This is a genomic window from Pseudoalteromonas tunicata, assembly GCF_002310815.1.
GTDB classification, from domain to species: Bacteria; Pseudomonadota; Gammaproteobacteria; order Enterobacterales; family Alteromonadaceae; genus Pseudoalteromonas; species Pseudoalteromonas tunicata.
In genome coordinates this window covers 3672933-3730603 of record NZ_CP011032.1, presented here as the reverse complement: position 1 = coordinate 3730603, position 57671 = coordinate 3672933, and the positions used below count along the sequence as shown (strand labels likewise).

Here is a 57671-nt window from a genome sequence, read left to right as displayed (position 1 = left end):
GCGCTGAGTTATTACATGGCCCACATACTGTGGGTGATGCAGGTAAAATGGCATTATTGGTCGAGCCTGAAGGTGCCGTATTTGCGCTGTGGCAGGGAATGTTACATCCAGGTTCGCGTAAACTTAAAGAGCCAAATACTATGTGTTGGAATGAACTTGCCAGCCGTAATTCAGCTAATAGCCAAGCATTTTATTGTCAGTTATTTGATTGGCAAGTTGAAGCGGTTGATATGGAAGGCATGGCATACATATTTTTTAAACAAGGCAATGAAAAAGTTGCAGGTATGTTGGAAATGAATGAGCAATGGTCTGAAATCCCACCACATTGGATGACCTATTTTGCTGTCGAAAATTGTGATGAAATTGCAGCGCAAGCGCAAGCCTTAGGTGCAGTTATTTGTGTACCTCCGACTGATTTTAAAGATGTCGGCCGTTTTAGTGTGCTGACAGATCCACAAGGCGCAGACTTTTCAATAATCGAGTTAATGGCTAAATAATGTTTTAGCTGTTGAGTAAATATCAAAGAAAAAGGAAATAAAATGGCTCAACATGTTGTCATAACTGGTGCTAATAGAGGCATTGGTTTAAGTTTTTGTCAGTTTTATTTAGCGTTAGGATATCAAGTGACTGCGGTTGTTCGCCAACCATCTGATGAGCTTACAGCACTTAATGTCGCCGTGATTGATAATATTGATGTGAGTCAGGCTGATGATGTTACGCGTTTAGCACAAGCGCTGACTGGTCAGAAAATTGATATATTAATCAACAACGCTGGTATTTTTCATAACGAAAGCCTGACAAATATGGATTTTGCAGCGATTGAATTGCAACTTGCTATTAATGCATTAGCACCCATTCGAGTTACCCATGCATTATTGGCAAATTTAGCTTCTGGTAGCAAAGTGGCGATGATCACCAGCCGAATGGGGTCTATTGCGGATAATAGCTCAGGTGCTTACATCGGATATCGCATGTCGAAGGCGGCACTCAATGCTGCCAGTGTGAGTATGGCACATGAACTTAAAGGCCAAGGGATTGCTGTAGCGATACTTCACCCAGGTTTTGTACAAACTCAAATGGTTGGATTTGCTGGTGATATCAGCCCAACACAAGCCGCTGAGCGACTAGCGCAGCGAATTGAACAGCTCACTTTAGTTAATAGTGGCACTTTTTGGCATTCAAATGGTGACGTTTTACCTTGGTAGTTCATGACATAAAATCCAGTAAAAAATAAGATTTTTTACTGGATTTGCGTCGATTTTGATATGATCTTATTTTAGCTTCTTAAAATCGGAAACCATTATGGAACTTGTTGCAGGTAATTTGTTAAGTCTTCCTTTATTCTTTTTAAACGAGCAGTTGGCTCAGCGCGACCTAGAACAACCCGATCTAGTCATTGATATTACCCTTGATGATGCCTTACTTGCTGAGTTATGTATTAATCCAGCTCCTGAAGAAAGTGCCTGTTTATATATTGAAAATTATGCCCTCAGTGCAATAAGCGAACAATTTAAGGTTACCCTTGATAATGGGCATCATGCCGAGTTACAAATTAATCATGGTCCTATGATTGCAGTATTATTAAATACCGAAGATGAGCAGGTTTTTGTTTCCCCTCACATTGATTGCATGCCGACGTTTGATTTGGGTTTAGATGATGCAATAGAGGAGTAATACAATGTGGCAGCGACTCGGACTGATTGTTATTTTTTGCTCTTTAGCTGGCTGTGCTATTTATGGCGTAAGCCAATATCAGCAACGCTTTGGAGCGCCGAGCGCTGTAGAGCGTTTAGTTGAATATCCGGCTCGAGAAGCTATCCACTATTTAGACACTGTTAAACCTATAATTGAGAGTCGCTGTGTTGTGTGTCATGGTTGTTATGACGCGCCTTGCCAGTTAAAGCTTTCTTCACCAGAAGGCATTGACCGCGGAGTATCACAGCAACTAGTTTATGATGGAACTCGTTTACTTGCAGCGACGCCGCAACGATTATTTATTGATGCGCAGCAAACCGTTGAGTGGCGTGACCGTGGTTTTAATCCTGTCCTGAATGAGTTTTCACAAACGCCTGAAGCAAACCTTGCAGCCAGTGTCATGTATAACAGTTTGTTATTAAAACAAGCGCACCCTTTACCAAATGTTGCAGTGCTTGGCGAAGAGTTCGATTTTGGTTTAGACCGCAGTCAAAGCTGTGCCAGTATCGAAAATTTTGATGAGCTGGCTATCAACAAGCCTCATTCTGGTATGCCTTATGGGTTTCCTGCTTTATCCTCTAGCGAATTTAAAACATTAGAAGCATGGATGCGCTCTGGCGCCACTATGGCGCACAGCCCAAAGCCAAGTGCCTTCGAACTTGAGCAAATGGCGCGTTGGGAAGCATTTTTAAATCAAGATGACTTAAAAGCCCAATTAATGGCGCGCTATATATATGAGCATTGGTTTTTAGCGCACATTTATTTTGGCATTGAGCCGACAACACAATTCTTTAAATTAGTACGCTCCAGTACACCTCCTGGTCAGCCAATTAAACAAATTGCTACAACTCGGCCATTTGATGACCCCAAGGTAAAGCGGGTTTATTATCGTTTATGGCATGATAAAACCACCATTTTAGCAAAAACCCATTTACCTCTGGCGCTTGATGATGACAAGCTTGCTCGTTTATATCAGCAATTTCTTGCACCACAATATCAAGTCACGCAATTACCAAGTTATGAAGCTGCGATTGCCTCAAATCCTTTTAAATCGTTTGAGCAGCTTCCGACTGCAGCTAAATACCAGTTTATGCTTGATGAGGCGCAGTTAATCATCATGGGGTTTATCAAGGGTCCTGTTTGTCGTGGTCAAGTGGCACTGAATGTTATTAATGATCATTTTTGGGTATTTTTTGTCGATCCGAAACAAGATGGCAGCGATAAAATGGGGGCGTTTTTAGCGAAAAATCAAGATGTGCTCACTCTACCAGCTCAAGATGAAAGCACTGTTTTACCTGTTGCTTCATGGTTTAAATATGCCCAAGCTCAGATAAGATACTTAGCAGCAAAAACTAATTTAATGAACCAAGTCTTTGCTGATAACTCAAAGCTAAACCTTAATTTAATTTGGCAAGGCGAGGGCGTAAATACCAATGCCGCACTAACAATTTTTCGGCATTTTGACAGTGCTACGGTGACAAAAGGCTTGGTTGGTCAGCCGCCTAAAACAGCTTGGGTGCTTGATTATGCTTTATTTGAGCGGATCCATTATCTGCTGGTGGCGGGCTTTGATGTATACGGCAATGTTGGGCATCAGCTCAATACCCGTTTGTACATGGATTTTTTACGTATTGAAGGCGAAAATAACTTTTTAGCGCTATTGCCAGAGGCTAAACGAGAAAAAATTCGCGACTTTTGGTATCGTAATGCATCATTAAGTTTAATTCGCCATTTTCAAGAAAAGCATCCGTTTTCACAAGAAACTGGAGTGGTGTATAAAACGGATGATCCTCAAGCTGAACTTTACCAAAAACTACAGCATCATCTGAAGCAAGTTCTTGATAATTCTCATGCTCTACAATCACCTGAAGATCCGTCTATCTTGGCATCAATAGAACAAACCACCAGTCAAGCGGTTGGTTTTTTACCTCAAGTCTCATTTTTGTTGGTTAAAATCGATTCTGAGTACCGTGCATTTTCGATGATTAGAAATAATGCTCATTTTAATATTACCAGTTTGCTTAATGAGGCAGCACAACGTGCGTATCAAGAAGATTCACTTACGTTAGCTAAAGGCTTTATTGGTGATTATCCCGCAGTTATTTGGCATGTTGCTAAAGAAGAGCTGCCAAATTTTATCTCTCAACTGCACTCACTCAAAACTGAAGCTGATTATCATCAATTAAAAAATCGCTATGCTGTTCGTCGAACAAACAAGGATTTTTGGCAATATAGTGATTTATTACATGACGTTGCTAAGCAATATCAAGGCGTAGAGTTTGGTTTATTCGATTACAATCGCTATGAAAATAAATAAGGGTTAAGGGATATGTTCCGAAACTCTCTGTTTTATAGTTGTTGCCTGCTATAAATTGCGGTAGCATTTGTAAAATAATTGTCAAAATTTGATCTGTATCAAACTACTTTGACAGCAAAATAGTGTTAAAAGCATTGTAGAGAATAAAAATGAAATATCTATTTGCGCTCTTGTTATTGTTACCCACAATGAGCTTTGCTCAAAAACAATTAAATAAATGCGTTAGTGCCGTTGGTGAAGTGCGTTATACCACTCGCAGTTGTGCGGCAGGCGAACGTCAAATGGAGGTTGATCAACAGCAATCGCTATTACAGTTTGCCCAAAAAGCTCAAACAGTTACTTCTGAAGTAAAAGAAGCCATAGATAATCGAGATCTTACTTTTTATCTGACTCAAAACTTTCAAAATACAGATTGGAGTGAAAATGTCGAACGTAGCTTTTTAGAAGGCAAGCAGGCTGTTGTAGTTGTGGATAGCTTTAGGTTACATAAACTCGAAGCAATTTGTAAGGCTACTATGCAATGGATAGCTGAATACCCACATCCATTGTTTGAATTAACCTCAATGCGTATTGAATTTAATACGGGTGAAACGTTTGCTGCACGATATGTCACTAATGAGCCGTGTGATTTCGAATTAAGATAAACGTTTTTCAACGTTTATCTTAATTTTTAACGCTATTTTAAATCTTGCATCATCTGTTTGGCCGCGCTTAACAATACATCATTACTTAGTCTTACTTTGTAATTTGGATTGGTATATTGGAAATGCACCATTGCTTGCGTATCAACTAAAAATACAGCCGGCACAGGAAGGGCTACTTTTTCCTGACCATCAAAATCCACGAAGTTCACCCCTAGTTTATTACGATAAATTTGTGCTGTTTTATCATCAAGGTAAAATGCTAAACCGAGATTTTGGCTAAAACTTAAATCGCTATCAGATAATAACTGGTAAAGCGTATTTTCAGTGTTTTTTTGTAATTCCTGAGGTTGCTCTGGCGATACCGCTAAAACCTGCAGTCCAAGCTGCTGAAGTTGAGGTGCTAATTGCTGTAAACCCATTAATTGGCGGCTACAAAATGGACACCACCCCCCTCGATATACAACTAATACCGTTGGCTTGTTTTTAAGTAGCTGACTAAGTTGTGTTTTTACACCTACTTTTGTTAATAGAGTTGCATCTGGTATTTTCAGCCCTGGCAAAATTGGGGTGACTAATTCTGCTGAGGGCTTGATATTAAACGCGCTTGCGGCATTAGTCATTTGGCTCACAATCAGCAAAAGTACACTTATTATATATTTCATTTAGATCTCTCTTTTACAGTGGTTTGTTATAAGAGCGACAAAGTAGCAAATAACTTTCATCGAATTTATTCGGCTCTTTGCTCTGTGATACTTTTTCCGTATGATTAGGTTTTAAAATTAAAGATGAGAATAAGCGATGTCAGCAAATATTGCGAAATTGGCGACCATGCTTGAAATGCAAAATGCGATGAACCAAAAAATTCACCCGCAATGGTTTGAGCAAGGTTTTGAATGGTATCGAGCAATTTGGGTTGAATGTGCTGAAATGCTTGATCATTACGGATGGAAGTGGTGGAAAAAGCAAACTCCAGACACTGACCAGGTTATTTTAGAGTTGGTTGATATTTTTCATTTTGGCATCGCAATGAGAATCGATGGTAAAACGAGCTATCAACAGCTTGCGGAACAGTTATTTACTGAATTAAACAACGTCAAAACAGCAGGTGATTTTAAACAGACTCTTGAGTTATTAGCGGGTACTGCTGTGGTCGAAAAACGTTTTGATGCGGCTGCTTTTGCAGGTTGTATGCAGCAAATTGATATGAGTTTGGATGATCTGTATCGTGGTTATGTTGGTAAAAATACTCTTAACTTCTTTCGCCAAGACCATGGCTATAAAGAGGGTACTTATATCAAAGTGTGGAATGGTAAAGAAGATAACGAACACTTAGTAGAAGTGGTTAAATCCCTTGATACTGAACATCCTGATTTTGCTAAATTGGTTTATCAAGGTTTAGTAGCTCGTTACCCTGCTTAATTTTCAGTCTTAACTTTTAAATGCCAGTAACATTATTTACTGGCATTTTTATGTACCTCAATGCTGAATCAGATAGTTATCAATGTATTAAATTAAAAGTAAACATCTTAGTTTTCATCCAGGATTGAGTTTTGTTTACATTAAGATTGATGGCTTTGGGCGATTGGCAATAATGTTCGGTAGTCTGTGATAGCTAAAAACTCATCGGTATGGATCGGTTGTAATTTGCTATCGGGGTTGGCAATCGCTAAAAGGTGGCCAATACCAAAGGCATGAGCAGCCTTTAAAATGGTTAGGCTGTCATCTACAAACAAAGTACGGTTTTTATCAAAATTCAACCTTGCTTGCAGTTGCTGCCAAAGTGCTTGATGCTCTTTACTGACCCCAAATTCATGGGTAGAAATTAATACATCTAAATAACCATCAAGCTGAGTCCGTTCTATTTTAAGACTTAAGCTATCGGGATGTGCATTTGTTAACAAAATTAGTTTCTTACCTGCTTTTCTAAGCGCATTTAAAAAATCAGGCACATCCTCTCGAATTGCAATTAGATGCTGAACTTCTCTTTTTAACTGAGCAATTGGTAAATTGAGTTCTTTTTGCCAATAATCTAAACAATACCATTCAATCTGGCCTGCTACTTTATGGTATTTATCAATTAAGATGGTTTTAGCATCCTCAAAAGAGATATTGTGTTGCTGAGCAATTTTAGCCGGAATGAATTCGAGCCAAAAATGGTTATCGAAATGAAGGTCGAGTAAGGTGCCGTCCATATCGAGTAATACGGTGTCGATTTGTTGCCAATTTAACATAGGTTTTTAGCCATAAAACTATTATGATTAAGTTACTCTCCATCATAACAAAAGATGCGTTATGGCAAAGAAAAAGGATCACCAACTGCCAACAATTTTGGCAAGTACGGTTGTGGCTAAGAGCAAATTATTTACCGTTGAATCGCTCGATTTAGTATTTTCAAATGGTGAAGCCAGATGTTACGAAAAAATTAAGGGCGCAGGTCGTGGTGCGGTGATGATTATTCCAATCACAGCGCAAGGCGATTTACTCCTAGTGCGAGAATACTGCGCAGGCACTCACGATTATCAATTAGGTTTTCCAAAAGGGTTAATTGACCCTGGCGAAACGCCACTTGAAGCCGCTAATCGAGAACTAATGGAAGAGGTTGGTAAAGGCGCTCAGCAATTAACGTTACTTAAAGAGGTCTCGCTTGCTCCGGGTTACTTTAACGCCAAAATGCACCTGATCTTAGCTGAGCAACTTTATGATGAAAGCCTTGAGGGTGATGAGCCAGAGCCTCTAGAGGTGGTCTCATGGCCACTTGAACAGTGGGCTTCTTTGCTTGAGCAACCTGATTTCACAGAAGCGCGCAGTGTCGCTGCATTGATGTTAACAAAACAATTTTTTAGCTAAGCGAAAATGAATATGCTGTCTTTACTTGAACCCTGCATTGCCTTAGCTGAGCAAGCGGGACGTGCTATTTTAGCGATTTATGACCAAGATGATATTGGTCAACAAGAGAAACTCGATCATACCCCAGTCACTAAGGCTGATTTGGCTGCCAATGATGTATTAATGGCGGGTTTAATCGCTTTAGATTCCTCAATCCCTATTATGTCTGAAGAAACCAGTATTCCGAGCTTAGAAGAGCGTAAGCATTGGCAACGTTATTGGTTGCTGGATCCTATGGACGGTACCGGTGAGTTTATTCTTAAAAGTGGTGATTTTGCAGTGAACATCGCCTTAATTGAAAATAATCAACCTGTACTGGGTATTATTCATTGGCCAACCAAGGGGGTGACTTATTTTGCTGCAGAGGGAAATGGTGCATTTAAACGTGAAAATGGGCAAGACATTGCTATTAAGGTCGCAAAGCCCCAAAAACTAACGTTAGCAATTAGTCGCAGACAAAAGCTCGATGTTGTTAGCCAGTATATAACAACTCAATTTGACACTATTCCATTAGGGTCATGTTCCTTAAAAGCATGCTTAATTGCTGAGGGACAGGCTGATTTTTTTATGCGAATAGGCCCTACAGGCGAGTGGGATACAGGTGCATCTCAAGTGATTGTTGAGCAAGCTGGTGGTACCTTGGTGGATGCGCAGTTTCAGCCATTAACTTATAACCAAAGAGAATCGACCGAAAATCCAGATTTTATAGTAATGGGGCATCCCGACTGGGATTGGTTAAGCTTGATTCAACCCCATCAAAGATAGCAAAAGTTGCTTTTATACAGCTTTTGTAGATTATTACTTGCATAATCTTATTTTTTCTATATTATGGCGCTCTCTCTCAGGAAGTAAGCGAAAAAACAACGTTATGTTGTTTAACTCTTGGTCCTAAGAGGCTCAGTTTTCAAAGTGCTAACGCATTGAAAAAACTAAATATACAGGCGCGGGATGGAGCAGCCTGGTAGCTCGTCGGGCTCATAACCCGAAGGTCGTCGGTTCGAATCCGGCTCCCGCAACCAATTTTTTTGGTTACTGTTTATTCTGATGTTGAAGCGGAATTAAAATATCTTTAACACATACAGGCGCGGGATGGAGCAGCCTGGTAGCTCGTCGGGCTCATAACCCGAAGGTCGTCGGTTCAAATCCGGCTCCCGCAACCAATTTTTTGGTTACTGTTTATTCTGATGTTGAAGCGGAATTAAAATATCCTTAACACATTCAGGCGCGGGATGGAGCAGCCTGGTAGCTCGTCGGGCTCATAACCCGAAGGTCGTCGGTTCAAATCCGGCTCCCGCAACCAATTTTTTGGTTACTGTTTATTCTGATGTTGAAGCGGAATTAAAATATCCTTAACACATTCAGGCGCGGGATGGAGCAGCCTGGTAGCTCGTCGGGCTCATAACCCGAAGGTCGTCGGTTCAAATCCGGCTCCCGCAACCAACTGAATGTTACCCTTCTTTAAATAAGTAATTTATAAAATCCTTAAAAAACTAAGTTTAAAATTTAAACCTGTCAGATATTTTTCTATTTATCTAGTCATATACCTGTTTGTTGATCCTTGCTATGCTCTTAATAATTAAGGCAAGTTACAAGCTGATATGCTAGAGGTAATGGTGCTGTTTATTTATTTATTAATATTTGCTTTGTTTGGTATGACGGCCACTTATTTTGTGCGTTTTTTTTATAGTTTCTGGTGGCAAAAAAAAATTGAACCTAAATGGCTAATTCGCGCGACTATCTGCGTTGTTTTGATTGCACTTTGTGCTGTTTTAGTTGAATTCATGCTTTAAAAAACCGCTATTAAGCGGTTTAATTTTAATGTTACTTCTCGTCTTAGAAAAGTATTGATGCTAAAAAGTGGCTTTAAGGTTTTTCGTTTAACCAAATAGCTACTTGCTTGGCGAAATAGGTCAAAATGCCATCTGCGCCTGCGCGTTTAAAGGCTAATAGCGATTCCATAATGCATGGACGCTCAGCAAGCCAGCCGTTATTAATTGCAGCCATATGCATGGCGTACTCGCCACTTACTTGATAAGCAAATGTTGGTACTGCAAACTCATCTTTTACGCGACGCACTATGTCTAAATAAGGCATTCCAGGTTTTACCATCACCATATCAGCACCTTCTTGTAAATCGAGTGCAACTTCACGTAAGGCTTCGTTTGAATTAGCAGGATCCATTTGATAAGTTTTTTTATCAGCGCCTTTTAAATTGCCCGCCGAACCAACTGCATCTCTAAATGGGCCATAGTAGCTTGATGCATATTTAGCTGAATAAGCCATGATGCGAGTATGGATAAAGCCGGCTTCTTCAAGTGCATCACGAATAGCGCCAATGCGACCATCCATCATATCTGAAGGAGCTACAACATCGGCCCCTGCGTGTGCATGAGACAGTGCTTGCTTGATTAATACTTCAATTGTGGTGTCATTGATAACGTAGTTTTGTTCATCAATGATGCCATCTTGGCCGTGAGTGGTGAACGGATCTAAAGCGATGTCGGTAATGATCCCCATTTGTGGCACTGCTTCTTTGATTGCACGTACTGTACGCTGCGCCAAGCCTTCAGGGTTATAGGCTTCTTCAGCCAACAATGATTTTTTGTCACTTGGGGTAACCGGGAAAATCGCCATTGCAGGCACGCCTAATGAGGCAAGTAATTTTGCTTCTTCAACGAGTAAATCGATTGATAAGCGCTCGATCCCTGGCATTGAATCAATCGCTTCACGACGGTTATTGCCATCAAGAACAAACACTGGATAAATCAAATCATTCACTGTGAGTTGGTTTTCACTCATAAGGCGGCGTGAAAAATCATCTTTACGCATTCTTCTCATGCGGGTGTATGGGAATAAATCTAAACCTGATTGTGCCATGCTAGTTCCTACTTTTAATCGCGTTGTGCAGTATCGTCATAAAAAACAACTTGGTTACGACCTGCATGTTTTGCTTGATATAATGCCTTATCAGCCAAGGCGGTATATTGATTTGGTTCATGATTTCGCTGTGCAATGTCGCTAAATAAACCCACACTGATAGTCATATTTATAATGCCAGCAGTGGTATGAACTTGGGCTTCGCTAATTTGCGCTCGGATTGCCTCTGCCACCAAAAGCGCACCTTCGGTATCGGTATTTGGTAAGATAACCGCAAACTCTTCGCCACCGTAGCGACATACTTCATCAGAAGGGCGTTTTAGCGATGTTTGAATGGTATGAGCAACAAAACGAATGGCATCATCACCTGCTAAGTGACCGAAGGTATCGTTAATTTTTTTGAAAAAATCGATATCGAGCATCATCACAGCTAGTGGTGTTTGTTCTCGATGTGAGCGGCGAAACTCCATCGTGAGTTTTTTATCAAAATAACTACGATTACGAATACCTGTCAGAGAGTCGAGGGTGTTTTTTTCTTCGAGTTCTCGGTTTTTCTCTTCAAGTTCTTGGAGCGTAATTTGAAGCTCAAAGGTGTGCTCTTGAATACGGCTTTCGAGCTCTTCTTCTAGTTCTTGTTGAATTTTGATTGTTTCGAGCTGCAGATTATCTTTGATTTTGGCTTCAGCGAGTAGCGCTTGTTGACGTTGGATTTTTAAATCTCGACGATCAATAAACTGTAAAATAAGTAAATACGATAGCACCATACTACTGATAAAAAAGGAGTTCATGAACAGGGTCGACATCGAGACTAAGTTATGATCTTTGCCATTAAAAATAAAAATACTAAAGATGATTGCCACCAAATAACTGAGCTGACTCAATAATATCCATTTGCTATAAGTCTGTTTTTTAACAAGTAAAAAGCCAGAAACCCCACTACAGATAACTAAGTTAACTAATGTGCTAAACAGACTAATATGTAAGCCTGTTGCATAGCTAAACCAAGGTAAGCTAAGCAAAATAAGTAAACTGACCACAAAGGTGATCCGCATAATACGAATTAATGATTTAAAGCGGGCATCAAGTTCTAACAAATGTTCAGCTAAAAAGTTAAGTAAGATAGCTGCAGTTAAAAACAATAACGCGATATTTTTTTCGTGTAACCATTTTACATCGACATAAAAATAGCGATAACTTAAGCCAAAAGTAACCGTAATAAGTGTCCATAAGCAGGCAATATAGAGGCTACCTAATAGAAAGCGGGCTTTGTGAGTCAACATAAACAACAAGCCATTGCTGAAAACCAGAGCCAATAAAAATCCTAAAAATAGCCCTGTAATTAGGTTTCTTTTCGTTTTATGTTGTAGCAGTTGCTCAGGCGTCCAGAGGCTCATTGGCAGCTTAATGTTACCCTGACTGACTATTTTCATATAGAAAACATCATTGGCATTGGCATCAAGGTTAAAAACAAAGACTAAAGAATCATCTTTGATCTGGCGATTTTTTAGCGGCTCGCGATCACCAATGGCGGCAAATGTTGTAATGCTGTCTTGGTGGCTCTGATGTAGGCGTACGCTATCAAGTAAGGGGTGCTCAAGTAATAAATATAAAGTTTTATTAACAGGTGTTTGATTACTAATAGTAAAGCTAACCCAAATAGCGTTTGGTTGAATACCAAGATTGAGTGTTCCATCATTAGAGCTTCGCCATTGGCTGTCTGAGTTTTGTTGAATTTGCGCCAGGGATTCATCGCTACTGAGGTACTTAAATACTAATGGTTTTATGGATTGAAAGTCATCATCAATGATGATTTTATCGCTAGCCAAAGCCGACAGACTTAACAATAGACTTAAAACATAGCACCACAAGTATCTTAACATTATTGCCTCGTGGTTAAGCGAAATAAGCGTTCAGTATTTTGCCGAGTATGCAGAGCGATGGTTTGTGCATCGGTTTGTTTTAGGCTCGCAATCATTTGGCAAATATAAGGTAAATAAGCGGGCTCATTTCGGTGTAACTTAGGTTTTGGCTTGATATTACGTGGGATTAAAAATGGCGCATCGGTTTCAATCAGTAATCGATCGTTAGGAATATATTGAATGAGTTGTTGTAGCTCTAAGCCTCTGCGCTCATCACAGACCCAGCCCGTAATTCCAATATAAAGACCTAAATCTAAATAGCGGGTTAAAGCAGTTTTATTGCCAGTAAAACAATGAACGACCCCAGTTGTATTATGCTCTTTAACCAAGTGGTAAAGATCATCACTTGCGTCGCGCTCATGGATATAAGCGGGCAAATCTAAGGTGTTAGCTAGTGTTAGCTGCTTTGCAAAAACTTCGCGCTGGATATCACGAGGTGAAAAATCACGATTATAATCTAAGCCGCATTCACCGACTGCTTTACAATTAGGTTGTTGCAACAGTGTTGTTAGTTCAGTAATAAAGTTATCAGCAGCGTCAACAGCGTAATGGGGATGAATGCCTGCGGTTGAAAAAAAACCGTAGCGGTTTGCGTCCTCTAAAGCTTGTTTGCTTTGTGCGAGTTCTGTGCCAATTAACAATAAGTTAGAGATGTTTGCTGCTTTTGCTCGCGCTAAAACAGCTTCTCTGTCTTTATCAAATTGTGCATTGCAGAGGTTTACCCCTGCATCTATCAATGTCATCGTCATTACGAAACGCGTTTTACTCTAACTGTTTTATTGCCACCTTGTAGTTTTAACAAGAAAGAGTTAAAAGCGCCACGAGAAATAACAACCGTTTGGCCTGTCTTAATACGAAAACCATCTGTGCCTAATTGTCGCCAGACTTGGTTATTGTCTAGCGTTAAAATAAGTTCGCCTCGTGGTGCTTTTTTTATTGTATTGACGATAGCAACTAGCGTTTCAGCTTCTTCGGATTCACTTGCTTGTTTATGCTCTAAGCCAAATACTGCTTGTGGAGCTGCTTGTGGAGCTGCTTGTGGAGCTGCTTGTGGAGCTGCTTGTGGAGCTGCTTGTGGAGCTGCTTGTGGAGCTGCTTGTGGAGCTGCTTGTGGAGCTGCTTGTATAGGAGCGTTAGCGGTTACGTTTGTTTTTTCTTGATTAAACGTCGCATTTGCCACTTTGTCATAACAGATTAGGCGGTGAAGATCATTTTCAATGGTACGACATTGCTGCAATGTTTGTGCCTCAGCTGCAAGGCCGCTAAATGAACATAAACAGAGCAAAGTTAGTAATTTATTTTTCATTCTTGTTGTTCCATTTCTTCTGTTGATTGTTTTTTTGAATAAAATGAAGCCAAAACTAAGCCGAGTTCAAACAGGGCTAGCATGGGGATGGCGAGCAGTGTTTGCGATAGCACGTCCGGCGGTGTTAGAAACATCGCCAATACAAAAGCACCTACAATAATGTAAGGCCGTTTGTTTTTTAAATCGGTTGTGGTGGTCATGCCGCTCCAGCATAACAGCATAATAAACACCGGGATTTCAAAAGCGATACCAAATGCGAAAAATAACTTTAGTACAAAATCAAGATAGCTACTGATATCGGGGGTGAGAGTCATCACCTCTGGACCTATGCTAGTAAAAAAGCCCAAAATTATAGGGAAAACCACAAAGTAGCTAAATGCAATACCGCTATAAAACAGCAATACGCTCGAAATCAGTACTGGAATAAGCATACGCTTTTCATTTTGATACAGGCCAGGTGCAATAAATCCCCAAACCTGATGCAAAACAAAAGGAAAAGCCAAAAACAATGCTGCAAACAAGGTTAGTTTAAATGGAGCAAAAAATGGCGCGGTGACATCGGTCGCGATCATGCTGGCATTTGCGGGTAAATGTTCAATTAATGGCGTAGCGACAAAGCTATAAATATCGTTGGCGAAATACACTAAGCTGAGGAAAATAATTAAAATTGCGAAGATGGCGCGCATTAAGCGGTTTCTTAGTTCAACTAAATGGCTGATAAAGCCGGAGTGTGCCTGCTGGCTAGTCATTTTTTTTATCTTGTTCAGGAGGTGGTTCTACAGGTTTAAAGCTATGAGTGACAGATTGAGCCGCTTGGCTGAGCTCTGCAATCGAGCGTTGTAATTCGGGTGATAAGTTGTTCATGCCTTGTTCTTCGGCTTTTTTTAAATTTTGATGTAATTCATGCACCCGTAATTCTTCATTAATTTCGGCTTGAACAGAATTACCAAATTGTTTAACGCTTTTAATCCAACGCGCTACGGTGCGCACTGCAACAGGCAAGCGCTCAGGCCCAAGAACAATTAGGCCAACAACAAAAATAACAACTAGCTCCCAAAAGCCCATCGTTAGGCCTTATCTTGCTCTTTGGTGGTCGTAGTGGTGTTTGGTTTTACTTCTGATTCTTTATGGTTCAGATTGTTTGTATTTGCTTCAGGCTTCACTGTTTCAGAATTGTCTTCAGATACAGCTTTTTTAAACCCTTTTACCGCATTGCCTAAGTCACCACCAATATTACGTAGTTTTTTAGTGCCAAACAGCAAAACGATGATTGCTAAAATAATAATTAATTGCCAAATGCTAATGCCGCCAAAACCCATCTGCTTAGTCCTCTAAAAATTTTGTTCATTATACGCCCGAATAAGTAAAAATCATCTGCTTTAATGCTGATTTTACTTACCATAGTGCGGTTTAGTGGCTTATTTTGCCTTGTTCCATGCACAGACAAAACAAATCGCCGCAAAGATAAAGCTGCCAATAGCAAAAGGTTGATTTGCCGAGACATAAAAAATGCTGGCAATAACAAGGCTACTGCACGCGAGTAATCCTAACAAAAGTGGTTTTAACTCAATTTCATTACGGATAATCGGTTGGTTCGCGTTTTTATGTTGGTTTTTTAAGCTGTTATAAATTAGGTCTGGTAGTTCGGGTAATTTTTCGCCCCAAAATGGCAGGTTAGCCTGTATGTTTTTAAGCACAGCCATTGGGCCAACTTGATCTTTAACCCATTGCTCTAAAAATGGTTTGGCGGTTTTCCATAAGTCGAGTTGCGGATAAAGTTGACGACCAAGCCCTTCAACATACAGTAACGTTTTTTGCAGCAATACTAGCTGAGGTTGTACTTGCATGTTAAAGCGCCGCGCGGTGTTAAATAGATTAACGAGCACATGACCAAATGAAATTTCAGCCAATGGTTTTTGAAAGATGGGCTCACAGACTGTGCGAATTGCAAATTCAAATTCTTCGACGTTTGTTTCGGCAGGCACCCAACCAGAATCGACATGTAATTCGGCTACTTTGCGATAGTCACGATTAAAAAAAGCGATAAAGTTTTCAGCTAAATAGCGTTTATCTTCTTTGTTGAGCGTGCCAACAATGCCGCAATCAATACCAATATATTGTGGATTATGTGGGGTATTGTAAGATACAAAAATATTGCCCGGATGCATGTCAGCATGGAAAAAACTATCGCGAAAAACTTGAGTAAAAAAGACTTGTACGCCGCGCTCTGCAAGGAGCTCTAAATTGGTGCCCTGTGCTTTTAATGCGGTTAAATCTGAGACTGGAATACCGTAAATACGTTCCATCACTAACACGTTTTTACGACTCAAGTCGCTGTAAATATAAGGAATATAAAGTGCTTCTGAGTTTTCGAAGTTGCGTTTCAATTGAATGGCATTGGCGCCTTCTCGCATCAAATCAAGCTCATCTAAAAGTGTTTTACGATACTCTTTAATCACTTCAACAGGGCGAAGGCGTTTGCCATCGGGTAAAAACTGACTCGCTAATTTCGCCAAATCTTGCATTAAATATAAATCAGAATGAATGATTGGCTCAATATCTGGGCGAATAACTTTAATGACGATTTCTTCGACTTGGCCATTTGCTGTAATTATTTTGGCACTATGCACTTGAGCAATAGATGCCGAAGCAAGAGGAGTTGAGTCAAACTCACTAAAACATTCACTGATATCGTTTAGCCCTAAAGCGGTTTCGATAATTTGTTTTGCAAGCGCTCCTTCAAATGGTGGCACTTTATCTTGTAGCAGCGCGAGCTCTTGTGCGACATCGACGGGTAATAAATCTTGTCGGGTTGACAGCATTTGGCCAAATTTAATCCAAACAGGGCCTAGGTGTTCTAGTGCTAAACGTAGTTTTTGCCCCGCAGGTGTCTCTGCATGGTGATTTCGGATCCAAAAAAAACAAAGACGCACGGCTTTGAAGTACCAAGGTTGCCACTTTTTGGGGACTAGAGTGTCTAGGCCAAAAAACAACAAGGTGTGAATGATTTTATAAAGTCTGGCTACTCGCACGCAAAGATCCTTGTGACTGCTTAGTTGAGCAGTGCATTGATACGTTGTTCTAACTGGGCGCAATCTGCTTTGAGTTGGCGGTTGCGTTGTTTAAATTCATCAAGTTCTAAAGGATGAATGGCGACTCTGAGTTCGTCTTGAAGTAATGCGCTAAACATACTGCTCAGTGTTGAGTCGGTTTTGATTCGAGTTTGTTCTGCGGCTTTAAGCCGATTGATAAGTTGAAAACTGCCGGCATCACCGATATAGCCAGATAAGTGTTCTTCCCAATCAATCTCAAGTTTAGAAAACGCCTTGCTATAAGTTTGCGCTAAATGTAGGTCGCCTTCTAAATCGAGCTTATTTTCACGAATAAGTTGAGTGATTTTACTCGGATCTTTTAGTTGTTGTAGGGTATTGATGTCGGTGCTGATTGCGCAATCGGCCAGAGTTTCTGTGGTACTTAAAATGATCAGTTGTTGACCCGTGTACACAATGGAAAAACCCTGCTGCCAATCACGAATGTAAATTAACAAAGTTTGCTGCCTTGCGGTTGATAATAAGTTATGTAAGTTTGGGGATAACTTAAATACTTGATTAACCGCGCTTTCGATTAAAGCGATAAGAAGTTGTGACAGCATAAAAATCCTAGAATTTGAATCCTCGGTGTAATGCAACAATCCCACCTGTCAGATTCTGATAAGTAGTTTGCTCAAAGCCGACTTCATTCATCATTTCTTTAAGAGTTTCTTGGTCTGGGTGCATCCGAATTGATTCAGCCAAGTATTGGTAAGATTCACTGTCGTTAGCGATGACTTTACCCATGGTTGGTAAGATGTTAAATGAATAGAAGTCGTAAATTTTAGCTAGCGCCTCTGAGTTTGGTTTTGAAAACTCCAATACTAATAAGCGACCACCTGGCTTTAATACTCGGTGCATTGAAGCAAGCGCTTTGCTTTTATCTGTTACATTTCGTAAACCAAAAGCAATGGTAATGATATCAAAGGTATTATCTGGAAAAGGTAATGCTTCTGCATTCATTTGCACGTATTCAATATTACCAACTAAGCCGAGGTTTCTGAGTTTTTCTCTGCCAACTTTAAGCATTGAGTCATTAATATCACCCAAAATAACTTGGCCTGTTTCACCAATGATTTGGCTAAACTTAGCGGTTAAGTCACCAGTGCCACCGGCAAGGTCGAGTACTTTATGACCCTTGCGTACACCTGAACTTGCAATCGTTTGACGTTTCCACAGACGATGGATCCCCATAGACATCAAATCGTTCATCACATCATATTTAGCCGCGACAGAGTGAAAAACATCAGCGACTAAGCTGGCTTTTTGTTCTGCATCAACGGTTTTATAACCAAAGTGAGTGGTGGTGTTTTGCTTCTGTTCCATGGTTTATCTCTGTGTTTGCATGCGCGGTTAGTTTACTTGATTGAGTTACACAATACCAATAACTGAATAAGGATAATGACTATTTTGCATTATTCAGTGTGTTTTAATGCGTTTGCATTGATACGGTCTAAACTATTCAAAAGAGTCATATTTCCCTATTTTTATTATGTGGAGACAGCATGGGTTTAGCGCGGCATTTAATTAGTCTGTTTGGCTTGTTTCTATTTTCAGTGTTATTGATTGTGAGTGCTGCAGTGATTTTTCAGGGTAAAAAGCAGGCTGAGGAGCAAAGCATTTTACAATCAGAATATTTGCTGCGTTTAATCGCATTAAATATCGAACCCCAACTTAATGTATTAGATAAGAGTGAATTGGAGTTGTTATTGGCTCAAAATGCCAAAGCTGTTCCTGTTCGTCTATTAGCTTTAACTGTGGAAGCTACCGATGATTTGTTTTACCAATATTATCAAAAGCAAGAGCATACGGTTTATCCTGCAATTTTAGCGCAACAAATTAGCCCTGTTAGTTTGCCAATCCGCACTGTTTTAACCAATCAACAAGGGCAACAATTTGTTTTAACGCTACAATTACAGCCTCCTGTTTTGGTTCCTTTTATTGTTGAGTTATTAGTTTTCCACTTTTGCATATTTGTAGTATTTCTTATTATTTTAATTTTATATATCAAACGGTTTGCTCACTCAATTACTCAGCCCTTATCTGCTTTGGCGTTGCAAAGCAAGGCCTTAAGTCATAAGCATTATCCTGTCCTAAAAGCAGTTAAAAGTGTCAAGGAAGTTGAAAGCTTGGTTGTGGCACATAATGAAATGACTGAACAAGTAAAAGCAATGATTAGTGAATTAAGTGAACGCTTGGAGCTGGCAAAAAAATCATTATACAAAGATGAGTTAACTCAATTAGGGAATCGACGGTTATTTATCGCTCAACTTAATCAGGTCTTGTTTGAAAACGAGCAGCATGCAGGTGCGCTGGTCTTTATTCGATTAAATCAGTTTGAGGTCATTCGCCAGCAAGAGGGCTTTCAGGTTGCCCGAGCGTTTATGGAGGATATTATTCATCTAAGTCAACTTACACTACGACAAGATGCGAATGTGCCGTTATATCGAGTGAATGAGTATGAATTTGCCTGTATTTTAATTGATGTATTACAAGATGATGTGATTGATTTAATTAAGCATTTGGCTTTGGAGTTTGTTGAGCTGCAAAATCGTTACCAACGTAAAAAACAGGTATTAATTGGCGCAACTGTTTTTAAATCACAGCAGTCACTTTCTGAGATTTTGATCCGCGTCGATGATGCGCTTAGCATGGCAAAGAAAGAGCCTCATTTATATCACTTTAATCCAGAAAACAGTATGTTGAGCCAAGTAAGTGCTATTTTAAAATCGCGCGAAGCTGTTTTGCAGGTGATAGAAGAAAGTGTATTGAACTTCTGTCAGCAAAAAGTAATGTTATCAGATCAACTTAATGTGATGTTTGCTGAAGTATTAAGTGCTTTTGAGTTTCAGCAACAAGCGATCCCCGCCAAATTACTGCAATCGCAAGCCGAGAAGTTTAGTTGTGTTGAGTATTTTGATAAGCGCATAATTGAAATGGTGAAAAGTGCCTATTTAAAAAATGATTTATTATTACCTGTCAGCATTAATTTATCACCTTACAGTATGATGGATGAAAAATTTACTAATTGGCTGACTGATTTATCTCATACTTATGCTGATTTTTTTAGCTCAGTTATTTGGGAGTTTGATGAAGCTTCGTTAGGGCAAATTCAAAATGCAGCCGCGATAGTGCACAAATTACAGTCGTTAGGTAGCCGGGTGGCGGTTGATCATTTTGGCATGGGTGAGAATACCTTAAAAATGTTGCGGCTGTGGCATATCGATATTATTAAAATTGATGGCAGCTTTATTCATGATCTTGGTACCGACCGTGCAAACTGGTCATTTTTAGAAACAATTATTCAGCTTGCTCATAGTCTAGGAATTATTGTGGTGTGTGAACAAGTTGAATCAGAGCAAGAGTCTAATTGGGCAAGGCAATTGGGCGTTGATGGGTTGCAGGGTTTTCAAATTGCCCACCCCATGAGCAATTTTAATTTAAGAAGTTAGCTACAGTATTGCGGCCTCTTTTTTTAGCAATTTCCATTGCTTGTTGTGCATTGTATGTGAGTAATGTTAAGTCACTATCGGCTGGCAAATGTGCAACCCCGACCGATACGGTAATGGAAGGTAAGCGTTTACCACTGCGTGAACTGATAAATCGTAGTTTCTCAATTCCATTGCGAATTTTTTCGGCAATTTCATTTGCTGTTGCTTGTGTTATATCAGGCAAAACAATTAAAAACTCTTCACCTTTGTTGCGTACAGGTATACCACTTTCGAGTACATATGATTGTACTTTTTTTGCCACTTTACTCAGTACTATATCGCCAATAAGATGGCCATATTTTTGATTAAAATCATTAAAGTGATCTAAATCTATTGTGATTGCACAAAGTGACTGATGTTGCTCTTTCCAAAGCGTAACTTTTTGATCTAGATAGGTGTATTGGAATAAACCTGTCAGTGGGTCGGTGTAACGTATTTTTCTAAGTTGATCTAATGCAATTCTGGTTTTTTCTGTTTCAGCTTGCGCTTGCAAGAGTGTTTCTTGTAGCTGTTGTTGCTGACCCTTTAATGCATATGTTGCATCTATCAAAGAGGAAATAATTTGTCGTGATCTAGGTAAGTTACTTTCATTAATGCCAACTAAGCTTGAATCTAAATGAGCTAAATATTGATTCACCGCTTCGTGACTATCTGATGTTGAATGACTGATTTTATTAACTACCTGATCAACGCCTTTAATGAGTGTATCTTGGTTCTTACTTTCAAATGATAGGTACTCGTTATACCAAGATTCGACTAAGAAATTATCAAGCAAGGTTTTGTTTGAAATACAGCCATTAATAGCTTGTTTAAGTGCAGGGTGATTATCTGAAATATACGCGTAGGCCACATGATAATTAATTGGGATGGGTACCAGTTTGTGTTGTTCTAAAAAGAGACAAACTCGAGTCATTTTGTCTTGGGCTGTGGCCATGGAATCATGGTACTTCATAATCAACACCGAGCGATAAAATAGTGGTAGATTGAAAAATAGCAATGTCCGTATCATGAAAATGCACACCCAATCCATGGGGTGTAGGCATTAAAAAACAAATCGCCAAAATTTGAAACTGTTTTAAACGAGAATCATTAAATTTAATACTTAAGTGGGTAAATATTGACTCACTTTGTAACAACCTGTAATCAAATGCTTAAATGATGAGCATTATATTTAGATAAACTTTAACTAAGTTAACCGCATTTAGTTGGCAATGAAGATTTGCTGAGGTAGCCTCTTTATAACTAAATGAAGGGTTTCTTATGATAAAAACTATAAAACATTCTCTGATTGCTATTGGGTGTGCTGTTGCTCTTAGCGCCTGCGTCACAACACAAAAATTATCTGTTGATGCACAATTTACTACGCTTGCTGAGCAAGTTGTTGCCTATCGCAAAAGTATCGATCCTTTTGCGCAAAATGGAGCTGTAAATGGCCATTATCTTGCCGATTTATCGCCAGAATTTTTAGCTCAAACAAATGCTAAAAGAGAAGCATTTGTACAGCAATTAGAGCTGCTAGAAAGTACAGAATTAAGCTCAGAAAATCGCATTAACTTAGCTATTTTAAAAGCGCAAATTCAAAACAATATCGATGAATATAAATTTAATGCTCATTATATGCCATTGACATCTGAATTTGGTTTTCATTCAGAGCTCTCTTTTATGGTCGCTCGCTCTGATTTTTCAACCAAAGCTGGATATGAATTGTATTTGCAAAGATTGGCTGATGTACCACGTTACTTCAATGAAAACATTCACTGGATGAAAGAAGGGATTAAGATAGGTTTAACTCAACCAAAAGTTGTGTTGCAAGGGTATGAAAGTTCAATTGCTGCGCTGATAAACCAAGATATCGAGTCATCTGAATTTTATAGCCCTTTTAAGAATCAGTCATTGGGATTAACAGCCGACGAATTGGCGGAATTTCGTTTGCAGGCAACAAAAGTGATTCGTGAGCAAGTGAATCCTGCGCTTGAGCAATACTACCAGTTTTTTGTAAATGAATATTACCCAGCAGCACGAGAGCAAATTGGTATTTCTACCACGCCAAATGGTGCCGATTTTTATGCCAATCGCGCCAAGTATTTCACTACAACTGATATGACGGTAGAACAAATCCATCAATTGGGTTTAAGTGAGGTTGCTCGCATTCGCAAAGAAATGGAAGCAATCATTAAGAGTGTCAATTTTAATGGTAGTTTCGCGGATTTTATTCACTTTTTAAGAACAGATCCGCAATTTTATGCCACTACACCCGAAGCATTGTTAAAAGAAGCATCTTATATAGCTAAAAAGATGGATGCTCAGTTGCCGAAATTATTTAATCATTTGCCGCGCATTCCTTATGGCGTAGCACCCGTGCCTCAAAGTATTGCGCCTAAGTACACCACCGGTCGTTATGTTGGACCAAATAGGGATGATCAGCCTGGTTATTATTGGGTGAATACCTATGGATTGGATAAGCGCCCACTATATGTACTAGAAGCGTTAACTTTACATGAAGCTGTACCGGGTCATCACTTACAAATTTCTTTAAACAGTGAATTGACTCATTTACCTGACTATCGTCGAGATTCTTATATTTCGGCTTTTGGTGAAGGTTGGGGTTTGTATTCCGAATGGTTAGGGATTGAAGCTGGCTTTTATCAGAATCCGTACAGTAACTTTGGCCGGTTAACTTATGAGATGTGGCGCGCAGCACGTTTAGTGGTTGATACGGGGATGCATATGTATGGTTGGAGCCGTGAAAAAGCGATGGCATTTATGCAAGATAATACCGCTTTATCATTACATAATGTAAAAACAGAAACGGATCGTTATATCTCTTGGCCAGGCCAAGCTTTATCTTATAAGGTGGGTGAATTAACTATTAAGCGTTTACGTCAGCAAGTTGAGACAGCGCTTGGCGAACATTTTGATGTAAGAGAGTTTCATAATCAAATTTTGAAAAACGGATCTGTACCTTTATTTGTATTAGAGCAACAAATTGAGCAATACATCAAAGAGGAAAAAACAAAACTAAAAGGTTAAAAAGGAAATCAGGCTGCTTCGCCTTGTTCAGAAATTTAGAAAAGTAAATTGTTTGAACTCGGAGGTACATACGAAGCAGCCTAGGGCCCCCGATACTGTTATCGTTGGCAGCTTTGCAATCATAGGTAAATACCCTTAGACCAATAGCTTTGCGTCCTTAATTTTCACTAAGTTTGCCCTTTACGAACTATGACAGTTCACTTTTGAGTTTAGCTGCATAATTGATGCCTGTCATTAACATGACAAAATAGTTTTTAATTTGTTGTACATATATCTGTGCGGCATAATCAACAATCTTATTTTGTGATTAAATGGATCCAGTCGGAATTTTAAATGAATTTAATATTAAAAAAGATATTGTTAGAGTTTCGTAGTCATATTGAAAAAGTAAGTTGGTTGTTTGTCGTTGCAGCTGTATTTGCGCATTTATTGCTTACTTGGTTGGTGCTGGTGCTGGCAGGTGAAACAAAACTCACAAGTCTTCACCATTATTTTTATTACTACATTGTCACAACTTCGACAGTCGGTTATGGTGACTTAAGCCCAAGTACTGATATAGGTAAGTGGTTTGTGGCAGTTATTCAAATTCCTTTTGGCTTAGCGCTTTTTGGCGTGCTATTGGGAAAAACAGGTCAAACAATTACGGATACAATTAAGCGCTCTATGACAGGTGAAAATAGTTTTAATCATTATATTGGCCATATCATTATTTTTGGTTGGCACGAAAAGCGTACTAGTAAAATTATTGAGCATATCTTAGCTGATAATAAGCGTATCGCTCGGCGCATTTTGCTGGCTGTAACTGATGAAATACAGCATCCATTTGCCAGTAATCCACATGTTGATTTTGTTAAATTAACCAGTTACACAGACTTAGAACAATTACAGCGAGTTGCTATTTCTTATGCTGATAAAGTGATTGTTGATGGCAAGGATGACGACCAAACATTCACAACTTCTTTACGCATTAGTAAGTTAGTTAAAACTGATTGTCATATTAGTGCTTATTTTAATGACGATAGTAAAATTGAAATGTTGCGAGACCATTGTGCTAATGTTGAATGTAGTAGCTCAAAATCGGCCGAAATGCTGGTAAGAGCGATGCAAGACCCAGGTTCGAGCAGAGTACATGAAGAATTGCTTTCAACCCTGTATGGCGATACTCAATTTAGCTTGGTTGTGCCCGACGATGTAGATACATTGATTTTTTCAAGCATATTTCATGCTTTCAAAGACAACCATAATGCGATTGTTTTAGGCGTAGCTCGTTCTCGAATTGGTGATGAGTTAGAGCTTAATCCACCATTAGATTACTCAGTCAAAGCGGGAGATGTTTTGCACTATATTGCTAGTGAACGTCTATTAGCGAATGAAGTGCAATGGCAAGCGTTGGTAAAATAAAATCAGCTTATAAATGTTGGTGAATTAACTTAGCTTAACGAGTTTTTAGGCTTGGATTTAAGTTAACTTCACCTTCATAATCAATCGTTGCTATAACATTATCACAAACAGCAATGGCTAAATGAGTACCATCAGATGCGCGCGTAAAAGCAAGTTGGTAACCGTATTGATTTAGTTTATTCAATGCTAGTTTTTGTGCCAGTGTTAATACATGCCAAAAAGTTTCAAGATCAGGGGTGGTGAAGCGACGCTCATCGTCTAATCGTTGATCTTCTGATTTTAAAAGTACTGACATGGTTAATCCCTAAATGAATGTCTGTAGAAGATGTTATTTTTATCTGTCTGTTTTGTCTAGTCTATTTTCGAATATCACAGTTCGGATTGGTATCAATATCCCCTTCGGTATTAACTGTGATGTATTGCCCATCAAGAGATAAAAAAGCCAGCGAATTGCTTATCGTCAAGCGAATAAACGCAAGGTTATACCCATAACGATAAAGCTCAGTAATTGATGCTTGCTGAGCCATTGATAATAAACCCCAATTTTCACTATCGGTTAGTTCCTTAATTCGTCGCTCAATTGACATAGTGTATTACTCAGCTTTGTTTACTCTTTAAGTCTAGTTAAAACTGCTTATTTAGCTATGTTTGGCACATATTGGTGATGTAGTGCCATTGTTCTGGCGTTACTGGCATCACAGATAAGCGGCAGCCTTTTTGGGTTAGTATAAAATCAGTTAGATTTAGGTCAGCTTTTAGTTTTGTTAACGTAATAGGTTGCTTAAATTGCTCAACAAACTCAACACTGACCTGTAACCAACGAGGTGAATCCGAAGATGATTTTTTATCAAAATACTCGCTACTAGGATCAAATTGACTCGGGTCGATATGAGCTGATTTTGAGATAGCGGCAATACCAACAATTGCGGGTTGTTTACAGCTTGAGTGATAAATAAACACTAAATCGCCTAGTGCAACGCCATCGCGTAAAAAATTACGCGCTTGATAATTGCGAACACCTTCCCAATCGGCGGTATTTTTTTCTGCTAAGTCAGTAATTGAAAAGACATCAGGTTCGGTTTTAAACAGCCAATAAGCCACAAGAGATCCTTAAATAGAGTAATTTCACTAAATTTAGTGGCAGCATGTTACTGCAAATTGTTATAGTCACTTTATCATGAGTCAGCCGGTGAAAAAATGTAAAATGAGCCAAGTATTAGATGATCTACTCGCCTTATTAAAGCTAGAAACCATTGAGCAAGGTATCTATCGAGGCCCGAGTCAAGACTTAGGTTTTAAAGCTGTTTTTGGTGGTCAAGTTATGGGGCAGGCTTTGTCTGCAGCTAAAGAAACGGTAGCAGAAGAGCGAAAAGTACATTCACTCCACTCTTATTTTTTACGCCCGGGTGATGTGACCAAGCCTATTGTGTATGATGTTGAAACCATTCGTGATGGTAAAAGCTTTAGTACGCGGCGTGTCAGTGCGATTCAGTATGGTAAACCCATTTTTTATATGACAGCGTCTTTTCATTGTGATGAGCCAGGTGTTACTCATCAAGCTGCTATGCCTAATGTTCCTGGCCCAGATAAATTGCGTTCATCACTAGATTTTTATCGTGAAAATGCGCATTTAATTCCTGAAAGTATCCGTAATAAAATCATTTGTGAAAAACCAATTGAAATGCGCCCGGTTAATTTTCAAAACCCATTTAAACCTGAGGTCACACATCCTGAGCGTTATGTTTGGTTTAAAGCCAATGGTGATATGCCTGATGATTTGCGGGTGCATAAATATTTGTTAGCGTATGCTTCTGATTTTGAATTTTTGCCGACTGCTTTACAGCCTCATGGCTTGTCGTTTTTACAGCCAAATATGCAAGTCGCAACAATTGATCATGCTATGTGGTTTCATCGCGAGTTTAGAATGGATGACTGGATTTTATATGCGGTTGATAGCCCATCAGCAAGTGGAGGCCGTGGTTTGGTGCGCGGGCAATTTTTTAATCAACAAGGTCAACTTATCGCTTCAACCATGCAAGAAGGTGTGATCCGAAGCCATAGTGGTAATTAACTCAAAACTGGATAATAAATCTATCTCAATTTCAATCGAGCAATGTTGGATTAAGGCCGATAGACCCAGCAAAGCTGCATTGTTACCCTTAAAAGTCTCTGGCTAGAGAACAATAAATGAGATATTTATTTTTTAATTTAACTGTTAATAAATCTATTATCTAGAATCGAGGTCAATTAGTTGGTTACTATTTTTGTTAAACCCCATCACTGTTTGGTGGTGGGTTTTTAGCGTAAAAAATAGAAAACACTTAATCCCGCAAGTGATGTGAAATAAATGTTTTTAGTGCGCGCAGCTACCACAATCGCTATAAGTGCAGCGGGAATATAGGGGTTGTGCCTATCAAGTTTTAACTCGCCTTCATCGAGTAATACGATAGGAACCCAAATGGCGGTCAGTACCGCAGGTGCGCTGTAACTTAAAAATTGTTGTAATTTGGGCCCTACTGCAAATGGTAGATTGTGATGTAAAAACAAGTAGCGACTACTAAATGTAACACAGGCCATTAAAATGATTGTAGTGAGCATCATGTCTCCTTTAATTTTTTGATCAGTTTTTCACTGCCATAGCCTGCGCCCATTGCAATTAGTGCCGCACCGACTAACCATAATTCAAATCCAATCGCCTTAAACCAAGTTGCAAAAATTCCAGCGGTACACACCGTGATAAAGATAGGCCAGTTTTTTATGCCTGGGATCACCAAGGCAATAAAGGTGGTTGCAATGGCAAAATCAAGGCCCATGTGGGTGAGGTCGGGTAATAATGAGCCTGCAATAATGCCTAGAAGTGTCCAAATATTCCAACAAATATAAAAGCTAAAACCTGCACTTAGAGCATACACCAGTCTAATTTTGGATTGATAAGCTTTCCGATGGTGTGAAAAAGCAAATAGTTCATCGGTTAAAACAAAGCTGATGGGTAAGCGCCAGCGCAGTGGTTGAGCAATGATTTTATGGCGAATACTTAAGCCATATAAAAAATGGCGCGAGCTGATAATAAACGTGGTAAATAATATTGTAAGTAATGGCGTATTTTGACTAATTAACTCAATCGCTACGAGCTGGGCTGAACCGGCAAAGACCAGCAGTGACATCAGTTGAGTTTCCAAAGGGGTGAACCCATTTTGCACCGCTAAAGAGCCGCATAAAATGCCCCAAGGGATCACAGCTAAATTGAGGGGCAACATATCCCAAAAGCCTTTTAGGATGGCTTTGTTCATGCTCAGTTCCTTTTATCGATAATATTTCGGGTGGAAACAATAGGTTTGGTTATTTACGCTAGAGTATCGAGTATATCGAAGCTAGCAAACAAAGCTTGTATAAAATGATCCGTTACGACGAAAATATAGGCTGTTTTATCGTGTTCGAATGGTTCATGGCGATGATACATGGCATCATATTGCAGTGTTTTAATTAGAAGATTTGAAAGATGATTACAGAGAATAAACATCAAATTAAAGTGTGGGACGGCTTTGTTCGTTTTTTCCATTGGGCCTTAGTTGGCTCAATTGCATTACTGTATTTCAGTGGCGAAGAAGGATGGATGTCGGTGCACTTTGTGGCAGGGTTTAGTGTACTAACTTTGGTGTTGACCCGTTTGATTTGGGGAGTGATAGGCAGTGATACCGCAAAACTCAGTCGTTTATTTCATGGCCCAAAAGCGGTGTGGCAATCGATTACAACTCCATCAGAATCAATAGGCCATAATCCAGCCGGCAGTTATATGGTTTTACTTTTTTTAGCTTTAATTCTGGCGCAAGCCACTTCAGGTTTAATGACAACGGATGATATTTTAACCGAGGGGCCGCTGGTGGCTGTAGTTGATTCTTCATGGGTTGAACTTGCAAGTAGATTGCATCGATTGATTTTTGATGGGCTATTAATAGCAATTGCGCTGCATATTTCAGCTATTGTTATTTATCGTTTACTCGGTAAGCATTTAGTCAAAGCCATGGTGAGCGGTACAATGCAAACAAGCACTCAAACTGTGCCACAGATTAAATCAGGTTGGATTGCATTTATTATTTGGTTGGTATTACAAGTCGCTATTTTTAGTACTTGGGGGCTTGAATCGTTTAAGTCACTCTTTAATTGAGTAGTATTTGTATAATGAATTAAATGATTAGCCAATAAAAAGCGCCAGATAAGGCGCTTTTTTATATTTTATCAAAATGTTAGACAATAAGTTATTTAGTCTTTAAATGTCTTGTGGCAATCTTTACAGCCTTTCGCCCAAGGACCAAAAGCTTTACCTATGATAGCTTGATCGCCTGATTGTGCTGCAACAGCTAGTTTGTCTGCATAGTCTTGAAATGCTGTTGCTTTTTTAATGAACTCATCATTTTGTGACCAAACGGCAGCTAGCGCACTTGTTTCGCCTTTGTCTGTACCTGGAGCAAAAGCCTCCCACGGCATTTTAGATAAAGCTGCGGCATTGTTTGCTCGCATTTTAAAACGCTCAGCATCAAAAGGTACTGCTCCTTTTAACATGTCACCCATGTCGCTAATTTGTACGCGGATCATCGAAAAAGCAGCTTGGCGATATTCAATAGCATCTTCTGGTTTTTCGAAAATAGAATTTGCCATCACTGGCGTCGCTAATAATGCGCTGAGTAATAAAATTGTTTTTTTCATCATGTTCACCCCTGAACTAATTATTTATCAGACTCTTTTACCTGATGCAGTGACTTGGTGCAATAAAATGCGGTTAAAGGTGCATTAAAAATATGCATCTTTAGTCATCTAAATCGATATGCGTAAAAATCATGCCTCTGCGCATCGAGCGTGTGGCTAAAAATACCTCTGCTAATAATGACAGCATGGCAAAAATTAAAAAGAGCATGGCACCGACAAAGCTAATACCAATTGTCATGTTTAAATTCACTTCAAGTAAATGGCTAACAAACAAAGCCATAACCACAGTACAAACTAACAATGCACTCAATACGCTCAAGCTAAAAGAAATATGAATACAGCGTGCGCGTTTCCAAAGCGCTCGTAATTCTGTGGTGAGTAGTTTTTTTAACGATTCATCCTGTGAGGTACGGACTTTTTTTTCTAGTTGGCGCGCTCTATCAGTGATGCGAGCAAGGCGGTTTGACAATACCCCAAGCATTGCTGCAACTCCTGTAATTAAAAATACAGGCGCTACAGCTGTTTGGATTAATTTAGCCATGGTGAGAATGTTAAGTGCTTCGCTATTCATAAGTGTGAGCTTAATTTTGTGGTGATAGATTTATCGTTACTATGCCTAGTTTGCGCACCAGTCGCAATACTCAGTAAGTTGTAACATAACTGCATCGTATTGTTTATATTGATAACGATTGTAAATAGCGTGTTGTAAGTAAGTGTCCGCTTGTGTACCTTGCAGAGGCTCAAAAAAATAAAAATCTTAGGGGATTTATGAAACACACACTATTTAAAATGTCTGTATTGTCTGCAGCCATTATGATAACGCTGTCAGGTTGTGGCAGTGATAATGATAAAAAAACAGCAGTGATCGATATTGCACCGCGTGCAAATAATGTTGAGTTAACAAATCTAAAACATTGGGTGCCTGTAACGGATTCATTAAAAGCGATAGATTCAAATGGTGATGAGTTAAGTTTTAGTTTTGCTGAAAATGGCCAAGCGGTGGCTGCGGTGGATGGTATTTACCATTTTAGTCACGGGACGATGGCGCTTAGTGGGCGTGATTTTACTTACATCTCACTTACGGGTGAAGATGCATCGATTGATTACACGGTTACAGCGAATGGTAAATCAGCGTCGGCGAAGATCAATATTTCAGGAGTCGAAAAAGATCCGCTTGCAAATGAGCAGTGGCATTTGCGTAATACAGGTCAGCGTGCTTTTGCCCGTAGTGATGAGTTTTTAACTGTGATGGCTAAGTTAAATGGGTTAACTACAGATGATGAAATAGCCCAATATAAGCAAACTCGTTTAGATCATTTTAATCAAAATCTTACGCTAGTTGGGGCTGATATGAATGTGGCACAAGCCTATCAGCAAGGTGTCACAGGTAAAGGAGTGATTGCGGTTGTTGTTGATTCTGGCCTAGAAGTTCGCCATGAAGATTTAGATGATAACGTATTACCTTATCGTTCATTAAATTTAAATCCAGGTGCATTTGATCAAACTGATCCTACAAAACCTGTTCCTGCTGATGGTGTTTATAAGTCATTTGGTGATTTTAGTGACCATGGTACAGCAGTAGCTGGATTGATTGCAGCAGAAGGGTGGAATGGCAAAGGCGGCCGTGGTGTTGCACCAGATGCACAGCTCATTGGTATGAACTTTATTCATAGCAAAACCAAACAAAATGATTTCAATGTACAAGCTATCATAAATGGTTTCCCAGGTAGTGGGATCGCGTTGGATGAAGAAGTATTATTTAACCGTAGTTATGGTTCTAACCCTGCACTATTTTTACCTGATGACCAGATTGACAATTATTTAACGAGTTATGCAACGACTATATTGCGTAATGGTAAAGGCGCAATTAGCGTTAAGGCGTCGGGTAATGATTTCGAGTCAGGTCGTCATAGCGATGGTGATTTTTGTAAAAAATCAGGCACTAACGAGTTAGGCTTAGGTTGTATTGATATGAATGTATCAGCAGCTAACCGAAGCTTAAACCATGTGACTGTCGGTGCATTAAAAGCTAACGGAAAGCGCGCGAGTTATTCGACATCTGGAAGTGGTTTGTTTTTAAGTGCGCCAGCGGGTGAAAGCGGCCAATGGGAACCTGCAATGATCACTACAGATAATATGACGTGTCTGAATGGTTCATCAGGTTTTCCATTGTTAAACTATTTAGAAGGTTTGTATGGCCAACCTGCAGGTTTTGTTGCTGGTTATCACTTCTTTGATTACCCAGGTCATCCATTAAATGCAAGCTGTAATTATACCAACAGCATGAATGGTACTTCTTCTGCGGCGCCTAATACATCGGGTGTGATAGCGTTAGTCATGGAGGCTAATCCTGCGCTGACGGCGCGTGATATCAAACATGTGCTAGCAACCACAGCCACTCAAACTGACCCTGAAGATACACCTATTATACGTACGACAGGTGATGGTGAATTTACCGCTCATTTAGGCTGGGTTGAAAATGCTGCGGGCTATAAATTTAATAACTTTTATGGTTTAGGTCGCGTAAATGCAGGCGAAGCTGTAAAAATGGCAAAAGGTTTCACTTCACTTACACCACAAGTTCAAAGTGATTGGTATTTTACAGGCCAAGCGGTTGATGTAGTTATTGGTGAAGCTGGACCTGCATTTATAGCGCAAGGTGAGCCGTTAGCTTTAAGTGTACCTAATAATTCAGTTGTTGGTGCAAGCCATAGCATGTTGGTTGATTCAGACTTGGTGGTTGAAGCGATGCAGTTTAGCTTTACCATTGCAAACTCTGAAACTCGTTTTGATTACAGTCATGAGCAAATCCCTGGTGATATGCAATCATCAGCAGCGACTGATTTAGCAATTGAAGTGACTTCGCCATCAGGTACTAAAGCGATTATTCTATCTTCAGGGCAAGCAAATTTAACTCCTGCGGTTGCTAGCTCTCGTTATTTTTTAAATGGCTTTATACATGCTCCAAGTGTGAGCTTTTTATCACATGCTTTTTATGGTGAAAACAGTAAAGGAGAATGGACAGTTAAAGTGGTAGATGCAGCTGATCCAGCTCAAGTTGTTTATCTAAATGATGAGAGTAAGTTAAGTGTAGTGGTCCCGAATGAAACACCTTCAGTACTTGAAGGTTGGGGTATTCGTGTAACTGGCCGTGTAGAGTAAGGAATAAAATGATGAAGTTTAAACACATAATGACACTAACGAGTGCTTTGGCCATCAATGTAGTTGCATTTGAAGCGACAGCGCATGAAGAGTTATCGCTGCCAAAACAAAAAGTACAGTCATTACCACATGTTGAATTACCTACCTTTAAAGCGAATGACTTTAAGCATAATGATGAAGTAATTACGGACGGTTATGTAAAAATTCAAGGGATGAAAGCGATACCTGAGTTTTTGGCAACACCATCGGAGGTTGCAGGTAATCAAGGTGAATACGCTTTAATTAATGCATCGAGTGATACCGAGATACAAAAAGGCCTGTTTGCAGGAGATGTCTTAAGAAATAGTATTTCGGGTGGTTTAGCTGTTGTTACGGGTAACATTGCAGTGCATATTAGCAGTGATGACAATTTATCAAAGCTTACCGAGCAGCTTGGTTTAACAGTTGTTAAGGATTTAGGTATTGGCATTGTGATTGTGAAGTCACTTAAGCAAGTTGAACTTAAAAAACTTGAAGCCAAAATAATCGCTTCGGGTTTAGTAACTGCTGCAAAGTTAGAGCGTTTAGAGAATTTAAACCAAGCTTTTTAATAGCAATACAGTTTTAAGTCATATTTAAATTAATAAATCCAGAGGCGAGATAATCACTCTGGATTTTTTCTTTTTCACCATACTGGTTGTTAAAGCCTTTCTAATATAAATATCAACAAACTTTAAATCCCTATTGAGGATTTTTCGCTGTTATAAAACTACCTTAGTTTTTATTTCTGTAAAATTCATAGTTTCATCAACATTATGAATTTTTTAAGATTTTCTCCTAATTTTTTTTAAAAAAAACTTCAGATAAAATCAGTTATGTAAATTTTATGTTTATTACTCCTTAATTGCTGGGTTAATCGGTTGCTTTTTTGTTTCTAAAGGGGATATAGTTGTTCTTTGTTTACAAACTAGAACATCTAATTAACAATAATATTCGGGGTGAATATGTCTCAGGGAATTATCAAAAAATCTGCAATAGCATTAGCTGTAAGTGGTGTTTTAATTACGGCACAACAAGTATCAGCAGCTTCGTTTGAACAATATAATCAAAAAAATCAAAAAGCAGTTAAAGCGCAAGTTACTAAAAAAGATACCGCAGTTAAACGTGAAGCAAAAAGCTGGGTGGTAAAATTACATGGTGCAGCTTTATCACAAGCTTCATTTGGTGAGAAATCACAGTCAGTTTCTGCAATCGCAAATGTTCAAGCTAAAGTTGAAGCTTCAATTCAAGCGCTTGATTTAAATGTAAAGGTATTAGCGCGTACCAGTAAATTAGTTAATTCGATTGTTGTTGAAGGTGATAAAGATACGTTAGCGCAACTATTATCATTACCAGAAGTAGATAATATCTATCCAGTTTTTGATTATGAATTAGATGTTGCAGATAGTGCTGATTATGTAAAAGCAACACCTTTGGTTGCCAGTGGTATTGCAAAAGGTGATGGTGTAAAAGTTGCCGTATTAGATACTGGCGTTGATTATACCCATGCCGCATTTGGTGGTGCAGGTACCGCAGCAGCATACGAAGAAGCAATTAGTGACCCTACATCAGTAGTTTGGCCGCAAGGTCAAATCAAAGGTGGTTACGATTACGTAAATAATGATGCTGATCCTATTGATGTTGATACCAATCATGGTACCCACGTTTCTCATTCTGTTACTGGTATTGCACCAAATGTTGAGCTCTATGTTTATTCAGTTTGTGACGACGGTTGTTCTGGTTTGGCGCAAATCTTAGCGCTTGAAAATGCAATGGATCCAAATAACGATGGTGACATCTCTGATCGTGTCGACGTTGTTAATATGTCTTTAGGTGGTAATTATGGCGATAAAGCATTAGATGCTGTTGGCCTTTTTATTAACCAAGCGGTAAAACTTGGCACTAACTTAGTTATTTCAGCAGGTAACGACGGCGCTTACCCATTTATCGTGGGTGGTCCAAGTACTACAGAAAACGCATTATCTGTTGGTGCTATGACTCATCCAACAGATGAAGCTGCTATTGGCACTGCAACGGTTGCGGGCGTTGAAACCGAATTTGGTACAGCAGCCTTTGGTGCTGAAGGTCCATTTGAATTTAGTAATCTTGATGCTGAGTTAATCTATCCAACAGAAAATCAAGAAGGTTGTGATCCGTTTTCAGCAGATACTGATTTTACTGGTAAAGCTGTGATGATTGACCGTGGAACTTGTAACTTTTCGGACAAAGCTTTTTATGCACAAAGTAAGGGTGCCGTATTTGTAATTATCGCAAATAATCGTGAAGGTGCTGCACCTGGCATGTCAGCAGGACCGAAAGGCCCTGATGTAACAATCCGCACGGTTTCTGTTACTCAAACTGATGCAAATAATTTAAAAGCGCAATTAAATGCGGGTGAAACAGCAACATTTAGCTTTAAAGAAGAGGTAAAAGTTACAAGTGGTGCAATTGCTTCGTTTACTTCTCGTGGCCCATCAATGGATGGCTATTTAAAGCCTGAAATTACTGCTCCTGGTGTGAACATTATGACCGCACACCCAGGTCTAGGTGATGGTTTATCTGGCGCTACTGGTACTTCTTTCTCAGGTCCAATTACTGCGGGTGCTATGAGCTTGCTTAAAGAAGCATTGCCAGAGCGTAATGCACTTGAGTTAAAAGCAACGCTAATGAATGCTGCTAATTTAGATGTAACGATGAAGGCCCGCTCAATTGACCCAAATGCAGCCTTAGCACCAATTAGTTACATTGGTTCCGGTTTAGTTGATGTTGAAAAAGCAGCCAACTTACCTGTTGCTGCGTGGGCAAAAGATACCAAGCAGGCAGCTTTATCGTTTGGTTTGGTTAATTTGTCACAAACAACAGCATTAACAAAAACAGTTGAAGTTAAAAACTTCTCTAATTCTGCTAAAACATATTCGCTTTCTTTAACTCAGCGCTTTGCTGATGATGAAGAGCGCGGTGCCCTTAGTATGAGCTTCCCTTCTTCAGTCACAGTACCTGCTGGTCAAACCGTATCGTTTGATGTTGTCGCAACAATTGATCCAGCTAAATTACCAGAGTGGATGCTTGATTCAAGCAATGTGGGTAGTGTTGCCGCCACTGAATTATTAACGACATCAGAACTTGATGGTGCATTAAACTTCAGTGAAGGTGGCGAAAAAGCATTCCATCTTGTTTACCACATATTACCTAAAGCTGCAGCATCAGTCAGTGTAATGCCTGAAAAAACAGAGAACGGTGTAGCGCATATGCTAACCAATACCGGTGCTGTTAATTTCGAGCCTTTCTTTGCGCCTACTGTTGCAAGTGATGACATTGACGGTTCTCGTTTTGATTTAGTGAGCGCATCGATAGAGACGATTGATGTACCTGCTACTTTTTGTGAGTCAGGTTACGCGGTATTGACTACTTTCGTAATGGATAAAGGCATCACACATACTTATGTGGGTGGCTTTATGGCCGATTTCGATTTAAATCAAGATGGTGTTTGGGATGTAACGGCGCAAGCTGGTCAATTAGAGTGGTTCTATGATGTTGAACCTGGTACTGCGATTTCTTTCACGCATGCTTATGGTTCAACAAGCGGTGCCATTGGTAATGCTTACCATACGGTTGGAAATAACTTCGTAACCGTACAAAGTTGTTTAAGTAGTTTTGGCTTAACAGCTGATCAGTTAGGTAAAGTGCAAGCAAATGTTCGCTTCCGTACAGAAGAGTACAGCTGGACTCCAATCCCTACTAATTCAGTAGATAATGCAACGGCACAATATACTTTTGCTATCTCAGAACCTGTTGCAGGACTTTTTGATTCGACTGGAAATCAGGTTGAAATGTTAGCACCAGGTGAGTCTGCTGAATTACTTGTATCAGGAGCTAAATTCACTATGCTGTCTGATTCAGGTTCAAAAGCAATTAATGTCGACCCGATGGCTGATGTTCGTACTGCACCAGTATTGATGGATACTGAGTTCTCAGTTGATGAAAATACCGCAACAGGTACTGTAATCGGTCAATTATCAGCGACATATGATGCATTACTTGCAAACCCTGTGTCTGAATTTATTGTTGTAAACTCAACTTCAACAGCAATCACAGTTGATGCGATGGGCAAGGTAGTTGTAGCTAATGCAGCTCAGTTAGACCATGACGCAGGTTTAACTATGGTTGAGCTTGAAGTTGTTGCAACAGATACACGAGGTAATGTGTCTGCAAGCGCAATGGTTACTGTTAATATCAACAACTTGGCTGATGAAGCATCAGAGCAGCCGGTAGTAACTCCGCCGCCAGTAGTGCATAAAAAATCAGCGGGTTCTATGGGTTGGTTAGTATTACTTGCAGCACCATTTGCAATCTTACGTCGCAGAAAGCAAAAATAATTAGCTTATAGTTAAATATTATTTATTTTAAGGCTCTGTTTTATACAGAGCCTTTTTTATTGCGTATTGGAAAATTAAAGGAAAGTTTACAACCATTTACATCAGCCTATAGTATGGTTTTTATTGCTGCTCTATGATGCTCATTCCGATGAAAAATAACAGGAATAATGATCATCATGGCTCAAAAATACTCTTTTTTACTCAGTGTAATCTCCCTTGCTGTATTGAGTGCTTGCACAGAGCAACCGGCTAACTTACAAGCTTCATCTCCCACTACAGAGGTTGTTTCAGCAACAACATCCGTCGCTCTTGCGCCAGTAGCTAAAAAAGTACCGTATGAAATGGAAATTCATGGTGATAAACGTATCGATAACTACTATTGGATGCGTGACGATAAACGTGAAGACCCTGAGATCCTTGCTCACCTAGCCGCAGAAAATGATTATACCAACGCCCAATTAGCACATACCGAAAAACTACAAGCTGAATTATTTGAAGAGCTGAAAGCGCGTATTGAAAAAAATGATGACTCAGTACCTGTGAAAAAAGGCCAGTATTTTTACTCAACTGAAATGCGTGGTGATAACGAATACCCAATTTATGTGCGCAGTACTGATGTGAGTGGTACCAATAAAGAAATACTGTTAGATGTTAATACATTGGCAAAAGATCATGCTTATTATCAAGTATCAGGTTTAGATGTCAGTCCAAATGGACAGTTAATGGCGTTTGGTGAAGACAAAGTGAGTCGCCGCGTTTACAGCGTAAAATTTCAAGACTTAGCCTCAAAAGCTATGTTGCCAGATGTACTTGAAGGCACTGAAGGCGATGTTGTGTGGGCTAACGATAACAAAACCGTGTATTACATTAAAAAAGATTTGCAAACTTTACTGGGCTATCAAGTGTATCGCCATACGCTTGGCACACCACAAAGTGATGACCAGCTAGTGTATGAAGAAACAGATAATACTTATTACACTGGCATTGGTAAAAGCAAAGATGGTAGTGTGATTTTTATTAATCATGGCAGCACCGAGTCATCAGGTGTGTCGGTCATTGATGCTAATAACCCCAAAGCAATGCCACAGCGCTTAGTTCAGCGTGAAAAAGGCTTGGAATATGATGCATCAAAACTAGGTCAATACTATTACATTACCACTAATCTTGATGCGGTAAATTTTCGTTTAATGAAAGTGCATCAAGACGAGTTAGGTGATAAAACCAAATGGCAAGAGGTGATCCCACATCGTGCAAATGTAAAATTTGAAGGGGTGCAGTTATTTAATCATCACATGGTTTATCAAGAGCGTGAAAAAGGTCAAACCAGCATTAAGGTGCGTGATTTAACCACTCAAAAAGAACACACCCTTTCATTTAATGATCCGGCATTTTCGGTCTATATGTATGGTAACGGCGAGTTTGATAGCAGCGCGCTTCGAGTGTACTACACCAGCATGACCACACCAGGCACCCATTATGATATCGATTTAGCCTCTGGCAAAAAAGTACAGTTGAAACAACAAGCCGTGCTGGGTGATTTTAATGCTGATAACTATGCCTCTGAGCGAATTTTTATCAAAGCCCGTGATGGTGTCGAAGTGCCTGTTTCACTGGTATATCGTAAAGATAAATTTAAAAAAGATGGCTCTAACTCTTTGTATCAATACGGTTATGGTTCATATGGTTCAACCATGGATCCGAGCTTTTCGAGTTCACGTTTAAGCTTGCTTGACCGTGGTTTTGTTTATGCCATTGCGCATATTCGTGGTTCACAAATGCTGGGCCGTCCTTGGTATGATGATGGTAAAAAACTAACAAAGCAAAATACCTTCAATGATTTTATTGATGTTACTAAAGCGCTGACGACTCAAGGTTATGGTAATAAAGATAATGTTTTTGCCGCAGGTGGCAGTGCGGGTGGTTTGTTAATGGGGGCGGTGATCAACCAAGCGCCTGAATTGTATAAAGGGGTTGCAGCGCATGTGCCATTTGTGGATGTGGTTACCACTATGCTCGACGAAAGTATTCCACTAACCACCAATGAATACGACGAATGGGGTAACCCGAATGATAAAACGTATTACGATTACATGCTGTCATACTCGCCTTATGACCAAGTAAAAGCGCAAGCGTATCCAAACCTATTGGTAACAACAGGATTACACGATTCACAAGTGCAGTACTTTGAGCCAGCCAAGTGGGTTGCCAAACTGCGTGATTATAAAACCAATGATAACAAGCTGTTGTTTAAAGTAGATATGGAAGCCGGCCATGGCGGTGCATCAGGTCGTTTTAAAGGCTTAAAAGACCGCGCGTTAGAATATGCCTTCTTTCTTGATTTAGCAGGGAAAAATAAACTTTAAACCTTTAATAAAAGTTACTTTTTAATTACAGTGAAATAACAGGCATTAACCTTGATCTGAATAGTAGATTTATTATCCAGTATTGGGGTTACACTATTGTTGATAGTTGCAGTAGAATTCATGTTTAAAAATCTTATTTTCAAATTTATTTTGTTGCTGTTATGGGTTTTCTTTGTTACATATTTGCACCCAATTTCAAGGAGTTATTTAAAGTGAAAAATAGTATAAAAATATTGAGTTTTATGATTTGTTGTTCTGTAGTGCCGTTTAGTCAAGCTGAAGATATCCAACATAATGAAACACAAATCCAAGAAAATATTGCAACAGGTGCTCAGTTAATCAAGATAACACCCAATAAGATGAAGTTTGCCCTCGATCAATTTTTGTCTATGTATTATGGTGATAAAGAGCCTAATCTACTTCCTTTAAGTCAATATGCTTATGAACATATGACAGAATTAGAGCTAACAGAACTAATCAATGGACAAAAAATAGGCTTAGCCAACTTTTATGGCTTACCTGTAGAAGTGTTAAGAGAATTTGAAAATGTCATGGCCGAAAGAATCGCAGATGGTTCGATAATTAATGCCAAAAAATTATCTTCACACCACTCTATCCAAGCGGATAAAGATATAGGTGAAAAGATGACTAGAATAACAGTTACATGTAAAGACGCTTGTGGTACTAATCTTTCAAATAATATTATTATTGGAATAACGATTGCAAATATAGCTGCGGGTGCTGGTATTGGGCAGTTAGAAAAGTTTGTTGTCGATTTTGTTGATAATAACGATACTGTTCAGGTGTCCGAATTTTACCGATATACCAATACCATTGGAGGTTGGAGTCTAGGGCCAGCTCCATTGCCAAGATGTAGTACATGTCACTTAGATTAATATATTGGTTGACCTTAAATAACTTACTTTTATTGTAAGTTACCTACTTTAAATTGATATGGAGTGGATCAGGGGGGGGCTCGGGTCGTTTTAAAGGCTTAAAAGATCGCGCGTTAGAGTATGCGTTCTTTCTTGATTTAGCAGGCCAGAACAAGCAGTAAAGTAGTTTAAGGCTAAAGGTTAAAGCTAATTCTTAATATTGGCTTTAACCTTTATAACTTTTATCGAGGTTTACTTAAAGTTTTAAGGACAACAAGTAAGGTTGCATGTTGTTGTGAGGTTAATACGCTACAGTATAAAAGCCCCTATAATTAGAATTTATTTGTTATGTACAACCTGACATCAATGTCCATGATATTTGTAAAGTACATGCGCGATAGATTCCCTTGTTTTTCCATTCTAATTTTAATGCTTTCACACCCATCAGGAATTGGATAACTATCAACATGAATTTGAGGTTTAACTAGGTAGCTAGCATGTTCATATCGGACACCATAAGATGTGTCGTTTGCTACTATTGTATTGTTGCAAAAGACAGCGACTTTCATTCCAAAATTAGATGAGTACCAAGCTGAGTAAATGTTACCAGTGAGTTCAACGTCTATTTCAGTTAGCCCATAAGTGCCATAAATTGGAAACTCAACTTCGTATGCCACTTCAGCATATTTATCAACGCCATTTTCGCGCTTATAAAATTGAGTGATCGGTTGCAAATCAGACTTAGTTATCTGCATTGCTTCACCAACAAAAAATGTTGGAAGTGCCGAAGCGGCATTAGATATCAAACATGCTGCTAATATTAGAAAGTATTTCATCACTAACTCCTTATGAAAAAGGCACCAAAAGGTGCCTTTTGGCGACTAGAATAGTTTTTCGACTATTTGAACATTAAATTTAAGGTCTGTTACCCGAGTATAAAACTGACGACTTAAATGGCCTTCTTTATCAATTCTTACCGTTAATGATTGGCAATAGCCACCTGTGTTTAGAGAGCTCACAAAGTTTGGCTTCGCTAAGTAAGAAACATGTTGATATCTATCACCATAATCAAGATCTTCACCGATAAAAATGGGTTGTTCTAGATTAGGAGAACTACACGTTGCCGATAAACTTACAGCCATGTTGCCTGCAAACCATCTTGTTTCAACACTTCCACCTACCTTGTAGATAAGGTCTTGGCCAAAATCACCATCCACATCAATAGTAGCCTCATAAGCAATAACAGCTTGGCTGCCTGCATAAGGAACTTGGATGGGATTAAAATCACTAAATCTTAATTCGTAAATTGCTCCTCCCACATCAATCGGCTGAGCAATTGCTGAAGAGCACAGCAGTACACTTGATATCAATAGTATTTTATTCATTTTACCAGCTCATAATTGGAGTTTATTGAGTCAGAAGTACTGTTTTTCAGACTAATACTTCCTTCAATGATGGCTGTTTTATCACCATGAAAAGTTTGAAGATTAAGTTTTATTGCGCTGCAACTAACTGGATTTACTGTAATTAAATTCTTGTTAAATGAGATTGAGCTATTCAGATTGGTGATTTCTTCATTAGTGAATTCACTATTATTCTTTCGCTCTTGATACAGAATTTTGTCATCGCAATGTAAGGTTAGATTAACTTCATGCAAAAACTCACTGTACCAAATATCTTTATTTGGACCTGTGCATAATTCCCCTTGCCATTGTGTACAAACAGATTGCATTTCTGACGTTAATTTGCCTTTACTTTGCATATTTAAGTTCAGCTCAATAACGGCTGCATTAGTGAGTACTGTAGGATAAATTGTAAGCTCGTAACTATCACCTTGTTGCTGCATATCTTGATCAGAAAATACTTGGCTTACTTCTGAAGCAAAACTCATAGTGCTTACTGCAAGCAAGCCAGTGCTCATGATTATTTTAAACATTTAGATTCCTCCTTGAGTATTATTAAGTCCATGAACTGAAACAGTAAAACTGATATTTTGAATGCTGGTATAGAATTGGCGACTTAAAGAGCCTTCCTTTGATAACTCTATTTTTAATTGGTCACATTGTTCTACGTTATGCCTAAGTTCAGTAATCATAGGTTTTGCCGGAGTTGGTTGGCCATTTACTCTTTGCCCATATACCTTGCTCATTCCGATAGGGATCCCATTACAAGTTAACTTTGTCACCATAGAAAAATTAGCTGCAAACCATTTAGCAGACACTTCTCCATTGGTATTAAAGATTAATGTATCTTTTGCTCCAGAGAGATTTATCAATGCTTCATAGCCTGTGATAACTTCTCGATTTGCCCAAGTCGTCGTAATAGGTCTAAAATCAGTTTCATTTAGCACAATTGCTTCTTGATCAACGCTCAGGGTTGGTGCTGGATCGGCAGCATAAACACTATTGGAGATAGCGATTAAAGAGATTGCCACAAGTGATATTTTCATTGGTATATATCCTTATTATTCCTAAAATTTCTGCCACAATGGATGTGGCAGAATGCTAGATTTATAGCGGTAATTTACAGTTCTTCGGAAATTGTTAGGTTTAAATCTAAATACCTTGGTAATGAAGGCGTACGATTAAAATTAAACTTCATTACTATTGTGGTGCAGCTTCCGCTTGTTATGGCGGATTCTGAAATGTAGAATTTATCCCCTGCATCGGAAGCACTAAATGACCCACAAGAGACATTTAAGCTCATCTGTCTATCTGTTTTTCCTGCAATATCGAAAAATATTTTTTGGCCGTAATCGTTGTAAACCGGCAGTGATAATTCATAACCTGTGTAGTAACGTACTTGTAAAGGATCTGAATCAGGGCATGTATGAGTAACGGTTGTAAAAATAGGTGTGAAGTTTTCTTTCTTTAATGCATAACGTTCACCGCCGATGTAGATAGGATCTAGCACTTCTTGAGTATTAAAAAACTGCTGAATTTTGACTTCTGGGTCTACGTTATAGACACAAGGTTCAATAGGTGGCCAAGGTGCGCAACATGGCGGTGGTACTCGATTTACACTCTGCTCTTTTGCGGATAGAGGGCTAGTCAACAAAAAGGATATGCAGATTACAATCAATAAATTTAAAAGTTTCATTTTAGACCTTTTCTTTTTTAAAGCTGTTCAGAAATTGTTACTGTTAGGTCGATAGATGCTGGTGCTGAATTAGTTGGAAATGTAAATTTCAGCTGCATATTTTTACAGCTCCCACCTGTATTTTTTCGTTGAGATATTATGAATTTACTCCCTGAATCAGATGCGCTAAACGTACCGCAAGAAGCTGTTAAACTCATTGATTTATTTGAACGACCATTAATGTCAAAAAAGAGGTTTTGTCCATAATCACCATCGACTGGGAAAACTACTTCATATCCAACTAAGATATTGATTACTCGAGGCTCACTCATAAAACATGGGTCATAAATCACTCTAGTGGTATAAACAGGATTAAAGTCTGATTTAGTTAAGGTGTATCTTGCTCCGCCAACGTAAATTGGCGTGCTTAAAATCATAGGTTTTGCTGCAGCAAACATTTGATCTATCGAAACTGAATCTTGCATGCGTTGGATTTCACAGATTCTGTCTCGGTCATCGCAACATTGCCGTCTTAATGGATTTACATCCTGTTCTTCAGAAGAGAATGCACTAAATGAAAAAATATTGAGTGTGATAAAAATGAATAACATTAATAGTGTTTTCATGGGGGTGTTCCTTACATTAAGTTGAGATAAATAGTTAGATTAACGTTGAATGCGTCGATGGTTGCTTCAGTATCAGAAGTTGATGAATCCATTTTTTTTATTTTTAGCTTTAGTTTCTTACATTGGCCTTCGGTTGTAAGTCTGTTATAGATAGAAAAACGGGCAGGGGTTAATTGGCCCCTTCTATTGATTATCAGATCTGCGTCGTAACCTATGTCTTTGCCCGAGCAGGTAACATCCATTTCTACTTTCATAGGCAGGCGACCAATAGTTCCTACCACGTGGCCGCTCACATCAAAAATAAGCTCTGGATATCCGCCTAGATATTCATCGTATTCATCTAGTAAGACATCTATTTCTGTTTCATAACCGATAACGTTACCATCAAGATGAATGGCATTAAAATCAGCTTCGGTATAGCTATACTGGGTTCCGCCAACATAAATAGGTTCGACCGCATTTACTCCAAAAGAAAATGCGAGAGCTGTTAAGGTGCTGATTAATTTCATTTTTATAGTTTCCTGTTAATTTATTTATTACAAATAGTGACAATGTTCATTGCCCCTAAAATAGGTGCATAATATATGGTGACTTTAGGTCCTGGCGCTGTAATTGTTACTTCATCATCTACGAATAATTCATAAGAAGCCGTTGAAGGAAGCGCTATACTTTTATTGCTATCAATGGCGAAACTAAATGTTTCATCAAAGTGAGTAGTGAACTTGTTTGTCGCAGGGAAGGTATCAATCATGTTAAAGCGTAAATTAATATTTTCTGGGCCCGAATAGTCGCCACAGGTCCATAAGTAAGTATCTACTTCCTGTTTAACTGGAACGAAAGATTCGCCTAAATCGATAATAAAATCTTGCTGAGCAATTACTGCAGTGACATGCTGCGCCTTTACTAAACGGCTGTCTGCGGTAAGAATCTTTATAGCGTTTCCTTCTTCTATATCCAGAGTAATATTAAAAAAGCCTTCTTGATCAGAGCTATATTCTTTACCGTTGATACTAAGTAGTGCATTTTCTACACCGCTCAAAGTCGTGTCGACAATGCGCCCTTTAACTGTTCCAGTTAGAACATCAGATAGATCAGTAACTTCAACTGTTATTGATTCACTAGATAAGTTATTTGCTGGATCGGTAATGGTTAGGGTAGCGATATAAATACCTGCAATATCAGGAGTGAACTGTAGTATTTTGGCACTATCATCTTGTAGGGTTACGGTAGAGTTATCTGGTTTGTGCAATGTCCAAAGGAACGTAATCGCTTCACCTTCTGGGTCGTAACTTTGCGCTGCGTTTAGGTCGACATTCTCCCCTAATGCAATAGTACGATTAAGATCTCCTTGAATTACAATGACAGGTGCTTGATTTTCTTTGACAGAAATAGCCGTTGTTTCTGGATCTGAATATTGAGTTCCATCATTGGTTCGCAAGGAGACAATATAGTCGCCGATACTCATAGGGGTGAAATATGCTAAAGCAGAAGAGTTGTCATATATCTCATCATGATTTGGCTGATCAATTATTTTCCATTCATAGTTAAGTTCAGCACCTTCAGGATCAAAGCTGTGTGAACCATCTAGAATTACTCTCTCTCCTAATGAAGCTGTTAAAGGAGCAAATATTTTTGAGATTGGTTTTTGGTTATTTCTTACATCGATTATCTGTGTATTTGAAGTGACCTCGGTTTCGCCATCAGAAATTATCACTGCAACTAAATATTCGCCTATCATATCTGGGTTAAGAGTTGCAATTGGGCTGGTGGTGGATTCAAGCACGCTAGTACTGGTGTCGGGTTGCCCTAATAATTGCCAGTTGTAGCTCAATTCGTCCCCTTCAGGATCAAAACAATACTCGCAGGATAAAGTAACTGACTGCCCAAGTACTGTGCTCATGTCGTTACCTAATTGTGCAATTGGAGCTTGATTACTTGAAGCGACACTGACTTGATAGATTCCATCACTATAGGCGCCATGAGAATCTGCTAGTCGTAATCCAACAACATATTCCCCATTTACTGATGCCGAAAAACTAGTGCTTGAGCTTATCAGTGAGCTTAATGTAGCGTCACTTTCAGCTGGGGCAGAAAGTATCGACCAGGCAAATGAAAGCCTATCAAAGCGATCAGGGTCGTAACTTTGAGTCGCATCGATTAATAGCACTTCATTTGGCTTAACAAGTGATTTTTCACTTGTTAAGATTACGACGGGTTTCGAGTTTACATTTAATGCATCGCTATTGATTTCAACAGTATCTTTGGCGATTGCACCTAGGCTATTTTCGATAGTTAATTCAGCACGGTAGAGGCCAACTCTGTCGGCAACAAAATTAGTTTTTACGCGTTGATTTTTAAATATTCTCGCAGTGCTACCTTGTGGCTTTTCAATGATTTCCCACTTGTAGCTACTAATCACACCATTTAAAGTGCTGCTTTGGGCTCCGTTAAGGTTAACCACTTGACCTTTTTTGACGGTGAAATCAATACCTGCGTTAGCGGTTAAATTTGTACTGCCTGCAAGAGAAAATTGTAACTGAGCCGGTGTACTTAATATTTTCCCATCATTAACTTTTAATGTAAGTAAATATTCCCCTTCATCTTCCAATATAACAGTTATTTTATCATTGTTATTTTTATCAAGTGCTACAGAAGCTTGATCTGATTTGCGAATTAATGTCCATTCATAGCTTAGGTTATCACCATCTAAATCATAACTATTTGCAGCACTAAAGGTCGTTTCGGAACCCAACTTCAAACTTGAGATTTGAGGCTCAATCTTAGCTACTGGACCTGTATTTATTTTTGAGAGTTCATGTTTAATTGGTTCTTTGCCACCTCCACCGCAAGCAGCAACTAATAAACACGCTGATGCCGCAATACTATTTTTCCATATCATGCTTTACTCCTTGATGAGTCAATTCATCGTTTATAATTAATTGTATGCAGCGTCTCTAATTGCTTGATTTAAAACCATTGCTTGCTTACCTAGCTCTTTCGCTTGTTCTAAAAGCAGGTCTCGCTGGTATATTAATTCGTCGTCTGAACCTGCCGGAATAAAGCGGCTTGTAGCGATGCGTTTATTACGTTCCGAGATATTTGCTTCAAATATTTCAACTTGCTCTCGTTGTGTTTTGACCGCAGCACGATAGGTGGTGATGTCGTCTTTCAGTTGTGGAAACTGAGTGATGATAAAGCTGTAGTATTCATTTTCTTGACTGAGATCGATCTCAAGCGTTTCTTTGACAATTTCTTGTATATCTACAGTTTGTGTTTTAGTGGTGCGCTCGGGGGTGATTGTTTCGTTTGTTATCTGTGTATTTTTGATTGGAGTATTAACCGTAGAGGGCGCACTGTTCAAATCACTAGAGATAGGTTGAGCTACATCGTCAGTTAGCATTAGCTCATTACTTTGATTATTATAGAAAAACCCAAAATAACTAGTTAAAGAGACTGCAGCGATGGCTGCAGCAATCAAACTTGTTTTCATACCAAATCCTATATTCTTGATTAATTATTTGAGAATGGGGAGGGAGACTCCCCATTTTATTATTGAAAGTTAGTTACACTGTGTTTCATCAACACAGACCTTAGCTTTCACTAGGGCACTACCTTCTTGAACATTCCATGTATTTTTCTCAAATCGTTTCCAGATTTTTCCGTACTGAGTAGAAACATGAGAAGTTGTACCTTGTGCTTTAGAACCACCGATTTTATCGAGAGTGCGTAAAACAATATTACCGAATTGGCAGTAGGCGTTTAGAGCGCATACTTTTGTTAGGCCACTGCCTAATGTTGCGCCAACATCACTTTCACCAGCATCGGTTACTTCAGGTGCGACAACTTCTACATCATAAGATTCTGCATAGACAGATAAGAACATTTGCCACATATCGTTATACATTTGCACTTCAATATTTTGTGCAATTTCAGCGGCAACAGCAGGATCATTTGATTGCGGTTTTAGATCAAGCTTACAATCCATTCCAAGATTTTCTCTTGCTGACTCGCGGATGTTATCCCAGCTGTTGGTTTTAGTTCTAAACCAGCTCCAACCTTTTGATTTGCCGCTATTTCTCCAGTAGCTATTCATACGATCTACATCAATAGTACACTCACCTTTGATTGGACCTGGGTAAGCATAATAATTATACGATAAGCCTAAGTTTGCAGTTAAAACGACTCTGTTTGGTTGAGGCTCATATAATTTTCTTATTACTTTCCAAGAAACTGTGACGTTGTTATCTGTACCAGAGTAATGCTCTTCAACTTCTTGAGTATATTCACCACAGCGGGCATCTTTTGTAACGAAGAAATCAATACCGCCAGAGGCAAAGGAGTTTTTATCCATAGTATCAAAATGAATGGTATCGCCACGATCTTCTCGTTCAAATGGCATAGACCAGTCGCTTACTATATTGTTATTTAATAAAGTGTCTGCTGGGAAGCTCCAGACATTTTTAGAGAAAATACTTTGGCCTTCAACATTTACATTTGGGTTGTTGCGAGTTACGCCTGAATTTAAGCGAACGTTGAAAACATCCAGTTGCTTGACGCTATAATTACTATGGCCTGCATTGTAGAGGGCATTAGCTAGAAGATTTCTTTCTTGGTCCCACAGGTTATAACCAGCACTCGCTAGACCAGTGATTTTTACACCTTCTGTTTTAACTAGCTTATCTTCTAATTCAAATGCACTTTTAGAAATAATCGTTTGTGCAGCAAGGATTTGAGAGTGGAAAGCTACGTTACCGCTAACAATGTCTATTTTTTCTTTGTAAGCGTCATAAGACCCTTTAGCGCTATAATAACTGCTTCTAATTGCATCACGTTCACTTTGAATTGCGCTAATTTTTACATTAAGTGCATCTTTAAGTGGTTGATATTTATTGATGACACCAACAATACAGGTGTACATTTTATTGGAGTCACCACCACTTGTGGCGATACAATTGGTTGTTTCATCTGATTGGCCTCTGTCGAGTTTGTCTCGCTCTTCTAGTAATAAAGCGTACTCAGTTTCAATGCCAGTCCATTGTGTTTTAAGTCTGTAGTAGTTATCAATAACCCCATCATTCTCTAGGGCTGCTTGATTTATCACTTTTCGTGCATTTTTGATTTCGTTTAAACCATCAATATTTGCACGAGGAATGCCATAAGTTAGTTGATACCAGTTACTTACAAAATCATTATTTAAATAAGCTTGCTCTTGCAGCACAGGGGTTGCAAGTTGGCGATATGCTTGAGATTTAATATTAATATAATCGGCACATTGTGGACCTGCAGCACCAAGTTCGGCGTAGGTGCCTCGGATTTGCTTTATGGAAGCTGGTCCAACATGTAGCGTGTGAGCATCTTCGTGATCGATAGCAACATCACCCACTCCAGCGGGAGTTTGTATGCCGATTGAGTCTAATGGGTTACCCTTTCGAGCATCGGGTAAAGCATTTGCAGCATTACTTTGTAGTAGTGCTGTGATAACCGAAATGGTTATTAATTTTCCGTACATTTTTAAGTTCCTTTACGGGGTTATAGATCCTTTCAAGTCAACTAATCGAAATTAAAGTTGGCTTTTCAGTTTGTTTAATCCATTGGATAGAATTAATAGATCTCGGCCTAAAGGTCGTCCTGAAAGCCAACTGACTTGTTCATTTAAGAAGTTATGAAGCTCAGAGATATTGTTTTCGTTGATAATCAAACTATTTGATATAACGCTTCTAAGATTGGCTATTTCGGCAGTGCAAAGTGCTGAATTGCTACCTACACTACAATTTCTAGTTAAATGAGACTTGGCCGCTGTCAGCTCTGTCATTGTTGCCTGCACCGTATCAAGTAAAAAATCATCTTCGATATCGAATTGTAAAATTTCTAATGTGGCTAAAGAATTATCTATTGTATTAATCAAACTGATGTGGTTTGTTGATGGTATAGCGATACTAATAAGCGTTTTCATTTGATTGTTATATGACACCAAATGAGTTGCCAATTGATTGAAGTACCTTGGTTCTGGATAAGTAAGTAGTTGTTGTACCGCTAAATTGCAGCCTGGCTTTATTGCTTGAAAGCCTGTTGCACCTTCGAGATTTGCAAAATTTAATGTTGCATTAGTAAAGCCATGTGTTAGCTCTATGGTATTACTTTCATCACTACGAGAACCTGAAATCCGATTTGAAGAACTCGCCCCAGCACCAGCACTTAGGGTGTAGCGAATTGATAAAGGTCGTATAGATTCACAAACAAAATTGTAATTAAGTGCCGTTTTAAATAGCCCACTACGCACAATTAAACTATTGCTGTGATACGTATTTTGTTCAGAATAAACATTCATATCAGAGAAATTACACGGTGGTACAAAGCGCTCACCAGTGCTTGTCATTCTGGAGACGCATTGAGTGCTGGCATCAAATACTTCAACAGGGAAGGCGTGCGCAAATGTCGAAGCTGTCAATGTCAGCGACGCGAGTAGTATGGCTTTCATTATTAAATCCTTAAAATTGGCTAGATTTGATCAAGAGTTGCGGTTAAAACTTGGCGGCTAACAATTCCTTGTTCGTCTGTAATTTTTACCACCATATTTATTTCTTTATTGTTTGGTGAACAGGCACTGTATGCGGCTTGTTTAAGTGTGAGTTGTAAGGTATTGAGTTGGGAATTAACTGCTATGCCATTTGGCAGCAGTGATCCTGTTACGGTGCTCAGGCTGTGAATAGCTGGAAATAAGTCTGATAATCCAGCAGACATTTTGGGAGTCCAAAACATGCCGTTATAATCAAAATATTCAATTTCTATTAGTTGATGGGCTTCATTTAATGGCAGAGTGTCAAATAATGTCCAGTTTACTGTTAATAATCGATCGTCTGTAAACTGCTCAACATTAGCAATTACAACACTTCTTGCAGCTAATTCATTTAAGCGGGCGATGATTGAGGTTAGATGATCTAGTAAAGCTTGTGTATGGCCATCTCGCATAATTTGGCTAATTATACTTCTACCTTGTAATGATAACTGAAAGCTTTCTTGCTGGATGTTTGTTAATTCTGGGTTGATTTGAGAGAACTCATTACATAACAAGATAGGCATGCTCTCAAATGATGCCAAAGTACTTAACCCCTGATTATTGGTTACATCACTGATTTGGGTTAGCTGTAAGAGTGTTTCTTTTCCGGTTTGATTTTTAGAAAGGTACGCAATATTAATCGCAGTCGCTAAGCGTTCTAAGTTAGCGTACGAGCGGTTTGTTTTATAATTAGATAGTTTGTTATTTATAAATCCTGAAAAATCAGGCAGCTTTAATAAATGAGGCTCTACAACTTGATAATTGCCATCATATATATTGCTCAGTGCCGCAGCTTCATTATTTAAGGCTGTTAATATTTGTTCGAATTTTAGTAGACGTAAGTCAAAATCAGGGTAAAAGAGTGCCACAGCCGGGGTGACTATTTCTTCATAACATAAATCTAACCCACATTTTTGTAGGTTAATATCAATGTAACGGTCAAAGTTAAGAGACTTGTTAATAATCACAGTTTGCAGGTCTGGTGATAGTGATTTTAAGATGTTTTCGAATGTTTTCAATCGCTTATTAAGGAGTGAGACACGACCTTCTGCGATTTGATTCGTATTATACTTTTTTAATAGTTGCCAATAGCGTGTTTGCTGAGTCACAACAATCTCTAGCTCAGCTTTTAGCTCATTTCTTTGTGTATTTGAATAATATGGGAAGGAGTCAATTTGATTCATCATAGTAGCAAGTGAATCATTTAGCTGAGTTTCTAGAGATATTCCCAATGAGTAACGTCGATATAATGCAGCATACCTTAATGGGGTTGTTAATGTATCGAGAGCTGATAGTAAAGATAGACGGAAGTTTTCTCTTCTAAATTGATCACTTGCGGGGCTAAAGCCGAAATTTTTTGGAGTGTTTACAAATTCACCGTAAAGTTCTAGGTATAATTCTTGTTGAAAAATATTTAAGTCAGATAAAAGTGCGTCATAAGTTAATAAATCTGTAACGTGAAACCAAGCATAGCTTCCTCTTTGTTGGAAGCCTGTAGCATGATTTTTTAGGTCAGCGACAGTATCGCAAGGTATAGAAAGTTGCTTAAAGCAGCTCGGTTGAAATACTGGATCTGCAGCTGAGCAAGTATCGGTACAATTTTGTTCATTGAATTCAGAATAACATGCCTGAGGGCTGTAATTTATAACCTGAAAGTTAGTTGGGCAGGTTGCCTCAGCAGCAAATGCACTACCGAGATTACATAGACTAAAAACGAATAACTTCAGATTTAAAGTAACAAATTTGCTAACGCGAGTAACTTCCATTTAAAACTATTTCCTTAAAAGACTTTGATTTTAAAATGCAAATATTTAACATTATTAACATTTTATCTTGGACCCATATTAGATCCACAAAATAATAAAGTAAACAGAGTTAGATTATTTTTATCTTTTTTAGAAACAAAAGTGCTAATGTTTTTTGTTTGTATCAAAGGAGTAATGAAAATTTAGCTGCGATTTTATTTTATATCTGAGTCGCTTAAGGGGGAGTTTCATCTGTATAGAAGATATTTGGAGTAAGTCTCTACTTATTGTTTTAAGCCTGTTTTAAAAAGGTTCGTGGTGGGCTTTAGTGTGCTTAAAAGGTTTTGACTTGGAGCAGGTGTTTTTCTCGGTTTAGTTAATAATTTTTTTTTGCTGAAAATGTGGTGGATTATTGATTTAATCACAAAAGAGTGAAGTTACAGTTTAGTCCGCCAACTAAACTGTTTTTAAAACAATGCTACCAAACAAGATAGTCAATGGTATTGGGTATTTCGCCAATGATGGTTTTAACCACGTTGTTATTGTTATCAAGCAATATTAAGCGAGGAATACCTGCGTTGGCGACTTGGTTATAGTAAGAGCGGTCAATATCACTCACGAGTGGAAAATTTAGTTGATATTCTTGTTGGAATTTCTCAAGGTTTGCGGCGTTTTCTTCTCGGCCAACGCCTACAATTTGTAAGTTGTTATCGGCTGCTAAAGGAGAGGCCATTATTTGGCGCATGGCACGCTGCGAGTCGTGACACCAAGTGGCAAAGTACACGATGAGTTTACGTTTAGGGAGCTCATTTAGATTGATTTTATCACCAGCAATACTGGTGAAGTTTAACTGCTTAAATGAGTCGCCTTCAGCAATATAAGTCTCATAATTTGGTTTGTCCTCAGGTTGTAGATTCGGTGTTTGGCTACAAGCAAATAAGGTTAAGCTTGCCAGAAGCACTAGTATTGATTTCATCGTCGGTCACTTTTAATTATTGTTATTTTTATGAGTGTCCAGAGCTTACAGCGCTTTTTGTATTGATGTCTAGTTGATTCATTTTACAGTCGACACCTTAAAAGCGTTATTGTCATAAACTCTTTCAAATAAACATGCTCAAATAAATCAGTCTCGTTTAACTTGAAGGATAATGATGCGCTAAGTGGGTGATGAGTGAAAAAAACATCAATATATTCATTTATAAAAAGCGAGTTTGATATACTCGTTTTTTTATTTTTTTAAGTCTGTATGGCCTATCTTTCGTTATTTTTTACTGCATTTGTCGCAGCGACCATTTTACCGAGCGCTTCTGAGGTACTACTCACAGGTTTGCTAACACAAGGTTACAACCTTTGGCTGTTATTTTTGGCTGCAACGGTCGGTAATGTATTAGGAAGCTGTGTAAATTGGTGGTTAGGGCGAGAGTTTTTACGCTTTAAAGATAAAAAGTGGTTCCCCATTAGCGAAGATACCCTCGAAAAGGCGCAAGATCGTTTTAACCGCTACGGCACTTATAGTTTATTGCTTGCTTGGGTGCCGATTATTGGTGATCCATTGACAATTGTTGCAGGTACTATGAAGGTGCGTTTTGATTTGTTTTTACTCTTGGTGACGATAGGTAAAGCGTTTCGTTATGCGGCTGTGATAGCAACTGTACTTGGTATTGGGCAGCTGATAAATTAGCTGCCCATCCATTTGTTGTTGGCTATTTTTGCCACGATAAAGTCAAAGAGACTGAATCTGCAAAGCGCAGCGCGTGGGGTTTATCTACCCTTACTTTGGCATAAGTGACGCTGTTATGTTGGTGGCAAATTTCAAGAATTTCAGCCACTAACTTTTCTAGTAATAAAAAGTGACCATGTTCGACCAGCTCAATGACTGCTTTAGTTACAACTTTGTAGTTTAATGCTTGGTCAACTTCATCGCGTTCACAGGCGGTATCGGCGGGGTAGTGGATTTCGATGTTGATCACCACGTCCTGCTTTTTCTCCATTTCTTCCGGGTTAAAACCTATAAAGGTCCTTAATCGTAAGTTGGTGATATTAATGATGGCATTTTGCATAGCTAACCTTAGTTTTTCACAAGCTGTAAAAATTCATTGCGGGTTTTTGGATCTTGTCTAAAGTTACCAAGCATTACTGAGGTGCGCATGCTTGAATTTTGTTTTTCAACGCCGCGCATCATCATACACATATGTTTGGCTTCAACAATTACACCGACCCCTTTTGCGCCAGTCACTTCTTCAACTGCTTTTGCAATTTGGTGAGTAAGCTGTTCTTGAATTTGAAAGCGACGAGCATACATATCAACAATGCGAGCAAATTTAGATAAGCCCAGCACTTTGCCATTTGGAATGTAAGCAATATGGCAGCGGCCCACAAAAGGCAATAAATGGTGTTCGCACATTGAATACAGTTCAATATCTTGCACCAGTACCATGTCATCAGCATCTGAGGTGAATACTGCGTTGTTGGTAATTTGTTCTAAGGTTTCTTTATAGCCTTTGGTTAAATACTCCATCGCTTTAGCGGCACGCTTTGGCGTATCGAGTAAGCCTTCGCGGGTTGGATCTTCACCAATGCTTTCAATAATTTGTTGATAACTTTTCTTTAATTCATCGTGCATAATCTGCTCTTTCTCATTTAAGGTGGCGGCCGCCATCAACAGGCAAGGTACGCCCTGTGATGTAGTTGCTATTTAGCAGCAGCTCTATGGTATTGATAATTTCTTGGCTGCCGGGCTCTAAGCCTAAGATTGATTTTTTTAAGGTTTTTTCACGGTATTCTGCACTGTCATGCTCATTAAAAATAATTAGCGAGGGTGCAATAGAATTTACTTTTACTTTAGGCGCAAGTTTTGCGGCAAATGATTTTGATAAGTTATCAAGCGCGGCTTTGCTCGCGGCATACGCAATGTGCTTTGGACTGCCTTTTTCGACCACATAATCGGTAAGATGGATGATATCGCTGTGGTGGCTTTCGGAGTTTTGCAAGAGTTCACCACATGCCATATTGATAAGGTAAGGGACTTTGCAGTGGATGCGCATCATATTATCAAATAACTGCGAGTAATCTGGATTGTTGTCTTCGCAGTCCCAGCTAGAGGCATTATGAATAATGGCCCGCAGCGACGAAGTTGTATTTCTTAATTGTTCAATAAAAGAAAAAATAGCGTCATCAGTCGAAAAATCGGCATACATACAAGTGACACCAGCAGCTTCTAATGCATCAATGCTGGCATGACGAGTGCGATAGGTAATGATTAAAGGCTGTGCTTGGCTAATTAAGTATTGCGCAAGTGCTAAGCCAATTCGTTGGCCTGCGCCGGTAATTAAAATCGGTGAATGCATTATTGTATAAAAATTCTTTACTATCTATTTGATTACTATAAACCAAAATGATTAATTAGTTTATGCCCAAAGACTTAATATTACGTTTTGTAATAAGGAAGCGATCAGTTCATCATCAAGCTGAGAAAAAACAGGTGAATTTGTTTTAAAAGTAAGCATAATGACAGCGTTTACCTTTTTGTTGTAGTGCTAACGTGTATAAAGTCATTAATCCTAAAACCAATCCTAAAATAGTGCCTTTTGCATTCACCTTATTGGTGTATCTAGTTTGGCTTCTTGGTCAAGGGCCGCAATCAGCGGTGGCTAATTTTGTCGCACAACTCAGCATTGCAATCACCATGATGTTTGGATCGTTTGTTGCTGGTGGCACTGCTTTAGGTGGTGGTGCGGTCGCATTTCCTGTAATGACTAAATTACTTGGGATTGAGCCTGCAACTGCAAAAGTATTTTCGTTAGCAATCCAAAGCTTTGGCATGACGGCGGCAAGCTTAACCATTATTTTTTGTGGGATCCGCTATTTTAAACAGGTGGTATTGTTTGCGCTCCTTGGTGCGATACCAGGGGTGATTATTAGCTTACTTTTTATTGCAGAGCACTTGCCTCGTCTGGCGACTAAAACGGTGTTTAGTGTGTTTTTGCTCGTTTTTTCATTTACTTTATTGCGACTGCATTTTACCCATAAAAACTTTCAAGAGCAGCCTGATTTACGCAGCCCATATTTAATAACCTTGGTTGGTTTTATTGGTGGTTTAGCCAGCGGCATTGTTGGCTCTGGTGCCGATATTATGGTGTTTGCGTTGTTGGTGCTTTTTTACAAAAAAGAATTAAAAGCTGCGACTGCGACATCCGTGATTATTATGGCTGCGACATCGATTGTTGGTTCTTGGTGTAATTTTGTCTTACTTGATGGCCTTACGCCGCAGATCAGTGCATTTTTATGGGCGGCAGTGCCTGTGGTGGTGATTGGTGCACCATTAGGGGCATTTGTGTGCGCAAAAGTGAAAGCGGGTGTATTGCTGAGCTTTTTACTCAGTTTAATTGTGCTTGAAGTAGGATTTACCAGCTTCGAATTGTTAAATCGGACCCTTTGATTGTAAGAAATAACGTCATATATATTCACATTTTTAATGCTTTTCGTGTTCAGCACAAAAAATTTCAACCCGATTACGGCCAGATTGTTTGGCTAAATAAAGTGCTTGGTCGGCTTTTTCGATAAGCTCTGCAGGTGAGTCATGTTGTTGATGACGCGCAATACCAAACGAAGCGCTGATTTTACGCAGATTAGCGCCAGTTTTACTGTCCTTTACGCTTAAGCGTTCTATCGCCACTCGCAGTGACTCCACAAAATCAAAACAGATTTGCTGCGAGCTATTTTGGCTGATAATACAAAACTCTTCTCCGCCAAATCGATAAGCAATATTCAGTTGGTCGCATTTATTATGTAGCATTTTAGCGACGATTTTTAATACTTGGTCGCCTTTTTGGTGGCCAAAATCGTCATTAAATTGTTTAAAATTATCAATATCAACAAAGGTGAGAAACAAGGACGAGTTACTTTTAGTATTACTACAAAGTTGTGTGATGTCGTCATCAAACGAGCCGCGGTTGAGCAAGCCTGTCAGTGCATCGTGAGTTGCATCTTGCTTGGTTTGTTTTAATTCAGCCCTTAAGCGTGATATCTCGGTGTGCGCTAAAGCTAACTTAGTTTGAAATAGCGATGTGGTATGTTGCATTGCTTTAGCTTCATTACTTAGTTTGTTCACCATTTCTAGCACTAAGTCAGTTAAGGTTTCGCTTTCTTTCGCTTCATCAAGGCTAGAATTACAGCTGGTTAATACCTCAGAGAATCCCATGGTTTGCTCTAAAGTATAGTGAATGTCTTGATTTACATTGCCAATTAAGCTCGATAATTCGTTTGCAATATCGTCATAGAGTTCAAGATCTTTTTCAGATAAAAACTGTTCAAATAACTCTCTGGAAAGAGCGGGTGGGCAGGTGCCGTAAGCTTTTAACGCGGCATTAAGTTTTTCGTTTAGCGCAGGCAGTTTTCCCGAGACAAAGGTATACCACAGAGCATAATTAGGTGGGGTAACGGCAATGTTATATTTCACCATTAAAGGAACCGCTTTGCGTAAACACTCCGCTGAGTGGTTCATCGTATTATTT

Annotated in this window: 57 protein-coding genes, 4 tRNA genes and 1 riboswitch (2 of these 62 cut by a window edge); of the genes, 24 read left to right on the top strand and 37 right to left on the bottom strand. The window is 39.0% G+C overall.

Annotated features, from left to right (window positions below):
- From PTUN_RS16945 to PTUN_RS16925, 5 genes are all read left to right on the top strand, one after another.
- Positions 1–497: the 3' portion of a VOC family protein gene (locus PTUN_RS16945; protein ID WP_009840773.1), read on the top strand. 289 nt of this gene lie to the left of the window's left edge; only the last 497 of its 786 coding nucleotides appear in the window; its start codon lies beyond the left edge, outside the window; its stop codon occupies positions 495–497.
- Positions 498–539: 42 nt separating this feature from the next.
- A complete protein-coding gene (locus tag PTUN_RS16940) occupies positions 540–1205 on the top strand; it encodes an SDR family oxidoreductase (RefSeq protein WP_009840774.1) in 666 nt (221 codons plus the stop codon).
- A gap of 97 nt (positions 1206–1302) precedes the next feature.
- A complete protein-coding gene (locus tag PTUN_RS16935) occupies positions 1303–1674 on the top strand; it encodes a hypothetical protein (RefSeq protein WP_009840775.1) in 372 nt (123 codons plus the stop codon).
- Between the two features lie 4 nt (positions 1675–1678).
- Entirely contained in the window at positions 1679–4012 is a 2334-nt protein-coding gene (locus tag PTUN_RS16930) for a fatty acid cis/trans isomerase (RefSeq protein WP_009840776.1), read from the top strand.
- A gap of 149 nt (positions 4013–4161) precedes the next feature.
- Entirely contained in the window at positions 4162–4656 is a 495-nt protein-coding gene (locus PTUN_RS16925; protein WP_009840777.1) for a hypothetical protein, read from the top strand.
- 32 nt (positions 4657–4688) lie between these two features.
- Here PTUN_RS16925 and PTUN_RS16920 read toward each other — a convergent pair whose 3' ends face one another.
- On the bottom strand, positions 4689–5318 hold the full coding sequence (locus tag PTUN_RS16920) for a redoxin domain-containing protein (RefSeq protein WP_009840778.1): 630 nt from the start codon (positions 5316–5318) through the stop codon (positions 4689–4691).
- A 136-nt stretch (positions 5319–5454) separates the two neighbouring features.
- Between PTUN_RS16920 and PTUN_RS16915 the strand changes: the two genes are divergently transcribed.
- Positions 5455–6075, top strand: coding sequence for a dUTP diphosphatase (locus tag PTUN_RS16915; RefSeq protein ID WP_009840779.1), 621 nt, complete (start codon positions 5455–5457; stop codon positions 6073–6075).
- 140 nt (positions 6076–6215) lie between these two features.
- Here the strand turns inward: PTUN_RS16915 and yrfG are convergent, their stop codons facing one another.
- Positions 6216–6887: a GMP/IMP nucleotidase gene (gene yrfG, locus PTUN_RS16910; protein ID WP_009840780.1), complete on the bottom strand. Its 672-nt coding sequence runs from the start codon at positions 6885–6887 to the stop codon at positions 6216–6218.
- Between the two features lie 61 nt (positions 6888–6948).
- Here yrfG and nudE point away from each other — a divergent pair, with 61 nt between their 5' ends.
- From nudE to PTUN_RS16880, 6 genes are all read left to right on the top strand, one after another.
- The gene (gene nudE, locus PTUN_RS16905; RefSeq protein ID WP_009840781.1) at positions 6949–7503 is read left to right on the top strand and encodes an ADP compounds hydrolase NudE; all 555 of its coding nucleotides are present in this window, start codon (positions 6949–6951) and stop codon (positions 7501–7503) included.
- A 12-nt stretch (positions 7504–7515) separates the two neighbouring features.
- The gene (gene cysQ / locus PTUN_RS16900; protein WP_040644381.1) at positions 7516–8307 is read left to right on the top strand and encodes a 3'(2'),5'-bisphosphate nucleotidase CysQ; all 792 of its coding nucleotides are present in this window, start codon (positions 7516–7518) and stop codon (positions 8305–8307) included.
- 177 nt (positions 8308–8484) lie between these two features.
- A tRNA-Met gene (locus PTUN_RS16895) sits at positions 8485–8561 on the top strand.
- 64 nt (positions 8562–8625) lie between these two features.
- Positions 8626–8702, top strand: a tRNA-Met gene (locus PTUN_RS16890).
- A gap of 63 nt (positions 8703–8765) precedes the next feature.
- Positions 8766–8842 (top strand) — tRNA-Met (locus PTUN_RS16885).
- Between the two features lie 63 nt (positions 8843–8905).
- Positions 8906–8982: transfer RNA gene (locus PTUN_RS16880), tRNA-Met, on the top strand.
- 423 nt (positions 8983–9405) lie between these two features.
- Here the strand turns inward: PTUN_RS16880 and hemB are convergent.
- From hemB to ubiE, 10 genes are all read right to left on the bottom strand, one after another.
- Positions 9406–10419 carry a porphobilinogen synthase gene (gene hemB, locus PTUN_RS16870; protein WP_009840701.1) on the bottom strand — a complete coding sequence of 338 codons (1014 nt, stop codon included), beginning with the start codon at positions 10417–10419 and terminating at the stop codon, positions 9406–9408.
- A 14-nt stretch (positions 10420–10433) separates the two neighbouring features.
- Positions 10434–12299, bottom strand: a complete 1866-nt coding sequence (locus tag PTUN_RS16865; protein WP_040644369.1) for a sensor domain-containing diguanylate cyclase — start codon at positions 12297–12299, stop codon at positions 10434–10436.
- Positions 12299–13087 (bottom strand): TatD family hydrolase, encoded by a 789-nt coding sequence (locus PTUN_RS16860; RefSeq protein ID WP_009840703.1) that lies wholly within the window; start codon positions 13085–13087, stop codon positions 12299–12301. Before PTUN_RS16860 ends, PTUN_RS16865 begins: the two co-directional genes overlap by 1 nt.
- Entirely contained in the window at positions 13087–13644 is a 558-nt protein-coding gene (locus PTUN_RS16855; RefSeq protein WP_009840704.1) for a hypothetical protein, read from the bottom strand. Before PTUN_RS16855 ends, PTUN_RS16860 begins: the two co-directional genes overlap by 1 nt.
- Positions 13641–14393 carry a twin-arginine translocase subunit TatC gene (gene tatC, locus PTUN_RS16850; protein WP_009840705.1) on the bottom strand — a complete coding sequence of 251 codons (753 nt, stop codon included), beginning with the start codon at positions 14391–14393 and terminating at the stop codon, positions 13641–13643. Before tatC ends, PTUN_RS16855 begins: the two co-directional genes overlap by 4 nt.
- Positions 14386–14709 carry a Sec-independent protein translocase protein TatB gene (gene tatB / locus PTUN_RS16845; RefSeq protein WP_009840706.1) on the bottom strand — a complete coding sequence of 108 codons (324 nt, stop codon included), beginning with the start codon at positions 14707–14709 and terminating at the stop codon, positions 14386–14388. The genes tatC and tatB overlap by 8 nt, the downstream gene beginning before the upstream one ends.
- Before the next feature lie 2 nt (positions 14710–14711).
- Positions 14712–14963 carry a Sec-independent protein translocase subunit TatA gene (gene tatA / locus PTUN_RS16840; protein WP_009840707.1) on the bottom strand — a complete coding sequence of 84 codons (252 nt, stop codon included), beginning with the start codon at positions 14961–14963 and terminating at the stop codon, positions 14712–14714.
- Positions 14964–15062: 99 nt separating this feature from the next.
- Entirely contained in the window at positions 15063–16676 is a 1614-nt protein-coding gene (gene ubiB, locus PTUN_RS16835) for a ubiquinone biosynthesis regulatory protein kinase UbiB (RefSeq protein ID WP_040644370.1), read from the bottom strand.
- A 20-nt stretch (positions 16677–16696) separates the two neighbouring features.
- The gene (locus tag PTUN_RS16830) at positions 16697–17296 is read right to left on the bottom strand and encodes a ubiquinone biosynthesis accessory factor UbiJ (RefSeq protein ID WP_009840709.1); all 600 of its coding nucleotides are present in this window, start codon (positions 17294–17296) and stop codon (positions 16697–16699) included.
- 7 nt (positions 17297–17303) lie between these two features.
- Entirely contained in the window at positions 17304–18059 is a 756-nt protein-coding gene (gene ubiE / locus PTUN_RS16825; RefSeq protein ID WP_009840710.1) for a bifunctional demethylmenaquinone methyltransferase/2-methoxy-6-polyprenyl-1,4-benzoquinol methylase UbiE, read from the bottom strand.
- A gap of 179 nt (positions 18060–18238) precedes the next feature.
- On the opposite strand from ubiE, the gene PTUN_RS16820 reads away from it, so the two are divergent.
- Positions 18239–20185, top strand: a complete 1947-nt coding sequence (locus tag PTUN_RS16820) for an EAL domain-containing protein (RefSeq protein WP_009840711.1) — start codon at positions 18239–18241, stop codon at positions 20183–20185.
- Here the strand turns inward: PTUN_RS16820 and PTUN_RS16815 are convergent.
- Entirely contained in the window at positions 20169–21176 is a 1008-nt protein-coding gene (locus PTUN_RS16815) for a GGDEF domain-containing protein (protein WP_040644373.1), read from the bottom strand. The genes PTUN_RS16820 and PTUN_RS16815 overlap by 17 nt on opposite strands.
- A 308-nt stretch (positions 21177–21484) precedes the next feature.
- On the opposite strand from PTUN_RS16815, the gene PTUN_RS16805 reads away from it, so the two are divergent.
- Together PTUN_RS16805 and PTUN_RS16800 are read left to right on the top strand one after the other, a co-directional pair.
- Complete coding sequence (locus tag PTUN_RS16805) at positions 21485–23254, top strand: DUF885 domain-containing protein (protein ID WP_009840714.1); 1770 nt, start codon at positions 21485–21487, stop codon at positions 23252–23254.
- 103 nt (positions 23255–23357) lie between these two features.
- Positions 23358–23442, bottom strand: a riboswitch (cyclic di-GMP riboswitch).
- Between the two features lie 145 nt (positions 23443–23587).
- Positions 23588–24655 carry a potassium channel family protein gene (locus tag PTUN_RS16800; RefSeq protein WP_009840715.1) on the top strand — a complete coding sequence of 356 codons (1068 nt, stop codon included), beginning with the start codon at positions 23588–23590 and terminating at the stop codon, positions 24653–24655.
- A gap of 34 nt (positions 24656–24689) precedes the next feature.
- On the opposite strand, the gene PTUN_RS16795 is transcribed toward PTUN_RS16800, so the two are convergent.
- From PTUN_RS16795 to PTUN_RS16785, 3 genes are all read right to left on the bottom strand, one after another.
- Positions 24690–24950 carry a hypothetical protein gene (locus PTUN_RS16795; protein WP_009840716.1) on the bottom strand — a complete coding sequence of 87 codons (261 nt, stop codon included), beginning with the start codon at positions 24948–24950 and terminating at the stop codon, positions 24690–24692.
- Between the two features lie 61 nt (positions 24951–25011).
- Positions 25012–25242 (bottom strand): hypothetical protein, encoded by a 231-nt coding sequence (locus tag PTUN_RS16790; RefSeq protein WP_009840717.1) that lies wholly within the window; start codon positions 25240–25242, stop codon positions 25012–25014.
- A 55-nt stretch (positions 25243–25297) separates the two neighbouring features.
- Positions 25298–25756, bottom strand: a complete 459-nt coding sequence (locus PTUN_RS16785) for an EVE domain-containing protein (protein WP_009840718.1) — start codon at positions 25754–25756, stop codon at positions 25298–25300.
- A 103-nt stretch (positions 25757–25859) separates the two neighbouring features.
- On the opposite strand from PTUN_RS16785, the gene tesB reads away from it, so the two are divergent.
- Entirely contained in the window at positions 25860–26726 is an 867-nt protein-coding gene (gene tesB / locus PTUN_RS16780; protein ID WP_040644383.1) for an acyl-CoA thioesterase II, read from the top strand.
- 227 nt (positions 26727–26953) lie between these two features.
- On the opposite strand, the gene PTUN_RS16775 is transcribed toward tesB, so the two are convergent.
- Positions 26954–27253 carry an AzlD domain-containing protein gene (locus PTUN_RS16775; RefSeq protein ID WP_040644374.1) on the bottom strand — a complete coding sequence of 100 codons (300 nt, stop codon included), beginning with the start codon at positions 27251–27253 and terminating at the stop codon, positions 26954–26956.
- On the bottom strand, positions 27253–27945 hold the full coding sequence (locus tag PTUN_RS16770) for an AzlC family ABC transporter permease (RefSeq protein ID WP_009840721.1): 693 nt from the start codon (positions 27943–27945) through the stop codon (positions 27253–27255). The genes PTUN_RS16775 and PTUN_RS16770 overlap by 1 nt, the downstream gene beginning before the upstream one ends.
- A gap of 209 nt (positions 27946–28154) precedes the next feature.
- On the opposite strand from PTUN_RS16770, the gene PTUN_RS16765 reads away from it, so the two are divergent.
- Positions 28155–28820 (top strand): cytochrome b/b6 domain-containing protein, encoded by a 666-nt coding sequence (locus PTUN_RS16765; protein ID WP_009840723.1) that lies wholly within the window; start codon positions 28155–28157, stop codon positions 28818–28820.
- 95 nt (positions 28821–28915) lie between these two features.
- Here the strand turns inward: PTUN_RS16765 and PTUN_RS16760 are convergent, their stop codons facing one another.
- On the bottom strand, positions 28916–29359 hold the full coding sequence (locus PTUN_RS16760) for a c-type cytochrome (protein ID WP_009840724.1): 444 nt from the start codon (positions 29357–29359) through the stop codon (positions 28916–28918).
- Between the two features lie 100 nt (positions 29360–29459).
- Entirely contained in the window at positions 29460–29930 is a 471-nt protein-coding gene (locus tag PTUN_RS16755; protein WP_009840725.1) for a DUF2721 domain-containing protein, read from the bottom strand.
- Between the two features lie 197 nt (positions 29931–30127).
- On the opposite strand from PTUN_RS16755, the gene PTUN_RS16750 reads away from it, so the two are divergent.
- The 5 genes from PTUN_RS16750 to PTUN_RS16730 all read left to right on the top strand — a co-directional run bounded on the left by PTUN_RS16750 (position 30128) and on the right by PTUN_RS16730 (position 40174).
- Positions 30128–32521 (top strand): S8 family serine peptidase, encoded by a 2394-nt coding sequence (locus PTUN_RS16750; protein WP_009840726.1) that lies wholly within the window; start codon positions 30128–30130, stop codon positions 32519–32521.
- An 8-nt stretch (positions 32522–32529) separates the two neighbouring features.
- Positions 32530–33111, top strand: coding sequence for a hypothetical protein (locus tag PTUN_RS16745; protein ID WP_157579399.1), 582 nt, complete (start codon positions 32530–32532; stop codon positions 33109–33111).
- Between the two features lie 393 nt (positions 33112–33504).
- Positions 33505–36915: a S8 family serine peptidase gene (locus tag PTUN_RS16740; RefSeq protein WP_009840728.1), complete on the top strand. Its 3411-nt coding sequence runs from the start codon at positions 33505–33507 to the stop codon at positions 36913–36915.
- Positions 36916–37082: 167 nt separating this feature from the next.
- Positions 37083–39278 (top strand): S9 family peptidase, encoded by a 2196-nt coding sequence (locus tag PTUN_RS16735; protein WP_009840729.1) that lies wholly within the window; start codon positions 37083–37085, stop codon positions 39276–39278.
- 212 nt (positions 39279–39490) lie between these two features.
- On the top strand, positions 39491–40174 hold the full coding sequence (locus PTUN_RS16730; RefSeq protein ID WP_040644376.1) for a hypothetical protein: 684 nt from the start codon (positions 39491–39493) through the stop codon (positions 40172–40174).
- 311 nt (positions 40175–40485) lie between these two features.
- On the opposite strand, the gene PTUN_RS16725 is transcribed toward PTUN_RS16730, so the two are convergent.
- The 13 genes from PTUN_RS16725 to PTUN_RS16665 form a co-directional block, all read right to left on the bottom strand.
- A complete protein-coding gene (locus tag PTUN_RS16725; RefSeq protein ID WP_009840731.1) occupies positions 40486–40989 on the bottom strand; it encodes a hypothetical protein in 504 nt (167 codons plus the stop codon).
- Positions 40990–41034: 45 nt separating this feature from the next.
- Positions 41035–41538: a hypothetical protein gene (locus PTUN_RS16720; protein ID WP_009840732.1), complete on the bottom strand. Its 504-nt coding sequence runs from the start codon at positions 41536–41538 to the stop codon at positions 41035–41037.
- On the bottom strand, positions 41535–42089 hold the full coding sequence (locus tag PTUN_RS16715) for a hypothetical protein (RefSeq protein ID WP_009840733.1): 555 nt from the start codon (positions 42087–42089) through the stop codon (positions 41535–41537). The genes PTUN_RS16720 and PTUN_RS16715 overlap by 4 nt, the downstream gene beginning before the upstream one ends.
- Positions 42090–42602 carry a hypothetical protein gene (locus PTUN_RS16710; RefSeq protein WP_009840734.1) on the bottom strand — a complete coding sequence of 171 codons (513 nt, stop codon included), beginning with the start codon at positions 42600–42602 and terminating at the stop codon, positions 42090–42092.
- Positions 42603–42676: 74 nt separating this feature from the next.
- Positions 42677–43252 carry a hypothetical protein gene (locus PTUN_RS16705; protein ID WP_009840735.1) on the bottom strand — a complete coding sequence of 192 codons (576 nt, stop codon included), beginning with the start codon at positions 43250–43252 and terminating at the stop codon, positions 42677–42679.
- A gap of 17 nt (positions 43253–43269) precedes the next feature.
- The gene (locus PTUN_RS16700; RefSeq protein WP_050760069.1) at positions 43270–43857 is read right to left on the bottom strand and encodes a hypothetical protein; all 588 of its coding nucleotides are present in this window, start codon (positions 43855–43857) and stop codon (positions 43270–43272) included.
- A gap of 11 nt (positions 43858–43868) precedes the next feature.
- The gene (locus tag PTUN_RS16695) at positions 43869–44366 is read right to left on the bottom strand and encodes a hypothetical protein (RefSeq protein ID WP_009840737.1); all 498 of its coding nucleotides are present in this window, start codon (positions 44364–44366) and stop codon (positions 43869–43871) included.
- Positions 44367–44386: 20 nt separating this feature from the next.
- A complete protein-coding gene (locus PTUN_RS16690; protein ID WP_009840738.1) occupies positions 44387–46756 on the bottom strand; it encodes a PKD domain-containing protein in 2370 nt (789 codons plus the stop codon).
- Positions 46757–46792: 36 nt separating this feature from the next.
- Positions 46793–47347: a hypothetical protein gene (locus tag PTUN_RS16685; protein ID WP_009840739.1), complete on the bottom strand. Its 555-nt coding sequence runs from the start codon at positions 47345–47347 to the stop codon at positions 46793–46795.
- A gap of 69 nt (positions 47348–47416) precedes the next feature.
- Positions 47417–49366, bottom strand: coding sequence for a hypothetical protein (locus PTUN_RS16680; RefSeq protein WP_009840740.1), 1950 nt, complete (start codon positions 49364–49366; stop codon positions 47417–47419).
- Between the two features lie 51 nt (positions 49367–49417).
- Complete coding sequence (locus tag PTUN_RS16675; protein WP_009840741.1) at positions 49418–50335, bottom strand: hypothetical protein; 918 nt, start codon at positions 50333–50335, stop codon at positions 49418–49420.
- Positions 50336–50355: 20 nt separating this feature from the next.
- Positions 50356–52179 (bottom strand): hypothetical protein, encoded by a 1824-nt coding sequence (locus PTUN_RS16670; protein WP_009840742.1) that lies wholly within the window; start codon positions 52177–52179, stop codon positions 50356–50358.
- 457 nt (positions 52180–52636) lie between these two features.
- Positions 52637–53134: a TlpA family protein disulfide reductase gene (locus PTUN_RS16665; RefSeq protein WP_009840743.1), complete on the bottom strand. Its 498-nt coding sequence runs from the start codon at positions 53132–53134 to the stop codon at positions 52637–52639.
- Between the two features lie 270 nt (positions 53135–53404).
- Between PTUN_RS16665 and PTUN_RS16660 the strand changes: the two genes are divergently transcribed.
- A complete protein-coding gene (locus PTUN_RS16660) occupies positions 53405–53839 on the top strand; it encodes a YqaA family protein (RefSeq protein WP_009840744.1) in 435 nt (144 codons plus the stop codon).
- A 22-nt stretch (positions 53840–53861) separates the two neighbouring features.
- Here PTUN_RS16660 and folX read toward each other — a convergent pair whose 3' ends face one another.
- The 3 genes from folX to folM are packed head-to-tail and all read right to left on the bottom strand — an operon-like array spanning position 53862 to position 55505.
- Positions 53862–54218, bottom strand: coding sequence for a dihydroneopterin triphosphate 2'-epimerase (gene folX, locus PTUN_RS16655; protein WP_009840745.1), 357 nt, complete (start codon positions 54216–54218; stop codon positions 53862–53864).
- Positions 54219–54226: 8 nt separating this feature from the next.
- Entirely contained in the window at positions 54227–54781 is a 555-nt protein-coding gene (folE, locus tag PTUN_RS16650; RefSeq protein ID WP_040644389.1) for a GTP cyclohydrolase I FolE, read from the bottom strand.
- Positions 54782–54794: 13 nt separating this feature from the next.
- Positions 54795–55505, bottom strand: coding sequence for a dihydromonapterin reductase (gene folM, locus PTUN_RS16645; RefSeq protein ID WP_009840747.1), 711 nt, complete (start codon positions 55503–55505; stop codon positions 54795–54797).
- Positions 55506–55699: 194 nt separating this feature from the next.
- Here folM and PTUN_RS16640 point away from each other — a divergent pair, with 194 nt between their 5' ends.
- On the top strand, positions 55700–56596 hold the full coding sequence (locus PTUN_RS16640; RefSeq protein WP_009840748.1) for a sulfite exporter TauE/SafE family protein: 897 nt from the start codon (positions 55700–55702) through the stop codon (positions 56594–56596).
- A gap of 33 nt (positions 56597–56629) precedes the next feature.
- On the opposite strand, the gene PTUN_RS16635 is transcribed toward PTUN_RS16640, so the two are convergent.
- Positions 56630–57671, bottom strand: partial view of a GGDEF domain-containing protein gene (locus PTUN_RS16635; RefSeq protein ID WP_009840749.1) — the 3' portion only. The gene runs 41 nt beyond the window's last position; only the last 1042 of its 1083 coding nucleotides appear in the window; its start codon lies beyond the right edge, outside the window; the stop codon is at positions 56630–56632.

What these genes read in the sequence shown, in the direction of transcription:
- PTUN_RS16855 (WP_009840704.1), bottom strand. Translation starts at nt 13,644, where the DNA reads ATGAAAAATAAATTACTAACTTTGCTCTGTTTATGTTCATTTAGCGGC.
- tesB (WP_040644383.1), top strand. Translation starts at nt 25,860, where the DNA reads ATGAGCCAAGTATTAGATGATCTACTCGCCTTATTAAAGCTAGAAACC.
- PTUN_RS16925 (WP_009840777.1), top strand. Translation starts at nt 4,162, where the DNA reads ATGAAATATCTATTTGCGCTCTTGTTATTGTTACCCACAATGAGCTTT.
- PTUN_RS16760 (WP_009840724.1), bottom strand. Translation starts at nt 29,359, where the DNA reads ATGAAAAAAACAATTTTATTACTCAGCGCATTATTAGCGACGCCAGTG.
- PTUN_RS16715 (WP_009840733.1), bottom strand. Translation starts at nt 42,089, where the DNA reads ATGTTTAAAATAATCATGAGCACTGGCTTGCTTGCAGTAAGCACTATG.
- PTUN_RS16690 (WP_009840738.1), bottom strand. Translation starts at nt 46,756, where the DNA reads ATGATATGGAAAAATAGTATTGCGGCATCAGCGTGTTTATTAGTTGCT.
- PTUN_RS16685 (WP_009840739.1), bottom strand. Translation starts at nt 47,347, where the DNA reads ATGAAAACAAGTTTGATTGCTGCAGCCATCGCTGCAGTCTCTTTAACT.
- PTUN_RS16745 (WP_157579399.1), top strand. Translation starts at nt 32,530, where the DNA reads ATGATGAAGTTTAAACACATAATGACACTAACGAGTGCTTTGGCCATC.
- PTUN_RS16860 (WP_009840703.1), bottom strand. Translation starts at nt 13,087, where the DNA reads ATGACGATGACATTGATAGATGCAGGGGTAAACCTCTGCAATGCACAA.
- cysQ (WP_040644381.1), top strand. Translation starts at nt 7,516, where the DNA reads ATGCTGTCTTTACTTGAACCCTGCATTGCCTTAGCTGAGCAAGCGGGA.
- PTUN_RS16680 (WP_009840740.1), bottom strand. Translation starts at nt 49,366, where the DNA reads ATGTACGGAAAATTAATAACCATTTCGGTTATCACAGCACTACTACAA.
- PTUN_RS16695 (WP_009840737.1), bottom strand. Translation starts at nt 44,366, where the DNA reads ATGAAATTAATCAGCACCTTAACAGCTCTCGCATTTTCTTTTGGAGTA.
- PTUN_RS16735 (WP_009840729.1), top strand. Translation starts at nt 37,083, where the DNA reads ATGATCATCATGGCTCAAAAATACTCTTTTTTACTCAGTGTAATCTCC.
- PTUN_RS16755 (WP_009840725.1), bottom strand. Translation starts at nt 29,930, where the DNA reads ATGAATAGCGAAGCACTTAACATTCTCACCATGGCTAAATTAATCCAA.
- tatA (WP_009840707.1), bottom strand. Translation starts at nt 14,963, where the DNA reads ATGGGTTTTGGCGGCATTAGCATTTGGCAATTAATTATTATTTTAGCA.
- hemB (WP_009840701.1), bottom strand. Translation starts at nt 10,419, where the DNA reads ATGGCACAATCAGGTTTAGATTTATTCCCATACACCCGCATGAGAAGA.
- PTUN_RS16700 (WP_050760069.1), bottom strand. Translation starts at nt 43,857, where the DNA reads ATGAAAACACTATTAATGTTATTCATTTTTATCACACTCAATATTTTT.
- PTUN_RS16805 (WP_009840714.1), top strand. Translation starts at nt 21,485, where the DNA reads ATGATAAAAACTATAAAACATTCTCTGATTGCTATTGGGTGTGCTGTT.
- PTUN_RS16725 (WP_009840731.1), bottom strand. Translation starts at nt 40,989, where the DNA reads ATGAAATACTTTCTAATATTAGCAGCATGTTTGATATCTAATGCCGCT.
- PTUN_RS16915 (WP_009840779.1), top strand. Translation starts at nt 5,455, where the DNA reads ATGTCAGCAAATATTGCGAAATTGGCGACCATGCTTGAAATGCAAAAT.
- PTUN_RS16720 (WP_009840732.1), bottom strand. Translation starts at nt 41,538, where the DNA reads ATGAATAAAATACTATTGATATCAAGTGTACTGCTGTGCTCTTCAGCA.
- PTUN_RS16710 (WP_009840734.1), bottom strand. Translation starts at nt 42,602, where the DNA reads ATGAAAATATCACTTGTGGCAATCTCTTTAATCGCTATCTCCAATAGT.
- PTUN_RS16830 (WP_009840709.1), bottom strand. Translation starts at nt 17,296, where the DNA reads ATGCTGTCACAACTTCTTATCGCTTTAATCGAAAGCGCGGTTAATCAA.
- PTUN_RS16775 (WP_040644374.1), bottom strand. Translation starts at nt 27,253, where the DNA reads ATGCTCACTACAATCATTTTAATGGCCTGTGTTACATTTAGTAGTCGC.
- PTUN_RS16675 (WP_009840741.1), bottom strand. Translation starts at nt 50,335, where the DNA reads ATGAAAGCCATACTACTCGCGTCGCTGACATTGACAGCTTCGACATTT.
- PTUN_RS16705 (WP_009840735.1), bottom strand. Translation starts at nt 43,252, where the DNA reads ATGAAACTTTTAAATTTATTGATTGTAATCTGCATATCCTTTTTGTTG.
- tatC (WP_009840705.1), bottom strand. Translation starts at nt 14,393, where the DNA reads ATGACTAGCCAGCAGGCACACTCCGGCTTTATCAGCCATTTAGTTGAA.
- PTUN_RS16790 (WP_009840717.1), bottom strand. Translation starts at nt 25,242, where the DNA reads ATGTCAATTGAGCGACGAATTAAGGAACTAACCGATAGTGAAAATTGG.
- PTUN_RS16765 (WP_009840723.1), top strand. Translation starts at nt 28,155, where the DNA reads ATGATTACAGAGAATAAACATCAAATTAAAGTGTGGGACGGCTTTGTT.
- folM (WP_009840747.1), bottom strand. Translation starts at nt 55,505, where the DNA reads ATGCATTCACCGATTTTAATTACCGGCGCAGGCCAACGAATTGGCTTA.
- ubiE (WP_009840710.1), bottom strand. Translation starts at nt 18,059, where the DNA reads ATGGAACAGAAGCAAAACACCACCACTCACTTTGGTTATAAAACCGTT.
- yrfG (WP_009840780.1), bottom strand. Translation starts at nt 6,887, where the DNA reads ATGTTAAATTGGCAACAAATCGACACCGTATTACTCGATATGGACGGC.
- PTUN_RS16800 (WP_009840715.1), top strand. Translation starts at nt 23,588, where the DNA reads ATGAATTTAATATTAAAAAAGATATTGTTAGAGTTTCGTAGTCATATT.
- folE (WP_040644389.1), bottom strand. Translation starts at nt 54,781, where the DNA reads ATGCACGATGAATTAAAGAAAAGTTATCAACAAATTATTGAAAGCATT.
- nudE (WP_009840781.1), top strand. Translation starts at nt 6,949, where the DNA reads ATGGCAAAGAAAAAGGATCACCAACTGCCAACAATTTTGGCAAGTACG.
- PTUN_RS16930 (WP_009840776.1), top strand. Translation starts at nt 1,679, where the DNA reads ATGTGGCAGCGACTCGGACTGATTGTTATTTTTTGCTCTTTAGCTGGC.
- PTUN_RS16940 (WP_009840774.1), top strand. Translation starts at nt 540, where the DNA reads ATGGCTCAACATGTTGTCATAACTGGTGCTAATAGAGGCATTGGTTTA.
- PTUN_RS16815 (WP_040644373.1), bottom strand. Translation starts at nt 21,176, where the DNA reads ATGAAGTACCATGATTCCATGGCCACAGCCCAAGACAAAATGACTCGA.
- PTUN_RS16665 (WP_009840743.1), bottom strand. Translation starts at nt 53,134, where the DNA reads ATGAAATCAATACTAGTGCTTCTGGCAAGCTTAACCTTATTTGCTTGT.
- PTUN_RS16750 (WP_009840726.1), top strand. Translation starts at nt 30,128, where the DNA reads ATGAAACACACACTATTTAAAATGTCTGTATTGTCTGCAGCCATTATG.
- PTUN_RS16670 (WP_009840742.1), bottom strand. Translation starts at nt 52,179, where the DNA reads ATGGAAGTTACTCGCGTTAGCAAATTTGTTACTTTAAATCTGAAGTTA.
- PTUN_RS16820 (WP_009840711.1), top strand. Translation starts at nt 18,239, where the DNA reads ATGGGTTTAGCGCGGCATTTAATTAGTCTGTTTGGCTTGTTTCTATTT.
- PTUN_RS16795 (WP_009840716.1), bottom strand. Translation starts at nt 24,950, where the DNA reads ATGTCAGTACTTTTAAAATCAGAAGATCAACGATTAGACGATGAGCGT.
- PTUN_RS16935 (WP_009840775.1), top strand. Translation starts at nt 1,303, where the DNA reads ATGGAACTTGTTGCAGGTAATTTGTTAAGTCTTCCTTTATTCTTTTTA.
- PTUN_RS16660 (WP_009840744.1), top strand. Translation starts at nt 53,405, where the DNA reads ATGGCCTATCTTTCGTTATTTTTTACTGCATTTGTCGCAGCGACCATT.
- PTUN_RS16920 (WP_009840778.1), bottom strand. Translation starts at nt 5,318, where the DNA reads ATGAAATATATAATAAGTGTACTTTTGCTGATTGTGAGCCAAATGACT.
- PTUN_RS16865 (WP_040644369.1), bottom strand. Translation starts at nt 12,299, where the DNA reads ATGTTAAGATACTTGTGGTGCTATGTTTTAAGTCTATTGTTAAGTCTG.
- PTUN_RS16770 (WP_009840721.1), bottom strand. Translation starts at nt 27,945, where the DNA reads ATGAACAAAGCCATCCTAAAAGGCTTTTGGGATATGTTGCCCCTCAAT.
- tatB (WP_009840706.1), bottom strand. Translation starts at nt 14,709, where the DNA reads ATGGGCTTTTGGGAGCTAGTTGTTATTTTTGTTGTTGGCCTAATTGTT.
- PTUN_RS16740 (WP_009840728.1), top strand. Translation starts at nt 33,505, where the DNA reads ATGTCTCAGGGAATTATCAAAAAATCTGCAATAGCATTAGCTGTAAGT.
- folX (WP_009840745.1), bottom strand. Translation starts at nt 54,218, where the DNA reads ATGCAAAATGCCATCATTAATATCACCAACTTACGATTAAGGACCTTT.